Source organism: Marinomonas ostreistagni (genome assembly GCF_016888445.1).
GTDB lineage: Bacteria > Pseudomonadota > Gammaproteobacteria > Pseudomonadales > Marinomonadaceae > Marinomonas > Marinomonas ostreistagni.
This window is the reverse complement of sequence record NZ_JAFEKF010000003.1, coordinates 115,343-173,013: the sequence shown is the minus strand read 5'-3', so window position 1 is coordinate 173,013 and position 57,671 is coordinate 115,343. Positions and strand designations below refer to the sequence as shown.

General features: G+C 49.0%; 54 protein-coding genes (2 of these 54 running past the window's edge). 27 read left to right on the top strand and 27 right to left on the bottom strand.

Annotated elements, in window-relative coordinates; genetic code table 11:
- Positions 1 to 764, top strand: the 3' portion of a protein-coding gene (locus tag JQX58_RS10565; RefSeq protein WP_204146828.1) for a GlxA family transcriptional regulator. 310 nt of this gene lie to the left of the window's left edge; 764 of the gene's 1,074 nt are visible here — the last part of the coding sequence; its start codon lies beyond the left edge, outside the window; its stop codon occupies positions 762 to 764.
- A gap of 55 nt (positions 765 to 819) precedes the next feature.
- Here the strand turns inward: JQX58_RS10565 and JQX58_RS10560 are convergent, their stop codons facing one another.
- From JQX58_RS10560 to JQX58_RS10545, 4 genes are read right to left on the bottom strand one after another with little or no spacing between them, the layout of a single operon-like run.
- A complete protein-coding gene (locus tag JQX58_RS10560) occupies positions 820 to 1,227 on the bottom strand; it encodes an OsmC family protein (protein ID WP_204146827.1) in 408 nt (135 codons plus the stop codon).
- Positions 1,228 to 1,244: 17 nt separating this feature from the next.
- Positions 1,245 to 2,057: an indole-3-glycerol phosphate synthase TrpC gene (gene trpC, locus JQX58_RS10555; RefSeq protein WP_204146826.1), complete on the bottom strand. Its 813-nt coding sequence runs from the start codon at positions 2,055 to 2,057 to the stop codon at positions 1,245 to 1,247.
- 12 nt (positions 2,058 to 2,069) lie between these two features.
- Entirely contained in the window at positions 2,070 to 3,119 is a 1,050-nt protein-coding gene (gene trpD, locus JQX58_RS10550; protein ID WP_204146825.1) for an anthranilate phosphoribosyltransferase, read from the bottom strand.
- 10 nt (positions 3,120 to 3,129) lie between these two features.
- A complete protein-coding gene (locus JQX58_RS10545; protein WP_204146824.1) occupies positions 3,130 to 3,708 on the bottom strand; it encodes an anthranilate synthase component II in 579 nt (192 codons plus the stop codon).
- A 303-nt stretch (positions 3,709 to 4,011) separates the two neighbouring features.
- Here JQX58_RS10545 and JQX58_RS10540 point away from each other — a divergent pair, with 303 nt between their 5' ends.
- Positions 4,012 to 5,343 carry a magnesium transporter gene (locus tag JQX58_RS10540; RefSeq protein ID WP_204146823.1) on the top strand — a complete coding sequence of 444 codons (1,332 nt, stop codon included), beginning with the start codon at positions 4,012 to 4,014 and terminating at the stop codon, positions 5,341 to 5,343.
- A gap of 21 nt (positions 5,344 to 5,364) precedes the next feature.
- Positions 5,365 to 6,615 (top strand): mechanosensitive ion channel family protein, encoded by a 1,251-nt coding sequence (locus JQX58_RS10535; protein ID WP_204146822.1) that lies wholly within the window; start codon positions 5,365 to 5,367, stop codon positions 6,613 to 6,615.
- A gap of 68 nt (positions 6,616 to 6,683) precedes the next feature.
- On the opposite strand, the gene JQX58_RS10530 is transcribed toward JQX58_RS10535, so the two are convergent.
- Both JQX58_RS10530 and rpe read right to left on the bottom strand, forming a co-directional pair.
- Positions 6,684 to 7,364, bottom strand: a complete 681-nt coding sequence (locus JQX58_RS10530) for a phosphoglycolate phosphatase (RefSeq protein WP_204146821.1) — start codon at positions 7,362 to 7,364, stop codon at positions 6,684 to 6,686.
- A complete protein-coding gene (gene rpe, locus JQX58_RS10525; RefSeq protein ID WP_204146820.1) occupies positions 7,361 to 8,035 on the bottom strand; it encodes a ribulose-phosphate 3-epimerase in 675 nt (224 codons plus the stop codon). The genes JQX58_RS10530 and rpe overlap by 4 nt, the downstream gene beginning before the upstream one ends.
- A gap of 74 nt (positions 8,036 to 8,109) precedes the next feature.
- Here rpe and JQX58_RS10520 point away from each other — a divergent pair, with 74 nt between their 5' ends.
- Entirely contained in the window at positions 8,110 to 9,096 is a 987-nt protein-coding gene (locus JQX58_RS10520) for a DUF3530 family protein (RefSeq protein WP_204146819.1), read from the top strand.
- Here the strand turns inward: JQX58_RS10520 and djlA are convergent.
- Entirely contained in the window at positions 9,093 to 9,884 is a 792-nt protein-coding gene (gene djlA / locus JQX58_RS10515) for a co-chaperone DjlA (RefSeq protein ID WP_204146818.1), read from the bottom strand. The genes JQX58_RS10520 and djlA overlap by 4 nt on opposite strands.
- A 127-nt stretch (positions 9,885 to 10,011) precedes the next feature.
- Between djlA and JQX58_RS10510 the strand changes: the two genes are divergently transcribed.
- Genes JQX58_RS10510 through JQX58_RS10475 form a run of 8 tightly spaced genes read left to right on the top strand, consistent with a single transcriptional unit; the run spans position 10,012 to position 18,000 of the window.
- Positions 10,012 to 12,306 carry an LPS-assembly protein LptD gene (locus JQX58_RS10510; protein WP_204146817.1) on the top strand — a complete coding sequence of 765 codons (2,295 nt, stop codon included), beginning with the start codon at positions 10,012 to 10,014 and terminating at the stop codon, positions 12,304 to 12,306.
- Positions 12,306 to 13,565, top strand: a complete 1,260-nt coding sequence (locus JQX58_RS10505) for a peptidylprolyl isomerase (protein ID WP_204146816.1) — start codon at positions 12,306 to 12,308, stop codon at positions 13,563 to 13,565. Before JQX58_RS10510 ends, JQX58_RS10505 begins: the two co-directional genes overlap by 1 nt.
- A 15-nt stretch (positions 13,566 to 13,580) precedes the next feature.
- Positions 13,581 to 14,579: a 4-hydroxythreonine-4-phosphate dehydrogenase PdxA gene (gene pdxA, locus JQX58_RS10500; protein WP_204146815.1), complete on the top strand. Its 999-nt coding sequence runs from the start codon at positions 13,581 to 13,583 to the stop codon at positions 14,577 to 14,579.
- Positions 14,580 to 15,374, top strand: coding sequence for a 16S rRNA (adenine(1518)-N(6)/adenine(1519)-N(6))-dimethyltransferase RsmA (rsmA, locus tag JQX58_RS10495; RefSeq protein ID WP_204146814.1), 795 nt, complete (start codon positions 14,580 to 14,582; stop codon positions 15,372 to 15,374). It abuts the gene before it with no gap.
- Positions 15,375 to 15,376: 2 nt separating this feature from the next.
- The gene (gene apaG, locus JQX58_RS10490) at positions 15,377 to 15,754 is read left to right on the top strand and encodes a Co2+/Mg2+ efflux protein ApaG (protein WP_204146813.1); all 378 of its coding nucleotides are present in this window, start codon (positions 15,377 to 15,379) and stop codon (positions 15,752 to 15,754) included.
- Between the two features lie 8 nt (positions 15,755 to 15,762).
- Positions 15,763 to 16,578 (top strand): symmetrical bis(5'-nucleosyl)-tetraphosphatase, encoded by an 816-nt coding sequence (locus JQX58_RS10485; protein ID WP_204146812.1) that lies wholly within the window; start codon positions 15,763 to 15,765, stop codon positions 16,576 to 16,578.
- Positions 16,579 to 16,585: 7 nt separating this feature from the next.
- The gene (glpE, locus tag JQX58_RS10480) at positions 16,586 to 16,909 is read left to right on the top strand and encodes a thiosulfate sulfurtransferase GlpE (RefSeq protein ID WP_204146811.1); all 324 of its coding nucleotides are present in this window, start codon (positions 16,586 to 16,588) and stop codon (positions 16,907 to 16,909) included.
- On the top strand, positions 16,909 to 18,000 hold the full coding sequence (locus tag JQX58_RS10475; protein ID WP_204146810.1) for a tRNA nucleotidyltransferase/poly(A) polymerase-related protein: 1,092 nt from the start codon (positions 16,909 to 16,911) through the stop codon (positions 17,998 to 18,000). The genes glpE and JQX58_RS10475 overlap by 1 nt, the downstream gene beginning before the upstream one ends.
- A 12-nt stretch (positions 18,001 to 18,012) precedes the next feature.
- On the opposite strand, the gene folB is transcribed toward JQX58_RS10475, so the two are convergent.
- Together folB and tsaD are read right to left on the bottom strand one after the other, a co-directional pair.
- A complete protein-coding gene (gene folB / locus JQX58_RS10470) occupies positions 18,013 to 18,366 on the bottom strand; it encodes a dihydroneopterin aldolase (protein ID WP_204146809.1) in 354 nt (117 codons plus the stop codon).
- Positions 18,366 to 19,409 carry a tRNA (adenosine(37)-N6)-threonylcarbamoyltransferase complex transferase subunit TsaD gene (gene tsaD / locus JQX58_RS10465; protein ID WP_204146808.1) on the bottom strand — a complete coding sequence of 348 codons (1,044 nt, stop codon included), beginning with the start codon at positions 19,407 to 19,409 and terminating at the stop codon, positions 18,366 to 18,368. The genes folB and tsaD overlap by 1 nt, the downstream gene beginning before the upstream one ends.
- 300 nt (positions 19,410 to 19,709) lie before the next feature.
- Between tsaD and rpsU the strand changes: the two genes are divergently transcribed.
- The 5 genes from rpsU (at position 19,710) to JQX58_RS10440 (ending at position 26,223) form a co-directional block, all read left to right on the top strand.
- Complete coding sequence (rpsU, locus tag JQX58_RS10460; protein WP_115467687.1) at positions 19,710 to 19,925, top strand: 30S ribosomal protein S21; 216 nt, start codon at positions 19,710 to 19,712, stop codon at positions 19,923 to 19,925.
- 142 nt (positions 19,926 to 20,067) lie between these two features.
- The gene (locus JQX58_RS10455; protein WP_204146807.1) at positions 20,068 to 20,514 is read left to right on the top strand and encodes a GatB/YqeY domain-containing protein; all 447 of its coding nucleotides are present in this window, start codon (positions 20,068 to 20,070) and stop codon (positions 20,512 to 20,514) included.
- Positions 20,515 to 20,523: 9 nt separating this feature from the next.
- On the top strand, positions 20,524 to 22,500 hold the full coding sequence (dnaG, locus tag JQX58_RS10450) for a DNA primase (protein WP_204146806.1): 1,977 nt from the start codon (positions 20,524 to 20,526) through the stop codon (positions 22,498 to 22,500).
- A 115-nt stretch (positions 22,501 to 22,615) separates the two neighbouring features.
- Positions 22,616 to 24,460: an RNA polymerase sigma factor RpoD gene (gene rpoD / locus JQX58_RS10445; protein WP_204146805.1), complete on the top strand. Its 1,845-nt coding sequence runs from the start codon at positions 22,616 to 22,618 to the stop codon at positions 24,458 to 24,460.
- A gap of 362 nt (positions 24,461 to 24,822) precedes the next feature.
- Positions 24,823 to 26,223, top strand: coding sequence for a PhoH family protein (locus tag JQX58_RS10440; protein WP_204146804.1), 1,401 nt, complete (start codon positions 24,823 to 24,825; stop codon positions 26,221 to 26,223).
- Between the two features lie 62 nt (positions 26,224 to 26,285).
- Here the strand turns inward: JQX58_RS10440 and JQX58_RS10435 are convergent, their stop codons facing one another.
- Positions 26,286 to 26,825 (bottom strand): NAD(P)H-dependent oxidoreductase, encoded by a 540-nt coding sequence (locus JQX58_RS10435; RefSeq protein ID WP_204146803.1) that lies wholly within the window; start codon positions 26,823 to 26,825, stop codon positions 26,286 to 26,288.
- 316 nt (positions 26,826 to 27,141) lie between these two features.
- Here JQX58_RS10435 and JQX58_RS10430 point away from each other — a divergent pair, with 316 nt between their 5' ends.
- Entirely contained in the window at positions 27,142 to 27,948 is an 807-nt protein-coding gene (locus tag JQX58_RS10430) for a transporter substrate-binding domain-containing protein (RefSeq protein ID WP_204146802.1), read from the top strand.
- Between the two features lie 2 nt (positions 27,949 to 27,950).
- On the top strand, positions 27,951 to 30,371 hold the full coding sequence (locus JQX58_RS10425; RefSeq protein WP_204146801.1) for a putative bifunctional diguanylate cyclase/phosphodiesterase: 2,421 nt from the start codon (positions 27,951 to 27,953) through the stop codon (positions 30,369 to 30,371).
- Here JQX58_RS10425 and JQX58_RS10420 read toward each other — a convergent pair.
- On the bottom strand, positions 30,368 to 31,231 hold the full coding sequence (locus JQX58_RS10420; protein WP_204146800.1) for a GNAT family N-acetyltransferase: 864 nt from the start codon (positions 31,229 to 31,231) through the stop codon (positions 30,368 to 30,370). The genes JQX58_RS10425 and JQX58_RS10420 overlap by 4 nt on opposite strands.
- A 222-nt stretch (positions 31,232 to 31,453) precedes the next feature.
- On the opposite strand from JQX58_RS10420, the gene JQX58_RS10415 reads away from it, so the two are divergent.
- Positions 31,454 to 31,825, top strand: a complete 372-nt coding sequence (locus JQX58_RS10415; protein WP_204146799.1) for a glutathione S-transferase N-terminal domain-containing protein — start codon at positions 31,454 to 31,456, stop codon at positions 31,823 to 31,825.
- 40 nt (positions 31,826 to 31,865) lie between these two features.
- Here the strand turns inward: JQX58_RS10415 and JQX58_RS10410 are convergent, their stop codons facing one another.
- The 6 genes from JQX58_RS10410 to JQX58_RS10385 all read right to left on the bottom strand — a co-directional run bounded on the left by JQX58_RS10410 (position 31,866) and on the right by JQX58_RS10385 (position 38,171).
- On the bottom strand, positions 31,866 to 32,318 hold the full coding sequence (locus tag JQX58_RS10410; protein WP_204146798.1) for a GNAT family N-acetyltransferase: 453 nt from the start codon (positions 32,316 to 32,318) through the stop codon (positions 31,866 to 31,868).
- A 16-nt stretch (positions 32,319 to 32,334) separates the two neighbouring features.
- Positions 32,335 to 33,702 (bottom strand): YjiH family protein, encoded by a 1,368-nt coding sequence (locus tag JQX58_RS10405; RefSeq protein WP_204146797.1) that lies wholly within the window; start codon positions 33,700 to 33,702, stop codon positions 32,335 to 32,337.
- A gap of 183 nt (positions 33,703 to 33,885) precedes the next feature.
- Positions 33,886 to 34,509, bottom strand: a complete 624-nt coding sequence (locus JQX58_RS10400; protein WP_204146796.1) for a bifunctional 4-hydroxy-2-oxoglutarate aldolase/2-dehydro-3-deoxy-phosphogluconate aldolase — start codon at positions 34,507 to 34,509, stop codon at positions 33,886 to 33,888.
- Between the two features lie 17 nt (positions 34,510 to 34,526).
- The gene (gene zwf, locus JQX58_RS10395; protein WP_204146795.1) at positions 34,527 to 36,002 is read right to left on the bottom strand and encodes a glucose-6-phosphate dehydrogenase; all 1,476 of its coding nucleotides are present in this window, start codon (positions 36,000 to 36,002) and stop codon (positions 34,527 to 34,529) included.
- An 18-nt stretch (positions 36,003 to 36,020) separates the two neighbouring features.
- Positions 36,021 to 36,998 carry a glucokinase gene (gene glk / locus JQX58_RS10390; protein ID WP_204146794.1) on the bottom strand — a complete coding sequence of 326 codons (978 nt, stop codon included), beginning with the start codon at positions 36,996 to 36,998 and terminating at the stop codon, positions 36,021 to 36,023.
- Positions 36,999 to 37,106: 108 nt separating this feature from the next.
- Positions 37,107 to 38,171, bottom strand: a complete 1,065-nt coding sequence (locus JQX58_RS10385) for a diguanylate cyclase (RefSeq protein ID WP_204146793.1) — start codon at positions 38,169 to 38,171, stop codon at positions 37,107 to 37,109.
- Between the two features lie 204 nt (positions 38,172 to 38,375).
- Here JQX58_RS10385 and JQX58_RS10380 point away from each other — a divergent pair, with 204 nt between their 5' ends.
- Complete coding sequence (locus tag JQX58_RS10380) at positions 38,376 to 38,699, top strand: hypothetical protein (RefSeq protein WP_204146792.1); 324 nt, start codon at positions 38,376 to 38,378, stop codon at positions 38,697 to 38,699.
- Here the strand turns inward: JQX58_RS10380 and JQX58_RS10375 are convergent.
- Positions 38,696 to 39,724, bottom strand: coding sequence for a DUF3080 family protein (locus tag JQX58_RS10375; protein WP_204146791.1), 1,029 nt, complete (start codon positions 39,722 to 39,724; stop codon positions 38,696 to 38,698). The two genes, JQX58_RS10380 and JQX58_RS10375, sit on opposite strands and share 4 nt — an antisense overlap.
- On the opposite strand from JQX58_RS10375, the gene JQX58_RS10370 reads away from it, so the two are divergent.
- Positions 39,723 to 40,130 carry an acyl-CoA thioesterase gene (locus JQX58_RS10370; protein WP_239090296.1) on the top strand — a complete coding sequence of 136 codons (408 nt, stop codon included), beginning with the start codon at positions 39,723 to 39,725 and terminating at the stop codon, positions 40,128 to 40,130. The genes JQX58_RS10375 and JQX58_RS10370 overlap by 2 nt on opposite strands.
- A 9-nt stretch (positions 40,131 to 40,139) precedes the next feature.
- Here the strand turns inward: JQX58_RS10370 and JQX58_RS10365 are convergent, their stop codons facing one another.
- Together JQX58_RS10365 and JQX58_RS10360 are read right to left on the bottom strand one after the other, a co-directional pair.
- Complete coding sequence (locus JQX58_RS10365; protein WP_239090295.1) at positions 40,140 to 41,573, bottom strand: FAD-dependent oxidoreductase; 1,434 nt, start codon at positions 41,571 to 41,573, stop codon at positions 40,140 to 40,142.
- Positions 41,574 to 41,767: 194 nt separating this feature from the next.
- Positions 41,768 to 42,817 (bottom strand): MBL fold metallo-hydrolase, encoded by a 1,050-nt coding sequence (locus JQX58_RS10360; protein WP_204146790.1) that lies wholly within the window; start codon positions 42,815 to 42,817, stop codon positions 41,768 to 41,770.
- Positions 42,818 to 43,152: 335 nt separating this feature from the next.
- Here JQX58_RS10360 and JQX58_RS10355 point away from each other — a divergent pair, with 335 nt between their 5' ends.
- Both JQX58_RS10355 and JQX58_RS10350 read left to right on the top strand, forming a co-directional pair.
- Complete coding sequence (locus JQX58_RS10355; protein ID WP_204146789.1) at positions 43,153 to 44,619, top strand: DASS family sodium-coupled anion symporter; 1,467 nt, start codon at positions 43,153 to 43,155, stop codon at positions 44,617 to 44,619.
- Between the two features lie 169 nt (positions 44,620 to 44,788).
- Entirely contained in the window at positions 44,789 to 46,282 is a 1,494-nt protein-coding gene (locus JQX58_RS10350) for an FAD-dependent oxidoreductase (RefSeq protein ID WP_204146788.1), read from the top strand.
- Positions 46,283 to 46,337: 55 nt separating this feature from the next.
- On the opposite strand, the gene JQX58_RS10345 is transcribed toward JQX58_RS10350, so the two are convergent.
- The 3 genes from JQX58_RS10345 to JQX58_RS10335 form a co-directional block, all read right to left on the bottom strand.
- Positions 46,338 to 47,033: a phosphoglycolate phosphatase gene (locus JQX58_RS10345; RefSeq protein WP_204146787.1), complete on the bottom strand. Its 696-nt coding sequence runs from the start codon at positions 47,031 to 47,033 to the stop codon at positions 46,338 to 46,340.
- Between the two features lie 26 nt (positions 47,034 to 47,059).
- Positions 47,060 to 47,728, bottom strand: a complete 669-nt coding sequence (locus JQX58_RS10340) for an SDR family oxidoreductase (RefSeq protein WP_204146786.1) — start codon at positions 47,726 to 47,728, stop codon at positions 47,060 to 47,062.
- Positions 47,729 to 47,833: 105 nt separating this feature from the next.
- Positions 47,834 to 49,843: a PAS domain-containing protein gene (locus JQX58_RS10335; protein ID WP_204146785.1), complete on the bottom strand. Its 2,010-nt coding sequence runs from the start codon at positions 49,841 to 49,843 to the stop codon at positions 47,834 to 47,836.
- 280 nt (positions 49,844 to 50,123) lie between these two features.
- Between JQX58_RS10335 and JQX58_RS10330 the strand changes: the two genes are divergently transcribed.
- The gene (locus JQX58_RS10330; protein WP_204146784.1) at positions 50,124 to 51,341 is read left to right on the top strand and encodes a ribose-phosphate diphosphokinase; all 1,218 of its coding nucleotides are present in this window, start codon (positions 50,124 to 50,126) and stop codon (positions 51,339 to 51,341) included.
- 74 nt (positions 51,342 to 51,415) lie between these two features.
- On the opposite strand, the gene JQX58_RS10325 is transcribed toward JQX58_RS10330, so the two are convergent.
- Positions 51,416 to 52,576 (bottom strand): OprD family outer membrane porin, encoded by a 1,161-nt coding sequence (locus JQX58_RS10325; protein ID WP_204146783.1) that lies wholly within the window; start codon positions 52,574 to 52,576, stop codon positions 51,416 to 51,418.
- 259 nt (positions 52,577 to 52,835) lie between these two features.
- Here JQX58_RS10325 and JQX58_RS10320 point away from each other — a divergent pair, with 259 nt between their 5' ends.
- Entirely contained in the window at positions 52,836 to 53,150 is a 315-nt protein-coding gene (locus JQX58_RS10320; protein WP_204146782.1) for a DUF1840 domain-containing protein, read from the top strand.
- 56 nt (positions 53,151 to 53,206) lie between these two features.
- On the opposite strand, the gene mqo is transcribed toward JQX58_RS10320, so the two are convergent.
- Together mqo and JQX58_RS10310 are read right to left on the bottom strand one after the other, a co-directional pair.
- Positions 53,207 to 54,844, bottom strand: a complete 1,638-nt coding sequence (gene mqo, locus JQX58_RS10315) for a malate dehydrogenase (quinone) (RefSeq protein WP_204146781.1) — start codon at positions 54,842 to 54,844, stop codon at positions 53,207 to 53,209.
- A gap of 225 nt (positions 54,845 to 55,069) precedes the next feature.
- Positions 55,070 to 55,960: a LysR family transcriptional regulator gene (locus JQX58_RS10310; protein ID WP_204146780.1), complete on the bottom strand. Its 891-nt coding sequence runs from the start codon at positions 55,958 to 55,960 to the stop codon at positions 55,070 to 55,072.
- Positions 55,961 to 56,071: 111 nt separating this feature from the next.
- On the opposite strand from JQX58_RS10310, the gene JQX58_RS10305 reads away from it, so the two are divergent.
- Positions 56,072 to 56,839, top strand: coding sequence for a glucose 1-dehydrogenase (locus JQX58_RS10305; RefSeq protein WP_204146779.1), 768 nt, complete (start codon positions 56,072 to 56,074; stop codon positions 56,837 to 56,839).
- Positions 56,840 to 56,890: 51 nt separating this feature from the next.
- Here JQX58_RS10305 and JQX58_RS10300 read toward each other — a convergent pair whose 3' ends face one another.
- Positions 56,891 to 57,671, bottom strand: partial view of an AGE family epimerase/isomerase gene (locus tag JQX58_RS10300; RefSeq protein WP_204146778.1) — the 3' portion only. It continues 473 nt past the right edge of the window; the window shows 781 of its 1,254 coding nt (coding positions 474-1,254); the start codon falls outside the window, past its right edge; the stop codon is at positions 56,891 to 56,893.

Here is a 57,671-nt window from a genome sequence, read left to right as displayed (position 1 = left end):
ATGTCATCATCATTTGCGGCGGTTATCGTTGCAATTTAGCCGAGAATGCCAAGCTGACTGAGTACTTAAAAGCCTGCTACCGCCAAGACGCGTACTTGGGCGGCCTATGGAACGGCGCTATTGCGCTGGCGCATGCAGGACTGACCAGTGATACCCGTATTGCCGTGCACCCAGACAACCATCCTTATGTGCGCGAGCACTTTCAAGATACCGTGGTAGCAACAGAAACCTCGATTCTGGATGGCAAGATCATCAGCTGCTCAGGCCCAGTCAGCGCCCTAGCCATGATGCTGTCTTTAGTCGAACAACTGCAAGGCGAGCGCATCGCACGAGCCGCTAAGGAGATTTTGACCTGTGATCAGCTTTCTGAGAGCACGGTGACACCACTTGCCAAGCCTGCAGATGATGCACGTTATCCTGAGTCGCTGAAGAAAGTACTGGATTTGATGCGCAACAACATCGAAGAGCCACTCACCCTAGAAGAGTTGCTACATTATGCTAGTGTGTCGCGTCGTCAGCTTGAGCGCTTATTCCAAAATCACTTGGAAACCAGCCCGTCACGTTACTACCTAGAGCTACGTATTACCTACGCGCGGCGCTTATTACAACAAACCAATAAGCCAATCATCGAAGTGGCCATTGCCAGCGGTTTCGTTAGTTCCAGCCATTTTAGTAACTGCTTCAAAGATTACTTTGGCATTGCACCAAGTAATTTCCGCAAACGCTCCAACCAAGCGTCACAGCCCAACAACACCCAACACTAAAAACAAAAATGCCCCAACGAATGGGGCATTTTTTTTGCTTTGACTAACGGCTATCTTATTCTACTTCTAAGATTTCGTAACTGTGGCTAATGTTGACACCACCACGTTCTAACATCAAAGAAGCTGAGCAGTACTCTTCAGCAGACAATTTGACCGCACGTGCCACATGACTTTCTTTAATGTTACGGCCTGTGACCACAAAATGAATACGAATCTCAGTAAACACTGACGGTACACTGTCAGCACGATCAGCATCTACATGCGCCACACAAGACACGACATCCTGACGCGCCTTTTGTAGAATATTCACCACATCGTAAGATGTACAACCACCTAAACCCGCTAAGATCAACTCCATTGGGCGCGGGCCAGCAGTTTGATTACCATCGATTTCTACTTTAAAGCCTGTACCTGTCTCTGCGGTAAAGTGCTTATCTTCTTGCCAAACGACACTTGTTTTCATGCTGCTATCTCTTAAAACTATTTAAACAAATCCGCCAGCTTTTCGCCGGGATTATCGGCTCTCATGAAGGCTTCACCAACGAGGAACGCATGAATGTCGTTTTCTCGCATAGCGGCCACATCATCACGAGTATGAATACCACTCTCGGTCACGATCAGGCGATCTTTAGGCACATCTCTCATAAGCTCAAAGGTATGCTGTAAGCTTAGCTCAAAGGTATGCAAATCACGATTATTAATCCCTAGAAGCTCGGTCTCGGTATACTCTAGCGCTAACTCAAGCTCGGCACGGTTATGTACTTCTACTAGCACATCCATAGACAGATCACGCGCCATCTGATCTAGCTCACGCAGCTCTTTGCCTGATAGACAGGCCGCGATCAGTAGAATACAGTCCGCGCCAATTGAGCGTGCTTCCATGACTTGGTAAGGATCAACAATAAAGTCCTTACGAATCACGGGTAAAGAGCAGGCATTGCGTGCTTCTACTAAGTAATCTTCATGGCCTTGGAAAAAATCTTGATCCGTCAACACTGACAAGCAAGCTGCACCGCCTTTTTCATAGGATTGAGCAATGTCTTTTGGCGAAAAAGGATCGCGCAAAATTCCCTTACTCGGTGACGCTTTTTTGATTTCCGCAATCACTCCAGCCTTACCTTGACCGATATTGCGACGCAATGCCGCGGCAAAGCCTCGCACAGGGTTATGGGCATTGGCAGCGGACGCCGCAATTTCAAGATTGGCAAACGGCGTACGCGCTTGACGCTCAGCAATCTCTTCATGCTTGCGGGCCACAATCTTGCGTAAAATAGTAGGAGTTTCAACTTGCATAACGTCTCTCTTTTAATCCGCTGTTTCTGGGCTATGAGGCATGTAGCAACGTGAGAAGCTAGCCAGCTCTTGCAGTTTAATTTTCGCCAAACCACCACCCATAATGTCTTCTGCCATAGCAACACCTTCTTCTAAGGTATCAGCCACACCAGCAACATAAATCGCTGCACCAGCATTCAATGCCACAATATCACGCGGCGCATTGTCTTTGCCCTTTGCTTCCAGTGCTACTTTAAGCATCGCAAAGCTACTGTCTGCATCTTCGGTTTGCACTAATGACAATGGCTGCCTTGGGATGCCGAACGCTTCAGGGGTAATCTCATATTCAACGATCTCACCATCCTTCAACTCTGCCACAAAGGTCTTATCAGCAATACTGATTTCATCTAGACCATCCGCCGAATGCACCACCATCACATGCTCGCTGCCTAGTTTTTTCAACACTTCAGCAACCGGACGCACCCACTCTTTGGCAAATACCCCCATCACTTGGCGCTTAGCGCCAGCAGGATTGGTCAGCGGCCCCAGTACATTAAACAAAGTACGCGTCGCCATTTCTTTGCGTGGACCCACAGCGTACTTCATCGCCGAATGATGATTTGGAGCAAACATAAAACCTAGGCCGATTTCCTGTACACAGCGTTTTACTTGTTCACTGTCTAACCCTAGGTAAATACCAGCCTTTTCAAGCACATCCGCACTGCCAGACTTAGACGATACCGAACGACCGCCATGCTTCGCCACACGACCACCTGCCCCGGCGACCACAAACGCAGCCGCAGTTGATACATTAAACAGGTTGCCGCCATCACCGCCAGTACCACAGGTGTCGACTAGATCATCGTCACCCAAATCTACTTTGCTGGACAACTCACGCATAACTTGCGCTGCCGCCGTAATTTCTTCGACAGTTTCGCCTTTCATACGCAAACCGATTAAAAAGCCACCGATCTGCGCAGGTGTGGATTGCCCCGTCATGATGCTACTCATCACAGCGCGCATTTCTTCGCCTGTCAGGTCCTGCTTGTCTACCACACGAGCAATCGCTTGTTGTATATCCACCAGCAAACTCCTAATGTTTGAAAAAGTTATCTAACAAAGCATGGCCATGCTCTGTCAAAATCGACTCGGGGTGAAATTGTACCCCTTCGATGTTTAGTGTTTTATGGCGCAGCCCCATGATTTCATCCAGCTCGCCGTGTTCATTCTGTGTCCAAGCCGTCACTTCCAGACACTCTGGCAGCGTATCTTGACGCACTACCAGTGAGTGATAACGCGTCACGCTGTAAGGCGAAGGCAAGTTTTTAAAGACACCTACGCCAGTATGGTAGACCGCTGAATTTTTACCATGCATGACAGTTTTTGCACGAATCACATCGCCACCAAATACTTGGGCGATGCTTTGGTGCCCTAAGCAAATACCCAATACCGGAATACGCCCAGCAAACGCTTTAATGGTCGCCAGCGATATGCCCGCTTCATTTGGAGTACAGGGGCCTGGCGAGATCACAATGTGGCTTGGCGCCAGCGCTTCAATATCTGCCACTGTTAACGTGTCATTACGACGCACATCCACGTCATATCCCAACTCACGAATATATTGCACCAAGTTATAGGTGAACGAATCGTAGTTGTCTATCATCAGAACCATAGCATTTAAACCATTGATATATAAAGCTTTACAATCTAACAGCTCAATGGTTTCCAGCCTGCTTAAGTAAGCCTATTAGAAGAGGGGAATTTGAGCTCGGATAATACTACATGATTGTCATAATGAGCGCCATTTACACACCTGCCTATACACGCCCAAAACTCGCCTATCTGCTCCGTATCCACCCAACGTGGCGCAATTTTAATCCCTTGCTAACACGCCAATTAGAAATATAAGTAATTGATTCAGAATATGAGTTAGCACACACTAGGAAGCATTGTAAGCCTTAGAAGAGTCTCATCTATGTCGAACCCAATTGCCGAGTTAATTGAACAGTTAACTCAAGAAGATATCTCTACTGAAGCCATTAATCAGGCCATCGCCACCATGCCACCCGACGACGTGGCCCTAGCGCTGGAATCGATTCCAGTCGCACAACGTCGTTTCGTTTGGGACAGCATCAAGCAAACCAACCGTCTCGATATTTTGGTAGAGATGCGTGGCGAATCTCGCATGCTGCTTTTAAAAGGCATGGAAGATGATGAGATTGCGGCACTATTTTCTGATGTAGATGCTGAAGACCTGCTTGAGATTGCCGACTCACTGCCCGATCAAATGATCGATATCGCCCTGCAAAAAATGGATGCCAAGCAGCGCGATTACTACCGCCAAGGCGCCACCTACGAAGAAGACGAAGTTGGCCGTTGGGTCGATCACGATCTGATTGTGGCATCTCAGACCATTCGCGTCTCCGAAGCCATGCGTTTGTTTCGCCGCGCCGAGGCGCCCTACTCGGACACCATTTATTTGGTCAACCGCACTGGTCGCTGGGTTGGCTGCGTCAGTTTTAGAGATCTACTGAATGCCCAGCCACACGACCATGTATCGCAATTTATGCAAGAAGACCACCAGTTTCTAGATGCTCAAACGGATGTGATCAAAGCTGCTGATCTGCTCGAAAAGGCCGAAGTCTCAGCATTGCCCGTATTAGATGAAAATCATCTTTTAGTTGGGCGTTTTCATGCAGGCTACGCACTCGAAGCGCGCCGCCTTGAACATGAAGCAGATCAGATGTCGAGCGCAGGTCTTAATGAAGAGTCGGACCTGTTCTCGCCAGTCAAACGCAGTGCCGCCTCGCGTGGTTTATGGCTCGGCATTAACCTACTGACAGCGTTTATGGCGTCGGCGTTCATTGGGTTGTTTGAAGCCACTCTTGAGCAAGTAGTTGCTTTGGCGGTACTGATGCCAATTGTTGCGTCTATGGGCGGTATCGCTGGCAGCCAGACCTTGACCTTGATCGTGCGCGGTTTGGCACTTGGGCAGATCACGCGAGCCAACTTAGGCTCGCTACTTAAGAAAGAACTTCAGGTCGGTGGCCTCAATGGCGTAGTCTGGTCCATCAGCATCGGCGCTGTCGTATTATGGTGGTTTGCCAACCCAATGCTAGGACTGGTAATTGCACTGGCTATCGTTATTAATATCTTAATGGCTGCACTTTCTGGCGTCATAATCCCTGTAATTTTAGACAAACTAAAAATCGATCCCGCTCTGTCTGGCTCAGTCATTTTGACCACCGTCACGGACATTGCAGGCTACATAGCCTTCTTGGGATTAGGAACACTCTTGCTACTTTAACGAACCAGTAAAGGAACCCATATGAACTGGACTTGGGAAGATATCCAACCCTACTTTGGCCTCGGCGATGAGCCAATGCACTGGATTGTCAAAATCTTCATCATTGTGCTGGCGACTGTCACCCTGAACTTTTGCATCAATAAAGTTCTGCTGCGCCTCGACGACAAGCTCAAACAGACCAAAAACCCGTGGGACAATATGTTTGTGGAGGCGGCACGCCTGCCTCTACGTGTATTGATTTGGCTGATCGGCATCAGTGTTGCGGTAGAAATCCCTGACGCCGAATTTGACGAAAATCTCACCACCTTTATGCTCACTGCTCGTGAAGTGGGCGTAGTGGCCATTATTTCATGGTTCTTATTACGCTGTGTAAAAGGCATAGAAAAGGCCTTAACCGCAGGACACGCGACCAAAAAGCCGGTGGATTACACCACCGCCAATGCTATTAGTAAGCTACTGCGCGCAGCAGTATTTATCACGGCAGCCTTGGTTATCTTGCAAACGTTAGGCTTCAGTATCTCTGGTGTCCTAGCCTTTGGTGGTGTTGGTGGTATTGCCGTCGGTTTTGCCGCACGTGATTTATTGGCTAACTTGTTTGGCGGCTTAGTCGTGCATTTGGACCGACCGTTTTCCGTTGGTGACTGGATTCGCTCTCCTGACCAAAACATCGAAGGTACCGTTGAAAATATCGGCTGGCGCCAGACACGCATTCGCACCTTTGATATGCGCCCGCTGTACGTGCCGAACGCAACTTTCTCTACGATTTCGGTTGAAAACCCATCGCGCATGACGCACCGTCGTATCAACGAAACCATCGGTGTGCGTTACCAAGACTTCAGCAAGCTACAAGAAATTGTTGCTGACATTAAAGAAATGATTGGCAACCACGATGAAATTGATACCGACCAAATTTACATGGTCAACTTCAATGACTTTGGTGCCTCGTCACTAGACTTCTTTATTTACTGTCACACCAAGACAGTCAACTGGGCCAAGTTCCACGACGTGAAGCAAGATATTTTGTTCCAAGCCATGAACATTATCGAGCAGCACGACGCCGAAGTCGCCTTCCCAACGCGTACGCTACACTTGTTCAACGAAAACCAAGAACAAGCTGAGCAAAATGACGAAGCTCAGAAAGAGCAATCTGCCGAAGCCGCACGTGAAGCGAGCAAAAACCGCAAGCAGTCAACAGCGAAGAAATCGCATCAATATGGCAATGAAAACCATGAAGATGCCTCAGGAGATGGCGAAGGTGACGGCGGTACCTAAACCTAAGCCACCATACGCACAAAAAGGGCGCCTCAGGCGCCCTTTTTAGTGTTTAAAGACTAGGCTATTTACATCAATAACTCAGCTAAATCATCAATCAACACATCGGCCTCTAGTTCATTAAGGTCGACGCCATGGTTATAGCCATAAGTCACCAACGCACATTTGAAACCAGCGGCTTTCGCAGCACGATAATCCGCCAGCGAATCACCTATCATCAGACAGTTTTCGGGCACTGCCTCGATGTCTTCCATACAATGCACCAGCGGCAGAGGATCGGGCTTGCGCGCTTCGAGCGAATCACCGCCAAGCATCCAGCTGAAGTAGGTCGAAATCCCAAAGTGGTCCAATAATGGTTTGATAAACAAACTTGGCTTATTGGTCACCAACGCCATGGGCACTTGCTGAAATTTAAACGCTTTTAGCAATGACTCAACATTGGCATACAAGACCGTGCCTTGAGTCAGATTTTCAAAGTAAGCTTTTAAAAAGACTTTATAAGCCTCTTCACTGCGTTCTGCCGGTAATCCGGCCCACTCCATCGCTTGCTGTACCAACTTGGCCGAGCCATAACCTACCCAGCCACGCACACGCTCTTCGCCCGCGGCGCTGGCACCTAATTCGACCAAACACTTGTCTAACGCGGCGGCAATCGACGGTACGCTATCCACCAGCGTGCCATCCAGATCAAAACACACCAGCTCCGGCCAGCCATCAAACATGGCTTTTAAGTGCTTAGGGGTTCTCATGCTTTTACACCTGCAAGCTCAGCACGCATCTGATCAATCACAGCTTTGTAATCTGGTTTACCAAAGATCGCCGAGCCAGCCACAAACGTATCCGCGCCCGCCGCGGCGCATTCGGCGATGTTGTGTTCGCTGACACCACCATCGACTTCAAGGCGAATATCGTAGCCGCTTTCATCAATCATACGACGCGCTTCACGCAATTTGTCTAATGTGCCAGGGATAAATTTCTGACCGCCAAAGCCTGGGTTCACCGACATCAGCAAAATCATATCGACTTTGTCCATCACATATTTAAGGTGATCCAACGGCGTTGCTGGGTTAAATACCAAGCCAGCCTTACAGCCGCCATCGCGAATCATCTGCAAAGAACGGTCAATGTGTTCACTGCCCTGCGGGTGGAAAGTAATGTAGCTCGCACCAGCCTCAATAAAGTCGCCGATTAGGCGATCCACTGGCTTCACCATCAGGTGTACATCAATGTCGGCGGTCACGCCGTGCTTACGCAGCGCCTTACATACCATCGGACCGATGGTTAAGTTTGGCACATAGTGATTGTCCATCACATCGAAGTGAACAATGTCCGCACCTGCGGCAAGCACGTTATCTACTTCTTCCCCCAATCGGGCAAAGTCTGCGGCTAAAATTGACGGTGCAATAAGAAAGTCTTTCATATTTGTCTCCGGCAGTGACAGAATGTTGTTTGCGCAATATTCTACCAAGGCCTTATGCATAAGTATTGGATTCGATGAAGAAATTACCCTTAATCATGACGCTCACGGCACTCTGCTATACGACGCTTTTATACGCCGAAGAGCCAGCCAATGAAGCCGACACACCAAGCAACACGGTGCAGAGTGATCAGCCACGCGTCATGCCAACGCCGCAAGCGTCACGTATCGATGGCTTAATTGAGCGTCTATCGACCAACTACGCGCACGAGATCGAAACCCTTAGCGCTGATGGCGAGGAGTTTCTCGCGCTATTACGCCAACCTGCAACCAATGATCCGCAGGGCTGCGTCATCTTATTGCATGGCGATCACGGCCATCCAGATTGGCCGCAAGTTATTTCCCCGTTGCGCCAAAAACTGCCACAACATAGCTGGTGCACGCTCGCCATCGAAATTCCTGATGTGGGCGGTCGAGCCACACCGGTCATGACACCCGCCGCCACGGCAGAGAACCAAGTAGACAATTCTGATACGGCGTTAAGCCTACCCAACGAAGACACTGTCTTTGCTCGCATCGATGCCGCCATCGAATTCACCCGCGCCGCAGGCTATGGGCAGGAGGTGTTTTTGGGCTATCGCACCGGAGCGGCTTACGCACTGCGCTACACTTCTGAGCGTAATATTATGGATCAGGCGTTAGTGCTGATTGAGCCACGCACGGTTGCACCGGTATCAGAATACGAACTGGCGCAAATGCTGCAAACGCTAAACTTACCTGTGCTCGATTATTATTTTAACCGTACCTCACGAGACCAACGCTTCGCTCAGTGGCGTCAAGCGGCGGCCAATCAACGCGCTAATCAGCAAGATCGCTATCGTCAAATCGACGCCTTACCGGATGCACGCTACGATCCAGTCGGTGATAAGCGTTTAGTGCAACGAGTGTGGGGATTTTTAAAGCAGAACACGACGCAACAGCGTCAGCGCAAAGAGCTCCCAGAGTACGAGAAAGACCTGTTCTATGAGAGCCCTTTGGATGAAGACAGCGACGTCAGCCGCTAGCCGCGGGACTTTTTAACCATTTCGTAAGCTGACTGAATCTCTTGAGTACGCTCTTTAGCCAGCTCAATCATTTCATCTGGCAAACCTTGTGCGCTGAGTTTATCTGGGTGGTTTTGGCTCATTAGTTTGCGGTAGGCCTTTTTCACTTCGGCATCGCTGGCGCTTTCATCGACGCCCAACACCTCATAAGCCGACTTTAATAACTCTGGAGACGATTGGCCTTGCTGCCCTTGCTGTTGGTAGCCTTGATGGAAATGGGCTTGGCGCTTCACTTGTTCATGGATTTGGTTGAACTCAGTTTCTGACATGCCAAGTTTGGCACAGATCTGCCCGAGCAGCTGTTTTTCTTCGAGTGACAAATGCCCATCAGCGTAAGCTGACACCAATAACACCTCGATCAACGAGCGACGCAACATGCCGCCACCGACGACGTTACGAAAACGCTCTAACGCAGCATCTACATCAAAGTTTTCAGATTTACCTTCACGAAACAACTCTTGCGCTTGGCGTCTTGCATCAGCAGGCAAGCGCAAACGGTCCATAATGGTATTCGCGACTTCGATTTCGTCTTGTGTCACATGACCATCGGCCTTAGCCAAACGCCCCATCAACTGAAACAGCGTTTTAAAAAACACTTGCTGCTGCTCGATCATTGAGGCACGACGGCGAAACCCACCAGATTGTGTTGCTCTGGCACGATCCAAAAAGATACCGACGATAAATCCGCCTACAAAGCCCCAAAAACCTGCTAGCAAGGTGCCGATGAATGCGCCTATCCACTTCCACATAAAGATATTTCTCCAGAATCGGTAGCCCCCTAGGGGCCGCTTGGATTATTATTTGTCGTCATTATGGACTGACGTGTGCCGCGCCGACTTTGCTGCGGACACCTAATTGAGATTTAGTATAACTCGCATGCCAAAGCATTTACGCTACTACGCGCTATTATTTCAAAGTCTTTTCATCTTGCCTATGGCGCAGGCAAATGAATGGGACTGGATACCGAGAGAGTCGCTTTCTGAGTCACAGCAGGCGACCCTTAATCAATACTGTCGCGGTACCTACATCGATAACTGGGAAGCTGCCAGCGACGAAAACACTCATTTGCAAGCGGATATGATCTACCGCGATGAGCAAGGCACTTTGTACATGAAAGGCACCGCTACCTTGCGCCGCCCTATGTCACAACTTGATGCCGAAGCCATCGAAGGTCGCCCTAATGACTACTACCGCGCCCAAGGCGATGTCGCGCTGCGCACCGACGGTCAGTTGATTCGCAGCCAAAAAGCCTATGTCAGCAGTGTCTCGGGCAATGAAACCGCACAATTTGATCAAGCCAAGTTCTTAACCCACCAAGCGGGGCTGCGCGGCGAAGCGGAGCAAATCTCCCGTAACCAAGATGGTCTGGTGTTTATTGAAGAAGGCTTTTTTACCACCTGTGAGCCGGGCGATAATAGCTGGCAAATGTACGGCAGCAGTATTGAGCTGGACCGCGAAAGTGGCTTCGGTACCGCCAAACATGTTCACATTCGCATTAAAGACGTGCCGATTTTTTACTTCCCTTGGTTGCGCTTCCCGCTGGATGACCGTCGTCAAACTGGTTTCTTGTTCCCTTCTTTCTCGTTTGATGGCGAGGGCGATTTAACCCTATCGACGCCGTTTTATTGGAACATTGCGCCTAACTATGATGCCACCATCACCCCCAACATTATTTCGCGTATGGGACCTTTACCAGAAGGTGGTGAAAATAATGGCCAAGGCGCAGACGTGGAGTTTCGTCATCTAAGTCCTTACGGCGAAACCATCTACGAGCAATCCACTTTTTACGAAGGCGGCGAAGAAGCCACCTTGCGCAAACTGCAAACGGACCAACAATTCACCGAACGTTTTGGTGCTGGGCTCTTATACGAAGACAACCCGACACCAAACCGCGAACCTGAAATCAACACTACCAGCATCGGTGAAAAAGACGATTACGAGCGTCGTACTTACGCGCGCTACAACATCGGCAATATTAATACGGGCGTGCAGGTACGCCGTTACCAAACGCCAGATCCGACCGAGGATAAACCGCTTGAATGGAAGCCTCGTGTTGACGCCTCTTACCATTACGCTGATCAGATCTTTGAATACCAGCCAGAACTACAGTTTACTGACTTCTACGAACCTGATGAAGTGGGTGTTGATGGCCAACGTTCGGTCTTTAACCAAGACATCAGCGCTACCGCGTCCAATAGCTGGGGCTCAATGACTCTAGGTGCTTTGCACCAGTACCGTGATTACAGTCTGTACGATTACGATACCCGCAGTGATCGCGATACTGACATCAATCACCTTTCTTACTACCTCGACACCAGCGTTGTGTTTGAGCGTAGCTTGGATCGCGATGGCACCATGTGGCGTCAAACCCTGATTCCACGCTTTAATTACCTCTACGCCCCTTACGAAAATCAGACTCAGATCCCTGATTTTGATGCCAACAATATGAACATGACCTACGGCCAAGCGTTCTCTAATCGCCGCTTCAGTGGTAATGACCGTATTGGTGATACCGAACAAGTCGCACTGGGCCTTGAGAGCCGCTTCTATGATGGCAACAACATCAACCGTTGGACGCTGCAAGGCGGACAAGTATTCTACTTAGAGGATCGTCGTGTCGGTGTCAGTGGCCCAACCGGTGACGTAGTCGATGATACGCCTTACAGCGCCTTCCTTACGTCGGCCTCTTACAACGGTGATAATTTCACCTTAAGCAACCAACTCAATTATGATTTTTATGATGATCGTGTAGATCTTGCGCAATCTGCATTGAAATACCGCCCAGACAATGGTTTTGTATTCAATGTTAGTTTCTCATATGTGCGTGAGGACGAAGATGAGGATGAAGACGAGCTAACCAAACAAGCAAGTTTTGGTGCGATTCTTCCTCTGAACAGAAATTGGCATTTCTTCCACCAGCAGTCTTATGACTGGGTAAAAGGAGAAGAAACGGCACAGGTTAATGGTTTAGGCTATGAAAACTGCTGTATCAAAGCCTCGTTGAGCTATCAACGTTGGCGTGACGATGATGACGTCAATGGCAACAGTGTGTTTGATAAAGGCATATTCTTACAATTTATTTTACGTAGCCTAAGTGGCGTCAGCCGTTCGAATTCGGACATTACTGGCATCGCAGATGACTACTGGAACGAAGGCAAAGTCGGATATTAATGATGTATAAACTTATTTGCTCGCTCATACTTACTTCTGTTGTATGGACCGCGGCGCCTGTGCAAGCAGCGCCACAAAAGCTCGACGGTCTAGCGGCCGTGGTAGACTCTCGCCCGATCTTAGACAGTGACGTCAACGCTCGCTTCCAAGTGGTTCAAGACCGCGTACCTGGTGGTGTCATGACTGACAACATTCGTCGTCAGATTTTAAATCAATTGATCGAAGAAGCGCTGCAAGTCAATTATGCCCGCAAGCAAGGCATCCGCGTTAGCAGCCAAGAAGTCGACGAAGCCATTATGAATGTTGCTTCAAGCAACAATACCGACTTAAACGGTTTAAAAGGTCTCTTACAAAGCCAAGGCATCGACTACAACCGCTACCGCGACCAAATCGAAAGTGAAATTTTGATCAGCAAAGCGCGCGGCCAAGTCACCCAATCTCGCGTTTCCATCACCGAGCAAGAAATCGATGACTTCTTAGAAGACCAACAGGCGGCCGGTAACACACAAGACGAATACCGTTTGCGTCACATTGTGTTGCGCGCCTCGGATGTCGCTGAAGCACGTAGCGAAATCGAGCAAATCGCCAGCCGTATCAACAGCGAGCAAGACTTTGTCGAGCAGGCGATTAGCTACTCTGACGGCCAATTTGCCATCGAAGGTGGTGACCTTGGCTGGCGTAAAGCCAACGAGCTACCACGTCTATTCACAGACTCCGTAGCCGATGTGGACGCTGGCAACCTTGTCGGCCCTGTGCAATCTAATGCAGGTTTCCACTTACTATGGGTGGTAGAAAAACGCTCACAAGATGTCGCCCTGCAACAAGAAACCAAAGTCAGCCATATCTTGGTGCGCCCAAACGAGATTCGTAACGACGCACAAACACGTCAATTGTCTGAGCAGCTTTACCAACGCCTACAAGACGGTGCCAACTTTGCCGATCTAGCGCGTGAATACAGTGAAGACCAAGGCTCTACTATCCAAGGTGGTGACCTAGGCTGGATCACACCAGGCACTATGGTGCCAGAATTTGAGCAAGTGATGAGCAACACCGATGTTGGCGCAATCAGCGAACCGTTCCGCTCTCAGTTTGGCTGGCACATTCTGACTGTAGATGGTCGTCGTCAAACAGACATCAGCGATCAAGTTCAACGCCGTAATGCAGAGCGCGCCCTCATGACGCAAAAACAAGATTTCATTATTGAAAACTGGTTGTCAGAGCTGCGTGCAGACGCCTTCATTGACCGCAAAAACTCTTAATCAAGGAGCGTATTGGTGAGCACTCCACGTATTGCGATCACCTCAGGTGAACCGGCAGGCATTGGCCCTGATATCATTATCAGCGCCTTACAAAGCGCCTTTTCGGCACAGCTTGTGGTGGTCGGCGATCCGCAATTGTTCCGCAGCCGTGCCCAGCAGCTAGGTTTTAACGATCTTGAGATTGTCGAGCTTTCAGACGTTGATCAGTTGACCATGCACCGCCCTGGCACTTTGCAAATCCTGCCAACGCCACTGGGTCACAAAGTTATTGCGGGCAAGCTGGATGTGCGTAACGCGCCATACGTGATGGACACCTTACGCATCACCGGCCAAGGGTGCTTAGATGGCACCTTTGATGCCGTGGTGACACCACCGGTGCACAAAGGAGTACTGTGTGAGGTGGGTACGCACTTCTCTGGCCATACGGAATATTTTCAAGCGCTATGTCAAAGCCCACAAGTGGTGATGATGCTCGCCAGCCAAACCATGCGCGTAGCACTCGTGACCACGCACTTGCCGCTCAAAGATATCCCAGCAGCGATTACCCCAAGCGCTATTACCAATGTGGTACACGCCTTAAATCATGACCTTAAAACCCGCTTTGGTTGTCCTAATCCGCGCATTTTAGTGTGTGGCCTCAACCCCCATGCGGGCGAAGATGGCCACCTAGGGCGCGAAGAAATCGATGTCATTATTCCGACCTTAAACGCGTTACGCGAAGAAGGCATTCGCCTAGAAGGCCCCTTACCAGCAGACACTTTGTTCCAAGGCAAATACCTAGAACAAGCAGACTGTGTTTTGGCCATGTATCATGACCAAGGTCTTCCTGTGTTAAAATATTCAGGATTCGGCAACGCCGTAAACATCACCTTAGGTCTCCCTATCATTCGAACCTCGGTCGACCACGGCACCGCGCTAGATTTGGCAGGTACCGGAAAAGCTAGTGATGGCAGCCTTAAGGTTGCCATTGAAAATGCCATCAACATGGCAAATAACGCCCAAAAAAGTAACTAAATGAGCAAATCACATCCCCATAAAGCCCGCAAACGTTTTGGCCAAAACTTCCTTCATGATGCTGGCGTCATTCGTCGTATTGTCGCTTGTATTGCACCCAAAGAAGGCCAGCGCATTGTTGAAATTGGCCCAGGTAAAGGTGCCTTAACTGAGGGCATCATCAGTGTCACCAAACGCATGGATGTGGTGGAATTAGACCGCGATCTAATTCCTATTTTGCGTGTTAACTTATTCCGCTACCCAGACCTTACGGTACATGAAGCGGATGCGATGAAATTTGATTTTGAAAGCTTAGCCACTGACAGCAATATTCGTGTGGTGGGTAACTTACCTTACAACATCTCTACGCCGCTGATTTTCCATCTGTTGACCTTTGCCCAAAAGATTGACGACATGCACTTTATGCTGCAAAAAGAAGTGGTCGATCGTCTAGCGGCGCGCCCAGGTGACAACCTATACGGTCGCTTGAGCGTCATGGCGCAGTATTACTGCCAAGTGGAATCCTTGTTTATTGTTGGCCCAGAGTCATTTGATCCACCGCCAAAAATCGACTCGGCGATCGTGCGCATGACGCCACACAAAACGCTACCCCATGTCGCCGAGGACTTAAAAACACTTGAAGACATGGTACGCATTGGCTTCCATCAGCGTCGTAAGACATTACGCAACAACTACAAAGGCGTCTTGAACGATGCCGACTTTGAAGCGCTCAACATTGATCCAACGCTTCGTCCTGAGCGTTTAGATGTTGCAGACTTCGTTAACATTGCCAACCTCGTTAGCAAAAGGGATTAACCATGCAATCAGAGCACGACATCGTCGTCACGGTGAGAACAGAATACCTTTCTGAACAGTCAGTACCCGAAGATGATCGCTATGTGTTCGCTTACCACATCACCATGACCAACTGTGGTACGGTCGCAGCCAAACTTCTATCACGCCATTGGGTGATTACTGATGGCAACGAAAAGGTTCAAGAAGTCAAAGGCGAAGGCGTCGTTGGGCAATTCCCCTATCTGACGCCAGGCGAGTCTTACGACTACAGTAGCGGTAGTGTACTAGAAACCGTAGTTGGCATTATGCAAGGCAGCTATCGCTTCTTAGCCGAAGACGGCACCGAATTTGATGCCCCCATTGCGCCATTTACCTTGGCGGTCCCAAACCAAGTACATTAAGGCTGACTATGTCGACTTACGTAATCGGAGACCTACAGGGGTGTTTTTCCCCGTTACTAAAGCTGCTCGAACAGATTCAGTATGACCCTGAGCAGGATACGCTCTGGTTCGCTGGCGACTTGATCAATCGCGGCAAAGAGTGTCTGGAGACGTTACGCTTTGTCAGCTCATTGGGTGACAAAGCCAAAGTAGTGCTGGGCAACCATGATTTGCACTTACTGGCCGTCTCCTATGGTTTTGCCAACTTAAAGCGTGGCGATACTTTATGGAACATTCTCCAAGCCAGCGATCGTGACGAACTGATGGAGTGGCTGCGCCAGCAACCGCTATGCCACTACGACGCCGACTTCAACACCATCATGACCCATGCTGGTATTCCACCTAACTGGACGATTGAAGAGACACTTCGACTCAGTAAAGAAGTCGAGTCCACCTTGCAGTCTGAGCAAGTGGAGGATTTCTTACAGGTCATGTATGGTAATAAACCGGATACTTGGTCAGAGTCCCTAACGGGAATGGATCGCTTACGTTGTATCACCAATTACCTGACCCGTATGCGTTTTTGTCGTGCTGATGGCAAACTTGACCTCAAATCCAAGGAAGGCCCAAATACGGCCCGCAAAGATTATCTACCTTGGTTTATGCAGCCGAACCGCTTACCGAGCGATACCCGTGTGGTATTTGGCCATTGGGCCGCTCTAGAAGGCGTGACCAATAGCCCTAACATCCATGCATTGGACACTGGCTGCGTCTGGGGTGGTGCCTTAAGCGCCCTAAGACTTGAGGACAATCAACGCTTCAGCACTCCCTGTAACTTATATTGAGAGCACCATGAGCACCTATTCTTGTATTGATATTACCGACGCCCTTCCCCTACTAGAAAACAACGCGATTGTGGTCGACATCCGCGACGCAGTCAGCTACCAAACCAGCCACATGAGCAATGCCATTAATCTGAACAACGACAATGTGCAACAGTTTATCGCCGAGACCGATAAAAGTTTGCCAGTGATCGTGTGCTGCTACCATGGCAACAGCAGTAAAGGCGCAGCAGAATTCCTAGCGGCACAAGGTTTCGCCGAAGTGTACTCACTCAACGGTGGCTTCAGTCAATGGAGCGCCATGTTCCCTGAGCAGTGTGAGATGAACGCCTAATGCCCAACGCACACTCGGTGTTTTTAGTCGGAGGGGCCGTGCGCGATGAGCTGCTAGGCCTTGAGGTTAAAGACAAAGATTGGGTTGTGACGGGGGCCACCCCCGAGCAAATGCTCAACCAAGGCTATCAGCAAGTTGGTAAACAATTTCCGGTTTTTCTTCACCCTGATAGCAAAGAGGAATACGCCCTCGCCCGCAAAGAACGCAAACAAGGCCAAGGCTACACAGGGTTTGTTTGTGACTTTTCTCCTGATATCCGCCTCGAAGAAGATTTAGAGCGCCGTGACCTCACCATCAATGCCATAGCTAAGCATCCAGATGGTCAGTTGATTGACCCATTCAATGGGCAGCAAGACCTACAGAATCGAGTGTTACGTCACGTCTCTGAGGCGTTTGTCGAAGACCCATTACGAGTGTTACGTATTGCACGCTTTATGGCACGCTTTGCCCCGTTTGGTTTTGTCATCGCGCCAGAGACACAAGCTCTTATGCGCGAGATCGCCGCGTCCGGTGAGCTAGGTACACTGACGCCAGAGCGCGTCTGGCGTGAAACCGAAAAAGCCCTGCAAGCGGAGCATGCCGAGGTATTTTTTGAAGTATTAGAAGACGCCAACGCGTTGGGTGAGTTGTTTCCAGAATTGCACTTTAAGCGTCAAGGCTTAGCTCGAGAGTGGGACAAGCAAGCACGCTGGAGTTTAATCACTGCCTACACGCCATTGCACGCATTGCAAACACTTAACCAGCACTTGCGTACCCCTAACCAGTTTTGTTGGTTTAGTGAGCAGGCCCGCAGTTTTCAAGAATCTGTGACGTTACCCGCCAGCGCTGAGGAATGGGAAAATTGGCTAACATTTGTCGCCGCCGTAAAAAAACCGCAGCCGTTTGAAAAGCTGGCACAGATTCTAGCACACCTCACCCAAACCTCTCTTAAGGACTGGCTAGCACTGCGTAACCGCATCGCCAAAGTCAATCCACAGGCATTGATGAAACAAGGTTTTAGCGGTGCTGAGCTTGGCCAAGCATTAAAGCAAGCACGTATCAGCGCACTGCAGGACGGTCAAAGCCCTTTAGTCGCGCCGATAGATCGCTAGCTAAATGAAACGTTAAGCGCTGCGGCGGATCTTCACCCCGACCGCACGCGCTGCAGGCACGGCACCCGGCTTACGCAGTGTCATGGTGATTGTCGTTAGACCAAACTGATCAATTAAGGTGGCGCACAAGCGCTCCGCCAAGGTTTCGATCAACTCAAACTGATGCGCCTTACAAAAGCCAGTGATGGCATTGGAGATGGCTTCATAATCAAGGGTTTTATGGATGTCATCGTTGGCCGCTGGCACACGATTATCGTGCTCCATCTCAATATCAAACACCAAATCTTGCCAGATCACTTTTTCCCATTCATACACACCGATCACCGCCTGTGTATGGAGACCTTCAATAAATACGATATCTTGCATTAGTTTGTTCCTTCGTGAATATCTGGCAAATCAGACAATGGCCAACGGGCGCGAATCGATAGGTTAAGGGGCGACGACTGTCCAGCGACTAAGCGTTGTGCACCCGCATAGGCAATCATGGCACCATTGTCAGTACAGAACTCTGGGCGCGCATAAAAAACACCGGCGTTAATTTTCGCTAGCTGAGTTTCTAGCTGGCTCTGTAAGCGCTTGTTGGCACTTACGCCTCCAGCGATGATCAACTGATCTAGCCCTTCTTGCTCTAACGCTCGGCGACACTTGATTACCAGCGTATCCACAATCGCCTGCTCAAAAGCTAACGCAATATCGGCTTGGAACTGATCGTTAAACGCCTCACGATCAAGCGCATCGTGCACAGCCGTCAAAAACGCCGTCTTCAAACCACTAAAACTAAAGTCCAAACCAGGGCGATCTGTCATAGGGCGTGGGAATTTGATACCGGCGTCTGGATTACCTTGTTGCGCCAGCTTCGCGATATAAGGGCCGCCAGGATACGGCAGACCAATCATCTTAGCCGCTTTATCAAACGCTTCACCGGCGGCGTCATCTAGCGATTGCCCCAGCAACTTATACTCGCCAATCGCATCCACACGTACCAGTTGAGTATGTCCACCCGAAACCAACAGCGCAATAAAGGGCATTTTCGGCTGTTTCTCTTCCAACATCGGCGCCAATAAATGGCCTTCCATATGGTGTACACCGAGCGCAGGAATCCCTAAGGAGAACGCCATCGAGCGGCCAATCGTCGCCCCTGCCATCAGTGCACCCACCAAGCCTGGGCCTGACGTGTAAGCGACTGCGTCTAGATCCGTCTTTTTAAGCTGCGCCTCAGCCAGCACTTCTTCGATCAGCGGTAGCGTTTTACGCACATGATCGCGCGAAGCCAACTCAGGCACCACACCACCGTACTCAGCATGCTGGGCTATCTGCGTGTAAATCTTGTGAGTCAACAAGCCTTTGTCGGTATCGTAAATCGCAATACCGGTTTCGTCACAGGACGTTTCTAAACCTAAAACTTTCATGGGATTCCTACACTGGTCGCAATGGCCGCTATTGTACCCAATCTGAGGCCGCTTGGCAGTGTCTATTCACGTCGAATTCAGTAAAGCGTTGGACAGCGGCGTTCAGTTCCTATACAATACGCCCCGATTAAATCGTTTAATTAAAAGGCAGGTGATTTTTTACTCTCGTCCCCTACATACTGGGACACACTGTATCAGCCACATATGACGGCTATACCAATTTATTTTATGACAAAAAATCGGTATGATTCGCGCCGTTTTGTGTTTACTAAACGAATTAAACAATATAGGTAATTAGATATGCCACAAGTTAAAGTAAAAGATAACGAACCATTTGACATCGCTCTACGTCGCTTCAAGCGTTCTTGTGAAAAAGCAGGCGTTCTAGCAGAAGTTCGTCGTCGTGAGTGCTACGAGAAACCAACAACTCTACGTAAGCGCGCTGCAGCAGCTGCTGTTAAACGTCACGCTAAGAAAGTATCTCGCGAACAGAAGAAATTCCAACGCTTGTACTAGGATGTTACAGATTGCTCTAAGAGCAAGTTGTATCACCCTGCCGTAGACGCGAAAGCTTTACGAATAAAGAGTCGGCTAGTTGTACAACTAGCCGATTTTTTTTGTTTCAATGAAATGATTCATATCCTTGAGGAAGACCAAGATGTCAGAATTTAAAAAGCAAATCTCCGACGCGATCAAATCTGCTATGCGCGCCAAAGAAAAAGAACGTGTAGCCATCACTCGTGCCATCAACGCAGAAATCAAACGTGTTGAAGTGGACGAGCGTATCGAAGTCGACGACGCGCGTGTATTGGTTATCCTAGACAAAATGGTTAAGCAGCGTAAAGACTCTTACCAACAGTTCATTGACGGCGGCCGTCCAGATCTTGCGGAAGTAGAAAAGCGCGAAATGGACGTTATTGCAGAATTCCTACCACAGCCACTAAGCGACGAAGAAGTGGCAGACATCGTGAAAGCAGCGATCGCGGAAACAGGCGCGACGAGCATGCAGCAGATGGGCGCAGTCATGGCGATTGTTAAACCACAAGTACAAGGTCGTGGTGACATGTCTGTGGTCAGCCAGCAAGTTAAAGCTCAGCTAGGCTAAACTTGACCTATGGCGGGACGCATACCAGATCAATTTATTGACGAGCTACTGGCTCGTACTGACATTACCGATGTGGTGGCGTCGCGCATTAGCTTGCGCAAAACAGGGCAGAACTACTCTGCCCTGTGCCCTTTTCATAATGAAAAGTCGCCTTCGTTTAGCCTCAACCCAAACAAACAGTTTTACTACTGCTTTGGCTGTGGCGCCGGCGGTAACGCAATCTCTTTTGTTATGGAGCACGATCACCTCGACTTTGTCGAAGCGATCGAAACGCTAGCCAAAGACGCTGGCATGGAAGTGCCGCGCGAACAAGGCGCACCTGACCGCTACGAACAAAACGCTGAGTTACTCAAGCGTCTCACCGAGAGTGCCACGCACTTTCAAGAGCAGCTCGTTAGCCATGCAAGCAAAGAAAAAGCCCGTCATTACCTAGCCAAAGATCGTGGCTTAACTGGCCAGATCGCCAAAGTCTATGGCTTAGGCTATGCGCCACCAGGCTGGGACAATTTGTTAAAAACTGTCGGCAAACACCGCGCCGAACACGAACAACAACTCCTACAAGGTGGCATGCTGATCGAAAAGAAAGATCAGCCAGGTCAATATTACGATCGTTTTCGGGATCGGATTATGTTCCCGATCCGCGACAATCGCGGTCGAGTTATTGCCTTTGGCGGACGCGCCTTTGGTGACGAAAAGCCCAAATACCTAAACTCTCCCGAGACGCCGGTTTTCCATAAAAACCAAGAGCTTTACGGTCTCTACGAAGCCAAACAAAACACCCAAAACCTCGACCACATTATAGTTGTCGAAGGTTATATGGATGTGATTGTGTTGGCGCAGTACGGCATCACCAATGCCGTCGCGACCCTAGGCACCTCGGTCAACAGCCAGCATTTCAAAAAGCTGTTTAAGCTGGTCGACAAAGTTACGCTTTGCTTTGACGGCGATAAAGCCGGACAAGCGGCGGCGATTCGCGGACTTGAAGCTACCCTTCCGGTTCTCCAAGATGGCAAACAAGTGCGCTTTTTGTTTTTGCCCGATGGCGAAGACCCAGATTCCTTGGTTCGCAAACAAGGAGCGGAAGGCTTTAACAAACGCCTAGAAGATTCGTCATCACTGGCGCATGTGTTATTTGAGCATGCCCGCTCTTTGGTGACCTTAGGGGATGAAGAAGGCGAAGCGCAATTTGCCCGCAACGCCATGGGCTTGATTCGCAGTATTCCGCAAGACGTTACCTTACGCTCACTGCTGATCAATCAACTGGCCGAGCAATCTGGCTTAAGCGTCGACACCTTAAATGCCAGTACGCCAGCGACGCGCTACGCCGCGCCATCAGCTTCTGATGCAAGCTATGACACCGCCCCTGAAGCGCCGTTACCAGATGATGGCTACATACCCTATGATTTACCCGATCATGAGGATTACGGCCACTACTCTGATGCGCCCTATACGCCACATGAAAGCAGCGCCAAACCGCGCTTTGATGGCTATAAAAAGGGCAAAGGCAAAAAAGGCCAATGGGATAATCAAGAAACCTATGCGCCTTTGTCACGCCATGCCAGCTTAAGCCGTGTTTCGCAAGCAACTTTGTGCTTACTGATGCACCCAAGCATCGCCAAAGAAGTGGACGTGCCCGACCCGTTACTATCCGGCGATGACCCAGAACGCCAGATGTTTAGCCGTGTTTGGCGTTACTTTGAAAAGTACCCACAACACAATACTGGGCATTTTTTATACCAAGAGAAAAACCAAGATTTACTAGCGCTGGTGTACGCTTTATTGAACCATCCTGACGCCACCACTAAGCAAAAAATTGGCAACGCCCAGCAAGAAGTCGCCGACATGGTCGATCAACTTTCCAACAGTCTTGGATTAAATTCTAGCATCCAACGGTTGAAAAGCCGCGGCAACGACGCCATAAACAATCCAGAAACACAGCAAGAGCTACGCGCACTGATGGATCAGATACGCAAAAAGAAGTCATAGTTATTGACCAAATATTGCCCAAATCAGAACGGAATTTCTGGATAAAATCGTAAGATTTTGTTATAATACGCGGCTTGCTAATCTCCCAAACGAATTTCTAAACGAAGGTTGTCGAATGCCAGACACTCAACAGTCACGTCTTAAAGAGCTGATCGCCAAAGGTAAAGAACAAGGTTACTTAACTTTTGCGGAAGTTAATGACCATCTACCTGATGACCTTTCTGATCCAGAGCAGGTAGAAGAAATCATTGCCATGATCAACGACATGGGCATCGTGGTTTCTGAATACGCTCCAGATAAAGAAAGCCTTCTCATGGAAGAAGGCGACTCAACCGATGACGACGCAGCTGAAGAAGCTGCTGCAGCCCTAGCGGCGGTAGAAGGTGATGTGACCCGCACCACCGATCCTGTACGTATGTACATGCGTGAAATGGGTACCGTAGAACTATTGACTCGCGCCGGCGAGATCGCCATTGCCAAACGTATCGAAGAAGGTACGCGTGAAGTAATGGCTGCCCTGTCTTACTACCCAGGTGCCGTGAACGTATTGATCGATACGTATGACCGCGTACTGGAAGAAGAAGGCCGCCTAAGCGATATCTTCAGTGGTTTCATTGATGGTGATGGTGAAGAGCCAGTCTTTGAAGAAGTGGAAGAACCTGTTGTTGAAGCCGTCGAAGAAGATTCTGACAGCGATTCAGACGACGATGACAGTGACAGCGACTCAGATGAAAACGAAAATGAAAGTGGCCCAGATCCAGAAGAGACGGCCCTACGTTTTGGTGAGATTCGTCGTATTCATACTGAGTTGAATGCCCTAATCGAAGAACATGGTCGTAACCACCCAGATGTGGCCGCGAAGCAAGAAGAATTGAGCATCATGTTTGCTCCGATCAAACTGGCTCCGAAAATCTTTGAAGAGCTAATTGATCGTGTTCGTTCACGCATGGACAAATTGCGCGAACAAGAACGCCTTATCATGCAACTGTGTGTACGCAAAGCAAAAATGCCACGTACTGAGTTCTTGAAGCGTTTCCCAAATAACGAAACCAATACTGAGTGGCTGCAAGAGCGTATCGACGCGGGCGCACCTTACTCAGAAGGCCTGCTTGAAAACCAAGCTGAGTTTAATCGTTGTCAGCGTAAACTTCGCGGCATCGAAAAAGACACAGGCCTAACCGTGACCGAGCTAAAAGAAATCAACCGTCGCATCTCGATCGGTGAAACTCGTGCTCGTCGCGCTAAGAAAGAAATGGTAGAAGCCAACTTACGTCTGGTTATCTCGATCGCTAAGAAATACACCAACCGTGGTCTACAGTTCTTGGACTTGATCCAAGAAGGTAACATCGGTTTGATGAAAGCGGTGGATAAGTTCGAATACCGTCGTGGTTACAAGTTCTCGACCTATGCTACTTGGTGGATTCGTCAGGCGATTACGCGTTCGATCGCTGACCAAGCGCGCACTATTCGTATTCCGGTACACATGATTGAGACGATCAACAAACTGAATCGTATCTCGCGTCAAATGCTTCAAGAAATGGGTCGTGAAGCGACACCAGAAGAATTGGCCGTGCGCATGGACATGCCAGAAGACAAGATCCGTAAAGTACTGAAGATCGCTAAAGAGCCGATCTCCATGGAAACGCCTATCGGTGATGATGAAGATTCGCACCTAGGTGATTTCATTGAGGACGACGGCGCCGTGTCTCCAGGTGATACTGCAACCATCGAAGGCTTGAAAGAGTCTACGACCATGGTGCTATCAGGCCTGACCGCACGTGAAGCGAAAGTACTGCGCATGCGTTTTGGTATCGATATGAACACTGACCACACGCTAGAAGAAGTGGGCAAACAGTTCGACGTGACACGTGAACGTATCCGTCAGATCGAAGCGAAAGCGCTACGTAAGTTGCGTCACCCAAGCCGCTCAGAGCACCTGCGCAGCTTCCTAGACGATTAATCACTTACGATAAGTTATTAGCAAAGCCCCAACTGATTGTTTCGGTTGGGGCTTTTTTGCATCTAGGCGTGTGAGATTATTTTTAAGTTGCGCTTCGCACTTGTCGCATTTTTGTCATACACTGAAAATATGCTCAAGGTTAAGACGCGAGTTAGCTTGTCTAGATGTTTAAGAATGCAGTACCCGACAAGGCGCATAATCAATACCTCCATTCACAAGGGAAGCGTAGCCATTAATGACTCAGAGACCTCAGCCCTACTTCCCTGCCCGCGCGTTCGCCGTACTCTCCCAAACGTATTCTTCACATACGACACAAGCCGATCTAATGGAATATTTATCTCTATATAGAGGAGAGAAGTACTATGGAAAAGATCTATGTGTTAGATACCAATGTGTTACTTCACGACCCAATGGCCATTTACGCCTTTGCGGAGCACAAGGTAGTGATTCCCATGACCGTGCTCGAAGAATTGGACGAAATCAAAGATCGCAGAGATAAAGATGTCAGCCGTGAGGCGCGACTAGCTATTAACATCATCGACAAAATCGTCGACGACGCCTCCCCTAAAGAGCTCCAAGAAGGTGTACCGATTCACTCGGCTGATTGCGAACAAGCTGCCTCTAAAGGCAATGGCACCTTGGCCATCTATGCCGACCAAAAGATTACTCAACTGGATAATGTGCCCTTTTTGAATGGCAACCATCATCACGCTAACGATAACCGTATCATCAACGTGGCCTTGAGCTTACAAGCCATCAACCCACGTGCCAGCGCCTGCTTGGTTACCAAAGACATTAATATGCGCATCAAAGCCAAGGGTTCAGGGCTTGAGCGCGTGGAAGACTACCGTAAAGACAAAGTCCTAGACGATGTTGACCTACTCAACAAAGGCTATATTGAAGTCGACGGCCGCTTTTGGGACACCATCTCAAACGTGGAGACGGAAACCCATGGTTCCCATACCGTGCACAAAATTAAGCGCGATGAGCTGCCTGATGAGCTGTATCTCAACATGTTTGTCATCGACGAAGAAGAATTCTGTGGCTTTGTCGTCAATATCGATGACAACTACCTCTACATGATTGATATCAATCGTCAAAGCTTGATGCACCAAAGTTTCTGGGGCATTGAGCCACGTAATCTTGAGCAAGCCATGGCCTTTTATCTACTGCGCCATGACAACAGCGACATGATGATCATGACAGGGCCTGCAGGATCCGGAAAAACCTTACTAGCGCTGGCTTATGGCCTACATGTGACCATGGAAGAAAAACGCTTTAACAAGATCATTGTGGCCCGCTCTACACCACCATTAGCCGAAGACATCGGCTTCTTACCAGGTACTGAGGAAGAGAAAATGGCCCCATGGCTGGCGGCCTTTGATGACAACCTGGAGATTTTACATGGTAATGATGAACACGCGGTGAGCAGCATTGAGTACGTCAAACAAAAAGCCAATATCCAGTTTAAATCACTTAACTTTATGCGCGGTCGCTCGTTTAACAACGCTCTGATTATTGTCGACGAAGCCCAAGGCCTGACCCAATTCCAACTTAAATCGATCGTCACCCGTGTCGGCGCTAACTCTAAGATCATCGTCTTAGGTAACTTGGCGCAGATTGATAACAAATACATCACGCCGCTGACTTCAGGGCTTACCTACCTGGTCGAGCGCTGTAAATCCTTCAAGTACACCAGCATTATGCACGTTAACGGTATCGAGCGTAGCCGCTTAGCAGAGTTTGCCGAAGAGAACTTATAGACAACGGCTCTGGGATACAAAAAAGGCGCCATATGGCGCCTTTCTATTAATCTAAGGGTTACTTATTCCGCTAGTGCAGCAACCGCTTCTTTAAGCTTCTCTGATAACTCTTCGTTTTTCAGAACACCTTTGTCAGTATCAAAGTTTTCGAAGAAGTTAGGTACTGATAGCTGACCACGTAGATCCATAGCAAAAAACTCTGCCGAGCCAACCGCGCTTGATAATACGCTCTGTGCACCACCAGGACCTGGAGACGTCGACAGAATCACTGTTGGTGTATTTTGGTAAACCTGCATATCAATACGAGATGCCCAGTCAAATAGGTTTTTGTAGACCGCTGCGTAAGAGCCATTGTGCTCGGCAAATGACACCAATACCACATCTGCCGCACCAATCTTATCAAAGAATTGCTGCGCCAAAGGATGAATGCCATTGGCTTCGTGGCGCTCAATGCTGTAAATCGGAATCTCGTAGTCATTCATGTCTAAGATTTCGATCTCTGCATCAGATTTGTTTTCTGCTAACAAGTTAGCAGCATGAGTCACCAATTGTTTATTGATAGACGCTTTATGGTTTGTGGCGGCAAAGGCTAATACTTTCACGATAATCCCTCAAAAGTCATATGAACATGCCTCCACTATAACGCGATAACGGCTACGACTTAATAGGAGATTAAGGATAAAGTGTGCGCGAAATTATTCATTGCAAAAATAGAAACAATCATAAAAAACTGCCCTTACAGGTGCTTCTTCTAGACCAATTACGGCGCAAGTATACTGAGAACGGCTAGCATTTTACTCTATGCTTTACTTACCTCAAATATTGTGTTTTGTTTGTAATAAATGTGCAATTAATATGCCCAGATGGAGTCGAGCGTATCTACCTTAGACTGATTTGCGGCAGGCTTCGGAGAAGAAAGTGAAACACGTTAAGTACGGGATTGGTTTATGGATCGCTTTGCTTATGTGTACAACCAGCGTCGCAGAAGAAATCACCCTTTACACTATCCATTTTCCACCTTACTCAATCGATGCCAATCTAGTCCCTGCTGTAGAACCCATTTCTTATCCAGATAACATGTATGGCTCGGACATTGACCTAATTCGCGCAGCCATGGCGACTCAAGGCATTGAGGTCAAGTTTGAAATTCTGCCATGGAAACGCATTATGCGCGACGTTAAGGCAGGCCAATCGCTGGGCGCAGTCTCCTGCCGCCCTATGGCTGAGCGCGATTCGTTTGCCCTGTTTTCCAATACGGTTAGCTATTCGGCTATGGTGATGGCCACGCAAAAAGATTTCTTAGGCGAGCAAAAAGTTCAGCCATTAGAGGTGTTACGTAAACATCGGCCAGTCGTTATAGCGGGCTGGGCACAGGAAGTATTGTTGACCAGCGCTGAGATCGCTTTTACCGATGTCAACAACATTGCTCAAGGCGCGGCATTAGTATTGCATCGTGACCAAGATGTGTTTGTCACTGATAAAGAAAGTTTGCTGTATGTATTGGATCAACTTGGCATTGAACAAAAGTTCAGTTTTTACCAAATAGAAGGCATCGACCACGATAATTACACGGTGTGTTTTAGCCGCGGCTATCCAGACGCGCACCGTTATTTACAAGCTTTGAACCGAGGTTTAGACGAAATCAAACGGTCTGGACACATGGCAAGCATCTTTGAACGCTATGATATGTCGATGGCCATTGATCACATAAGAGTTAGGGAATAACCATGATCGCGCTTCGTAAACGCTTGTCTTACAAACAAGCCAAATGGGCTTTGCTGCTAATGCTATTAATGGGCATGCTGGTCAGCGTCTACCAAATTTATTTTGATTGGCAGGAAGAAAAAGCCAACATCTACAACCGCGTCGCCGGCACCATAGAGACCGTTGAAAACGCCGCCATCGAATCTGCCTACACCCTAGATGAAAACTTAGCCCAGCAAGTATTGAATGGCTTAGGCAATACCAACTTGTTCTACCAGATGGATCTCTACGACGACCTAGGCAATCGTATGGCGCAATATGAGCGCCCCCAGAGCAAAATACAATTTAGTTGGATCGCTGATTACCTGACACAAGATCTCAGTAAGAGCTATATCCTGCCTTTGACTCGAGGCGAATTAACGGTCGGCACGTTATCCGCCTATATAGACTATGGGCTGGTGACCGAAAATTTTGTCAAACGTACTCTGCGTTTGCTTGCCACGACGCTATTTTTTACCATCATCGTCGGTGTCGCCATCCTGACGTTGATCTACTTTCAAACCTCACGCCCCCTAACACGCTTTATCGAAGAGTTAGAACTGTTGGCACGCCGGCGCAGTATGCAAGGCGGTATCTACTTCCAACAGTCAACCCGCCACGATGAACTCGGTGTGCTGGCGAAAACCTTCACAAACTTATGGCACCAGCGCCAACGCATCGAAGTGGAGATGGAAAAGCGTGAAGCCTATTTTCGTGCGGTAATGTACCAATCCCGCGAATGCATGCTCCTTGCCTCACCTGACGGTCAACTGCTTGATTGTAACCATGCTGCCTGCGAACTACTCGGCTACCCCGAAGCCACTCTGTTACAACTAAACCTGAAAGCCATTGACCCAGAGTTTCAACACAACTCTCTGATTGATTGGTCAAAGCATGCTCAAGGGCAAGCCTCGACGTTTGAAACACGTTACTTGCGTAACAATAATGACACTGTCCCAGTGGAAGTGTGCGCCAGCATGATCACGCTCGACAATGCGCCCCGCTACTTAATTTCTGTGCGCGATATTACCCAGCGCATTAAAGACCAAGAGCAAGTCAAATACCTTGCCTACTATGACGCCCTGACAAACTTACCTAATCGTCGTCTACTGCACGACCGCCTAGAGAATGCCATTGAAGTCGCCCGCGAACACGACCATATCGGCGGTGTTTTGTTTATCGATTTGGACCGTTTTAAAACCATCAATGACTCCATGGGGCATTTAGCGGGCGATCAGTTATTAGTGCAGGTCACCGAGCGCATCAATCAACTGCTTGCCAAAGGCGATACAGCCTCACGCTTGGGCGGCGATGAATTTGTGTTGCTATTGCCAGAGCTTTCTAAAGATCTAGAAGACGCCCAAGCGAGCGTCTCACATCTAGCGGAGCGCCTCCTGGAAGCGCTTAACGCTCCCTTTAATATTCACGCCACTGAGCTTTATGTCTCGGCCAGTATCGGCATCAGCTTGTTTCCATTAGATCAATCTGACAGCGTGCGCATCTTGCAGCAAGCGGATACAGCTATGTACAAGGCGAAAGAAAACGGCCGCAGCGGTTTCCACTTCTATCGCAGTGAAATGCAACAGTTTGCTACCGAACGCTTGCAACTCGAAAAGGCCTTACACGATGCCATCGATTACAATGAACTGTATTTAGTCTATCAGCCACAAGTGGATGCCACAGGTGAGCTAATTGGACTAGAAACTTTGGTGCGCTGGCACAGCCAAGAATTGGGCGACATTGCCCCATCACGATTCATTCCAATTGCAGAAGAGACAGGGCTTATTGTGCCATTAGGCGAATGGGTGCTAGAACAAGCATGCCAGCAATTAATGCAATGGCAACAAGCCCAGCAACTACCGGCTTCCTTCGACAGTCTAGCCATCAACATTAGCCCGTTGCAGTTTTCGCGGGAAGATTTTGTCGAGCGCGTCGAGACCATTATCAGCCAATCAGGCGTCTCGCCTTATCAGATCGATTTAGAAATCACCGAAGGCATGCTAGTCGACAACATCAAATCTGTCGCCACCAAAATGCAGCGCCTTAAAGCCTTTGGCGTGCGCTTCTCCATTGATGATTTTGGCACCGGCTACTCTTCCCTGCGTTACCTCAAGCACCTACCACTTGATCAGCTGAAAATCGATCAATCGTTTGTGCGAGACTTAACCGAAGATCCTCATAGCCATGAGATCATTCACACCATCATCTCAATGGCCAAACACATGAAGTTAGCAGTCATCGCCGAAGGAGTCGAAACCAAGTTTGAACGTGATGTACTGCAAACGATCAACTGCCAACGCTTTCAGGGGTATTACTTCTCTAAGCCATTACTTGCCAGAGATTTGCAAGGTCATGTGCAGCGCCAGTCCAGCTTCCCTGCCGCGACGATTCATGCCGAACCTTAAGACGCTAGCGTCAACACATATTTTGCTTGGTTATACTCGGCTTCTTGAATCTCTTGCGCTACTTTAAAACCGTGGCGCAGCATGAATTCAACACCTTTTTCATTGATCTGAAAAAGCTCACTCGTGACCGGCGTATGATGCGCTTTAAGATGCGCAATCAGCTGAGCACCTATGCCCTGATCTTGTTGCTCAGGTAACACACACAAGCCCAATATTTTCTGCTCAGCTAAGGCATAAAAGCCCACTACTTGACCAAACTTCTCATATACATAGATGTCTGCGTCGGCACTCAGGGCATGGCGCATAGGCGTCACCTTAAGCGCCCAATGATCGGCTGTGATCGTAGAGTGTGCAGCCACCATAGCGGTTAACCAGGTCCCGACTACCGCGTCGAGATCTTCGGTTTGCGCATGACGTATGCCATCAAGTGCGCCTTCCCCTAATAAACGCCCAACGCGATCTTTAGCTTGATGCTTCACGCCATCATCAATACACGAATTGACGGCCAGCAAAGCGGTGCCAATCAGCCCGATATCATCGGTGTAACCGAGCACTGGGGTTAAATCTGGAATCGCATCGATCGGCGTAAGCAGATAGCCAAGGGCGCCATAGATCGCCGTTTTGTGGGCCAAGGTACAATTTTTGTGTTCAGTGGCGTAATACAAGGTAAACGCTTTTTCTAAGCCTGAGCGACCGATGGCGCCCGCATAACGTCGGCACTTGGCCCAAAAACCTTGTTCATCATATTTCTCAGCGTACTGGGCGCTGGCTTGCTCCACACTGATCGGCTCTTCTAATGGCGCATCATCAGGGGCATGGTCCATGGCTTTACGTCGCTTAAAGGTCAATTTATCAAACATGCCAAGGCTCCTTATTTGAGTCAGGCTTTAAGTCTAGCGCAGCCTCATGAGAAAAACCGATGACCTGAGTGAAGCAATTGTAGAAATCGACTCCCGTCAGCCCATAGCCGACGTAAAACGCCAATTTGTTACCATCCCCTCTTAAATCCAGTGCTATTTACCGCTAGAATGTGCGCAAAATTCCAACACCCCATCGAGCGTTCAACACAAGCGAGCTTTGCTATGAAATTATTTATCAAACTGATCCGCAACTTACTAGGTGGCCTAATTGCCTTGGTCGATGTGATCACCCGTGGCAGCAAGAAAAAGCGTCCCCCCGAGGCGCAAAAAGCAGTCAATGAGGCCACCCAAGATTTAGCCTTGTACCAATTGTTTGCTTGCCCATTTTGCACTAAGACCCGCCGTGCCATGTACAAGCTAAACCTGCCAATTGAAAAACGCAGTGTGGCTCAGGGATCAGCGCACCGCGAGGAATTAGAACAAGGCGGTGGTCGAGTGAAGGTGCCATGCTTACGTATCGAAAAAGATGGCCAAGTAGAATGGATGTACGAATCAAACGATATTATTCGCTATCTAGAGCAGCGCTTCGCCTAATTCAAATCCCGCTCATGCTAGTAGCATGAGCGGGTAATATTTAAGAAGCTTGTTTGATCATATCAATATGTAAAATCCCATCTTCGTCGTAGGGTTCACTGACTTTGACAAAGCCTAACGATTCATAGAACGCCTGCAAATACAGCTGCCCACTGATCTGAATCCCGAGTCCTGGATACATTGTCTCAGTAAAACGCATCGCCTCCATCATCAATGGTCGGCCTAGTTTTTGCTGCCGGAACGCCTTTAGCGTCATCACTCGACCGATCGACGGCAAAGCAAACTTATCTCCCGGCGCTACGACGCGAGCACAAGCCGCCAGCTGGCCATTTAGTCGTACTCGTAAATGCCAAGCGTGGACATCGACCTCATCCACTTCTTGGTACGCACAGTTTTGCTCCACCACAAACACCGCCTCACGAGCCTGCACCAACTCATGGAATTCCAGCGCGCTTAACGTCGACAGCTGTGACCAATCAAATGTCAGGGCCATACTTGCTCTCCTCAGATTAGAAAATACAGTGTGCGACCAAAGCAATCACAGGCAACGTAATCAAAGTACGCATAATGAAGATGATAAACATCTCAACGATGTTCACCGGAATCTTACTGCCTAGAATCAGCGCTCCGACTTCAGACAAATAGATCAACTGCGTAATCGATACGGCAGCAATCACAAAGCGTGTCATCTCACTGTCGATCGAAGCCGCCATGATCGACGGGATAAACATATCAGCAAAACCAACCACCAGAGTCTCAGACGCTTTAGCGGCCTCAGGAATTTGCAACAGCTCTAACAGTGGAATAAATGGCTGACCTAAGATACTAAAGACCGGCGTATTTTCTGCCACCACCAAAGCCAAGGTACCGATCGCCATCACCACAGGCAACACACAAAACACCATCTCAGCGGCATTTTTAGCGCCATCTTGTGCCACACTTTTTAGACCACTACTGCGCTCAGCACGGGCCATGGCTTGCGTCACGCCTAAATGCCAAAGCTCTCGTAAAGACTTTTTCGATAGCTCGCACGGCTCCGCTGGACGGCCATCTTCGTAGACATGGGCCTTACGGCTCAAGGGTGGCAAGCGCGGAATAATCAAGGCTGCAACAAGTCCCGCCAAGGTCACCGCAAAGTAAAATGGGATAAACAAATGCTCGAGCTCGACTTGTGCCACCACAACCAAGGCAAAACTGATCGATACCGCCGAAAAGGTCGTCACGATCACCGATGCTTCGCGCTTAGTATATTGCTGCTGCTCATACTGCTGACTAGTTAACATAACGCCCACCGAGCCATCCCCAAGCCAAGAAGTTGTGCAATCTACTGACGAGCGCCCTGGCAGATTAAATAAAGGGCGCATAACCTTACTCATCAGACTGCCCGTCAATTCCAACAGGCCAAAATCCAACAACAAGGGCAACAGTAGTCCCGCAAATAAAAACACCGCCAGCAACGTCGGCATCAGATCATTGAGCACCAAGCCACCGGTGTAGGCATGCCAAATCATTTCAGGGCCAACGCTTTGCAATGTCATCACCGCAAAGATGGCGCCAATGACCCGTAAAACCAACCACGGATAACTGGTCAAAAACAGTGTGCTCAACACGGCTTTATCATGTAGCGGTCGAAACACCGTGGTAATCACCGACAGTAACGCAGCAAAACTGATGAGCACTGTGACGATCAATGGTGCCTGATCACCTAGCAAGCCTTTAAATTCTCCTGCCAATACCGCAATCGGAATGGTGACACCGTCTTCGTAAGGCACTGGTGTCATAAACAGCAGCAGACCTAATACTGAAGGGACAATAAATTTCCAGACACTGCTCGACGCGGCTTCAGCCGTCGAGGCGGCGTTTTTTTCTTGAGACATAAACTGATTCTTTTACTAATACGTATCGATACTTGGACAAGGGGCGTTATGGTAGCTCGTAAGACAGGGATAGCAAATTAACATTACGCAAACAACGAGGTTTTAGGCGCTAGACAAACGTCTAAGTGCAATAAAAAAGCCCCGCAGGCGATCGCCTGCAGGGCTTTTTAAAGCTGTTAAAAATTACTGCTGAACAGATTTTGCCAGCTCAGTAATCTCGTCCCACTTACCAGCTTTGACTAAGTCGGTTGGCACAATCCACGAACCGCCGACACACAGAACACTCTCTAGCGCTAAGTAGTCTTGGTAGTTGTTTTCATTGATACCACCCGTTGGGCAGAAACGAATCTGTGGCAATGGACCCGCGAACGCTTTCAACGCTTTGACGCCACCATTCACTTCCGCTGGGAAGAATTTGAAATGGTCGTAACCGTACTCCATACCTAGCAGAATATCCGAAATCGTTGCCACAGCTGGCAAGTACGGAATATCGTACTCTTTGCCAACAGCAAGCAAATCCGGTGTCATACCAGGGCTGATAATAAACTGCGAGCCTGCTTCAACGGCTTTGATGTATTGCTCGCGAGAACACACAGTCCCCGCACCGACGATCGCTTCAGGTACTTCTTTGCGCAGCGCCGCAATAGCATCCAGTGCCGCTTCAGTGCGCATGGTCACCTCTAGTACCGGTACGCCACCTGCAACCAGTGCTTTACCTAAATTCACTGCTTGTTCCGCGTTATCAACCACAATGACTGGCACCACTGGTGTCGCAGTCATTACTTGAGCGGCTGTATAGGTTGTCATATCGCTATCCTTTTTGCTTAGTAATCGTGCCAGTTACGGCCATCTTTGATCGGTAGAGCCATAGACGCCGCTGGGCCCCAAGAGCCAGAAGCGTATTCTTTAGGACGCTCACTGGTTTGGCTCCACGCCGCCATAATGCCATCGACCCATTTCCAAGCCGCTTCTACTTCGTCGTAGCGCATAAATAGCGTGGCATCGTTACGCATCACATCCAACAACAAGCGCTCGTAAGCCTCTGGGCTACGCTTGTCATTAAAGGCTTCACTCAAACTTAAGTTCAGATCTACTGGCTGCAGCTTCATGCCTTCACCCGCACCTGGAACCTTGTTCATAACCGTTAAAGAGATTTTCTCTTCAGGCTGCAGGCGAATAATCAATTGGTTACGCTGTAGCTGACGATTGCTCTCATCGTTAAAGATGCTGTGCGGAATCGACTTGTACTGGATCACGATTTCAGAGTAACGCTGACCTAAACGCTTACCTGTGCGCAAGTAGAATGGCACACCCGCCCAACGCCAGTTATCAATGTCAGCACGGAGCGCGACAAATGTCTCGGTACGAGACTCTGGATTTGAACCTTCTTCGTCGAAGTAACCGCGCACTTCTTTACCATTGATCATGCCTTTAGCGTACTGACCACGAACGGTCTTGGTGTACGCATTCGCGCCTTCGATAGGACGCAAAGCTTTTAGAACTTTGATCTTTTCATCACGTACCGAGTCGGCATCGTTGCGACCTGGAGGCTCCATCGCCACCAAACACAAAAGCTGAACCAAGTGGTTTTGCACCATGTCACGTAAAGCACCTGCTTTATCGTAGTATCCCCAACGGCCTTCTACACCCACTGTTTCAGAGACGGTAATTTGCACGTTATCGATGTGTGCACTGTCCCATAATGGTTCAAACAGTGTATTACCAAAGCGAATCGCCAATAGGTTTTGTACCGTTTCTTTGCCAAGGTAATGGTCGATACGGAAGATCTGCTTCTCGCCGAAGTTTTGCGTCACTTCGTCGTTGATCGCGCGCGAAGACGTTAAATCACGGCCCAACGGCTTTTCTAGTACAACACGCATGCGCTCTTGGTTAAGGCCATGGTTCGCCAAAGAGGAACAGATCGAACCAAATAGATCCGGTGACGTGGCTAGGTAAAACACCACATCTTTATCATCTTCACCGATGTTGTGCTCATTAAAACGAGCAAAGTCTGATTCTTGCTGCGCATCCACAGAAACATAGCTCAAACGCTCTTTAAAACGCGGCCAAGTTTTTTCATCATCAATGCTTGCAGGCACATATTCATTCAGCGCTTCACGGACTTTTTCTTGGTAATCCGCCGCGCTCACATCACGGCGTGACGCGCCAATGATGCGGGTATTTTTAGCCAACAGACCGTCTTGGTCCAAATGGTAGAGAGCCGGAAGAAGCTTGCGCATGGCCAAGTCGCCACCGCCACCAAAAATCACCACATCACAGGCTTTTAAACTTGCCTTCATCGTTTATCTCTCCAATGCTTAATTAGGCTGGTTAACAAGATAGGCGGCATAATTAGCGCAGCCCATCAGTCCAGGGTGTTCTGACATCACCACAAAGGTTGGGATCGGTGAGACAAAGTCACGCATACGACCTTTGTCTTGCATCGCATCGCGGAAACTACTTTGCTTAATGTACTCCACGTAACGCGGCACAATCCCACCTGCGATGTAGACGCCACCACGGCTCTCTACATTGAGTACCAGATCCCCAGTAACACGCCCTAAAAAGGTAAAAAATTGCTCTAGCGTCGCCTGCGCCAACGGATCATCGCCACGCTCAATGGCGGCACCGATCTCTGGTGCACTTAAACGCTTTTCGACGCCTTGACGGTGTGCCAGAGCTTCATAGATGTTTTCTAAGCCCATACCCGACAGCACACGCTCGGCCGAGACACGGTGATGACGCTCACGTAGAAAACGTAGGATATAATCTTCTTGTTCATTACAGGTCGACAGATCAATATGACCGCCTTCACCTGGTAGTACGATATTGGCACCATGGTCTTGCGGCACGACACAGGCAACTCCAAGACCTGTTCCAGCCCCTAACACCCAAGCAGCGCCTTTAGGGTCCACTGCAGACGGCTCGCCAATTTGCACTAACTCTTCTTTCGGTACGACTTCCAGGCTATGACCAATGGCATCAAAATCGTTCAACAAAGCGATTTTTTTATCGGCGCCAAAATGTTCTTGAATCTGCTGGCGAGTGAAGTGCCAAGGATTGTTAGAAAAGCGTATTACCTCCTGATTAACAGGTCCGGCAATGGCTAAGACAATCGCATTGATAGAGTCAAAGTCTACGCTACATTGATCGACATAAGCAGAAACCGCATCGAAAAAAGACTCATATTCTTTGCATGAGTAAACGCTGATTTCCTGCGGCTGGTAGTGATTGATCGGTACTAAGGCAAAACGAGCGTTTGTCCCCCCCAAATCCGCGATCAAAGCATGAGACATAGTAAACCTCTTTGGAGTTTATAATTTTTTGAAATTTTACAACGAAAAAGCGTGTAAAAACACCAGATAGAAAAAATATTAGCCGCCAATTGTGTAATTTTATTACAATTAACGAATCTTATTGAGAAACTTGAAGACTTTCGTTGGCACAGATCGCTTACGATTGTTTTTGTAGTTATAGAGGCGTTCGTCGGCTATTTTGAGTAGCTGTTTATAACTACTTGGGGTATCAGCAATCACGCTGGCACCACCATAGCTGACGGTAATCGGTACAAGATTACTTTTATAGCGCAAAGGATTGGCATGCAGGTAGTCATAAATCGAATCCGCCACCGCCATGGCTTGCTCGTAGCTCTTGCCTGGCATCACAAACACAAATTCATCCCCCGCAAAACGAAACGCCAACCCTTGCTTATAAACATGCTTCAAAAGACGTTTCGCAATGTATTCTAGCACTTCATCGCCGCAATTGTGCCCTAAAGTATCATTGATCGACTTAAAGGCATCGCAATCGACAAATACCGCGGTTAAATCACGTCCAGTGGTTTTGCAGCGGGCAAATTCGCGCTCTAGCATCAGCTCCAATTGCCGACGGTTAAGCAGCCCTGTTAACGGATCTCGAGTAGCGAGGTATTCGAGTTTTTCCCGTGCTGTCACATTACTCAAACAAATAGAGATTTTGATCGCTAACTGATCGAGTAAGAATGTGTCTTTGGTGGTGGGATCATAGCGCGTGGCATCTGCGTCGGCCTGACAAAAGAGCCCGACTAATTCACCGTCAATGGTTAACGGTGAGATCGCAACGGAACCAATAATATGGCGATAGGATTGTGGGATCACTTCCCAATAGCGGCCCACATCTTGGCTTACTAATACGGTTTTATTGCTGGCGCCGATGGCATCGATCATGGCGCTGCGTCGCGTAAACAACACACGATCTTTAAGGCCAACGGTCTTCTCGAGCGGCTCCACTAAGTGAGCCAATGGCACTTCATTAATCAAGTTGACCCACACATAAGGGACGTTGAATTGTTTTTGCACTTCTTTGGTTAACGTTGAAACAAATTGATCACAACGGCCAATCGCCAAGATGCAGCGCTCAATGTCAAAAAACTTGAGCGCGATCTGTTCGTTGTGCCTAACGTTATCAATCAATTCATCTATATTGTGCATTCAAACAACCTAGTCATAAGTGGAGCCTGCGCCATTACACTGATTTTAAGCATCATAGAGTTTGTCTATTTTTTGCGCACCACATTTCTCTATTGAATACTCAATTAAACGATCCGTCTATAAAAAACTTTAGCTTAATTTATTGGCTTTATTAAAGAAATCGTACATCGGCCGATAAATTTTTTAGGCAGCGAAGTGATGATTATGAATATAAGAGACGTTTTAGAAACCCAACTCACCCATGAGGTCAAAGCAGGCAACCGAGTCTCCGGTAATGCCAACTTTGCTTTGTTTATGAGTCTCTTTAGCCAGCCTGGCCCGAGTCTGCGTAATGACGTCGATACTCTGAATCAACATGAGCCCCACGCAGTCACACGCCCGATTCAGTTTTCTGCCAGTATCGGTAGTAACCCCAGCGCCAACATCGCCCTGCTTAAAGCATTAAGTCATGAACCGCTCGCCAGCGGCGCCATGGCGGCCTACAACGCGGTGGAAGCCGTCGATAACTTGCTCTCAACCCAAGCCTAACGCGCGCCAACGCCCTCACCACACAACGCAAACAAACGGCTCCACGCTTGACCATGTTCCCGTGAGGCGCGTAAATAACGCTGCCATGGCGCATTCGCCTGCTGGTCATCAAACTGCTGAATAAACGAACGCCAAGCCTCGCTTTGGATTGGACTGCTGTCGGCCAACTTATTTACCAAGGGCAACACTTGATAAGCGGCGCGATTAATACGTGCCATATAAGGTTGCAGCAGGTCGATGTAGTGTCGTTCAAACTGCTGACGCAGGAAGGTCAACGGCGCGCCGCACATGTCGCTTTGCTCACTTACCCCCTGTACCGCTTGGGTCACGCTTTCAAGATAGGCGCTGATATGGGTAATACTGTAAAGCAACTTACCTAAATACTCACTCTCATAGATCGCCTGCATGTCCGCCTCGATCGCTGCACTGCTGACCTTAGGAATATCAGCTAAATTATCGTTAAGACGCTGCAAATGCTGCAGTGCCGCAATCAATGCTTGATATTGAGAGCGCTCAGGCGCCATCGGCAGATAGCCATTCGATAGACTAAAAAAAGCACCCGTTTCTTCCCCTGCCCAAAGCAGGTTGGAGAGCGTGATGGGCAACTCGCTGGCTTTAACACGCGCCACGTCATTCAGCTTGCTGTGTAGCTCTGAATCTTCAATGTCACATTGGCGAATCGCGCGAATAATGTCTAACTCGTAAACGAAGCGCTGACTTGCGGGCATCACGCGTCCAAGTATACTATTGCGCTGCCCTGCGAGGGCGCCAACTTCACACTGTTGCAGTGATAAAAATTCTAATAAGCCCACATCAAATTGACTCAGCGCTTGTTGCCGCTCACGCAGCGCCGGTAACGCCTGCAATGTCATCTCGGGCGCCACGTCTATTTGCACATGCGCTGAGCGATTTAAGTCTTGGATATAGGCATCAAACATCGCTTCGGGCGCGAACTGGCGATCGCACCCTAGCAACAGCATTACCAGCACCCATATTACCGACTTGCGAGAGAATATTACGGTCATGATGAACACTCTATTGATTCAAAAACGCGAAGAAATTTCTGAAACCCGCGTCGCCAAAATGGTGTTTCCTAGCACCACCAATCATTATGACACCTTATTTGGTGGTGAAGCCCTTAAATGGATGGACGAAGTCGCTTACATTGCCGCCACGCGTTTCGCTCGTAAACAAGTTGTTACGATCTCCACCGAGCAAGTGGATTTTAAACGCCCAATCCCTTCTGGCATTTTAGTTGAGCTCGTGGCACGTGTCGTAGATGTGGGTCGTACTTCGTTAAAAGTAGAAGTGACTATCTTCTTAGAAGAGCTCTACAGCGACAAACGCGAAAAAGCCATTACCGGCCACTTTAACTTCGTCGCTATCGATGAAAACAAAAAGCCCACACCGATTTTCGACGAAGCCGAGTAACCACTCATCTTAGGCGCGCCGCGGCTGATCGACGGGTTCCAGTACAACATCTGAGTGCAAGAACTCCGCCGCCGCAGCCGACCCCTCCACTTTCACTGAGCTGCGCGCCAACATTTCTTGTTCGTATGGAGATAACACCGCTGCGCGGATACCGATACTTTGCCAAGCTTCGGCCGACCAACAGCCTTGGCTAATTTCTCGCGCCAGCGATAAAGCATCCAAAATCGCTTGGTTCGCCCCTTGCCCCTTAAACGGCGTCATCGGATGCGCGCCATCACCGATCAAGGTGGCTTTCGGGCTCTGTGCAAATTGTTCCGGCGTCAGTAACTCACGATCGTACACCGGATAACCTGAGACCAGCTCGCTCGGCGTCGCCGCTAAAATCTCAGGTATTGGTGCATGCCAAGGTAAACGGCGCACCGCTTCGTCTTTCAATGCTTGGGCGCCTAAAGCACTCAGCGCCCTGGCTTCAGCATCGTCCATACGAAAGCTTAATTGCCACATCACGGAATCCGCTTTGTAGGGCATCATATAAATACGCTCATTGCCGTTGGCAGTTTGAAATACTGTCGCGCCATCTAGTAAATCAGACTCTAAATCTCCCAACAAAGACAGCGGGCAAATACCTAAGATCACCATACAGTTTAGTGAGCGCAGCGGCGTCAGCTGCTCACCGATAATATTCTGACGCACCATGCTACGGATACCGTCGGCACCAACAATAAGATCCGCTTGAGCATGCTTGAGCTCACCATCGACGCTCAATGTTAACTGCACTTTATCGCTTGAGGTTTGGTCAAAAGAGACCAGTTGATGGCCCCACTGCACCTCACTCGCACCGCCTAGCTGCTCCATCATCTGGTAGCGCAACGATTGACGGGCAATATGAATGTTGGACTTTTTATTAGCCTGTGGGGCGCCTTTGACCCAGCGGCGCATACCCCACTCTGCGACCTTTTCTCCGGCGATGGTGTGCACCACGTGGCGAGTGGATATCACGCCGTCTTTCAGCTCGGTAATGCCAATCCCCGAAATCGCTCGACTGGCTTGTTGCAGCGTCAGTCCATAGCCTTGCGAGCGCGCATCAAAGCTTAGATCGCGTTCATACAGCGTAAACGGAATACCTCGATGTCTGCAGGCCACAGCCAGCGCCATACCGCCAATGCCAGCGCCAATGATCGCCACATGAGGCAGACGCTCAGGGTCCATCGCCATCGGCGTTAACGATTCGACTAAGCCACTGCCAGCACAGACAGGGCAACTTTCTAAATGCGGTTGTGGTGGCTCAGGGGCATCGATACCTAACTCACCACGTTCAAACGCCGCCAAGGCTTGTTGATACGCCAAGCGGGTCTTTTTACGGATTTTCACTGGGCGCTTACCACGCCCCTGACAATCACCACACATCACCCAGAATTTGCTTTGCTTCGCTTCGTTACTCAATTCTAATTGCTCGATTTAGACATCATTTTGTTGTGTAAATCATAACGGATCTGTGCATTTTTAGGGATAGTGTTGCACAGGGGGAAAACACTTAAACGTTCATACGCAATAAAAGTGTGATAAGTGATAACAAAAAAACGGCTTATTGAAATCAATAAGCCGTTTTTAAAACTTAGATGTTCATGAGCTTACACTTAGCGGTAGCTGTATAGGTACTCAGCAATCATTTGCGCATTGGTCGGTGTCGCCGTTTCAAAACCGTAGTACTCACCGTATTTTGGGCGAAGTTCATCGGTGGCAATGCGCGCGATTTCATCAAACCACGCTGGCAGCATCACAGTATGTGCGTTGATTTTCTCCATATCGACACCAAAGCCAAACGGTACTTGTCCCATTGCTTTGCCCACAGCCGCTTCAAGGTCAGCGATAAACTGAAGATGGAAATTAAAGTCTTCGTGCGAACCTACGTTACCATGACCGCCATTGAAGTAATCCCAATCCATAGCGTTTGCTGTTTTTAGGTTTTGCACAAGGTAAGTGAAACGCTCGGAGCCTGCAAAGTTCCAGAATGGTGGTTGATCTGAGTTCAGCAAATCTGGTGCATGCAATACACGCTCTTCTTTCATCAGCCAAGCTGAATGATCATCAGTGTGAGCCGCATGGGCAAAACCGTGAAGTTCGATGGTTTGGTTTTCAAACTTGAACGAATCTTCAGGCCACTGCAATACTTTCGTAGGGCGTGGAATATTACTGCCTAATAGCTCCATTTTTTCAGCCGTCGCTTTAGAAGCAATGATTTCAGGCTGTTTCTTCTGCGAAGCATCTAGCAATGCCAATAATTCCGCTGTACCGGAAATATGGTCTGCGTGATCGTGTGAGTAAACAATCGTATTGATTGGCTTGTCCGTTACCGAGCGAATCGCGTCAAGAATCTTCTGCGCACGCATCTCAAGTGGATCAAATAACAACACACCTTTATCACCAACGTAAAAAATCGTGGCGTAGAAACCAGACTCATACCAGTAAGTATTATCTGTTAAGCGTTGCAGAACATAATCAGTGTTCATATTCAGCGTGAACAAATCAGCGACTTTTTCACCTGGCTGAAGCGCCACCGTGCTCGACTGTGTTTTATAAACAGCATCAACGGTAGACGGTGCTTCTTCAACAGCCATAGCTGGTACGGCAGCCGTCATAGCCGCAAAAAGCAAAGCAGGAGCAAAGATTCGTGTTAGGGCAGACATAAGTAAAATCCTTCTTGAATGATTTGGAATATCGCTACTTTATCCCTCCCAAAATCATGAATAAATAGCCTTACATAGAAGAAACTATTGCAAATAAAGAAATAAAAATGGCATGACAGTTTATTTCTAATTTCATCACACAATGAATGGGCATCAACAAGCCAATCAACCTAGCGCTGGTGAATTGCGTAAGAATTGTCAAAATCACAGGCAGCATTGATTCGGACTTGAGCGTGCACTAAGCCAATGACAAATGTCACCTCGCAAACTCAAAGTGTCCGCTATTCTCTTGGCTATTTGGTGTCTATAGAGTAAGGCTTAGCCAAGGAGTGAGCATGAAAGCGGGTGGAGTGAAGTTGATTCCCGGCGCGGTATCAGTCGTTTTAACCTTATTGATTTGGTTTGTTATTCCGGTGCCAGAGGGCGTCAGCGCTAATGCCTGGCAGCTACTGGCATTATTCGTTGGCACCATTGCAGCAATCATTGGTAAGGTCATGCCGATCGGTGCGATTGCGATGATCGCGATTGCTCTGGTGGCGCTTACTGGGGTCACCAATGACTCCCCTTCAGGCGCCATGAAAGATGCTTTAAGCGGCTTTTCCAACTCGCTGATTTGGCTGATTGGTATCGCCATTATTATCTCACGCGGCTTATCCAAAACCGGCCTTGGCAATCGTGTGGGGTATTATTTTATCTCGCTGTTTGGCAAAAAAACCGTAGGCATCGGTTACGCCTTGTCTCTGTCTGAACTCATTATTGCTCCTGTAACGCCAAGCAATACTGCCCGTGGCGGTGGCGTCATTCACCCGATCATGAAATCCATCGCCACTAGCTTTGGCTCTGAACCTGAGGATGGTACAGCGCGTAAAATTGGCCATTACCTAGCGCTGGTGAATTACCACATCAACCCGATCACCTCAGCGATGTTTATCACCGCGACCGCGCCCAATCCATTGATCGTACAATTCATCGCCGATGCAACGGGAGCTGATATCAGCATCACTTGGAGCATGTGGGCGTTGGCCGCCCTACTACCAGGCTTAGTATGTATCGCGCTGGTGCCACTGGTGGTCTATCTGGTGTATCCGCCCGAAATCAAAAACACACCCGATGCTAAAACCTTTGCCCAAGCCAAGTTGCGTGACATGGGCGTCATGTCTTATAGCGAAAAAGTCATGGTGTTTGTATTTGCCTTGCTACTCGTACTTTGGGCAGGCATTCCAGCGATGTTGTTGGGCCCTGATTTTGCCATGAACACCACTGCCGTCGCGTTCTTAGGCTTGTCTATCTTATTGGTCACTGGCGTCTTAACTTGGGAAGATGTTCTTAAAGAAAAAAGCGCTTGGGATACCATCACTTGGTTTTCTGCTCTAGTGATGATGGCCACCTTTTTAAACAAGCTGGGCTTAGTCGACTGGTTTTCCTCTGTGGTCGAAAACAATATTGCCCAATTTGGTTTTGATTGGCCGTTAGCAGTCGTCATTCTGGTAGCGATCTATTTCTATGCGCACTACTTTTTTGCCAGTACCACCGCGCACATTACCGCTATGTTTGCGGCCTTTTATGCCGCGGGGCTAGCACTGGGGGCGCCGCCTTTATACTTAGGGCTACTGCTGGCCGGCGCATCGTCTTTGATGATGTCACTGACCCATTATGCTACCGGTACTTCGCCAATTATCTTTGGCTCAGGCTATGTCTCCATGGAAAACTGGTGGCTGATGGGCTTTGTTATGAGCTTGGTAAATCTATCCGTGTGGGGCATCGTCGGCGGCTTGTGGTGGAAGCTACTGGGATTTTGGTAAAACTGATCTAAGCCTCATTCCTATGCGTAAATAAGGGTGTCTGTGGCCACCCATTCTACGTGAGCTTTTATCTTTAGCAGATGATATTCATTTTTGTTGCTACAAATCGGTTATTGAGCCACGTAGAATAGCGCCCAAATTTCAACCTTCTACAGAATGAGCGAAGTTAATGACGCACACAGTTACCAGTGATAACGCTCACGCATCACAAACGCAGAAAGTCGCCGTGATCGGTGCGGGCGTGGCAGGTTCGACCATTGCCCTACGCTTGGGCGAATTGGGTATCGACACCACTCTAATCGAACGTGGCCCAAGTCTGGTAAATGGTCCGCCATTTTGTCACCTGCACGCTGGCGGCAACCTTTACCGCGAGATCTCTGATCAGCAATGTCTGACGTTGCTGCAGCAGTCGATCGACACCGCCAAAATCTACCCGCAAAGCATCAATGTGCGCCCTACCGTAGTCGCCGTGCCCAAAACAGATCCAGCTGAACCATTGGAGTTGTTACCACGCTTGCAAACATTGCAGGCACAATACCAAACACTGATCGAGCAAGATCCGAGCAATCAAGTGTTGGGTAAACCAGAAGACTACTACCGTCTTTATGAGCGTGCGGACATCGAAGCCATTGGTCAGCGTCCATTGCCAGACAAGATTGTCGATGACGAAGACTGGCTGGTGGCGTTTGCCCAGCAAACCAATTTAGACACTCTGAAATTCCCTTTGGTAGTCGTGCAAGAATACGGCTTATCAGCGTTTCGTTGGGCGGCAGCGGCCAGTATCGCCATTGAGCGTTTAGACAGTTGCCACGTACAAACCCACACCAGTGTGGTAGATATTCGCCCTAGCACTCAAGGTCAAGGCTGGCAAATCGTTACTCAGCCGACGCAGTCTGGTGCTTCTAATAGCGCAGATTTAACGACTACCGAATACGATTACGTGGTCAATGCCTGCGGCTTTAAGAGCGGCGAGCTGGACGATATGATCGATGCCAAGCGCCAGCGCATGGTGGAATTCAAAGCCTCTTTTGTCACCCATTGGCCTGAGTGCAACGGTCTTTGGCCGGAAGTGATCATTCATGGCACCCGAGGTACGCCGCAAGGCATGGCGCAATTAACGCCTTACCCAGATGGCTACTTCCAGCTGCACGGTATGACCCAAGCCATTACCCTGTTCAAAGATGGCTTAGTGACCAGCTGTGAGCAAAGCGCGCAACCAAAGCTGGCACCGCACTTTTTACAAAAGATCAATGGCCAATGGTCAGAGCAATCGGTCACCGAACGTACTGAAAGCAACATTCAGCACGTCGCGCAATACATTCCGACCTTTGCCTCCGCCAAGACAGCGGCTAAACCTTTGTTTGGTGCCCAGCAAATCCCTGGGGAAGACCCCGATTTGCGCGCCGCAGATGTGTCGTTTGATCGCCATGGTTATGCCCGCGCGGAGATCGTCAAAGCCTCTTCGGCATTGGCGACTGCGGATGCGATTTTAAAAGACCTACTGGATACCGGCGTGATTGATTCAGAGTTTGCTAAGCAGCACTTACATGATCACTACTTCCCCGTGACCTTGCAATGTCAGCAAGATGATCTGACGCAAGCCGCCGAACAGTTAGCGCGCGAGCGCCACTATCCAGAAGCTCTGGCACGTAATTTTGGCTAGCCCCAAACCAAAAAGCTTGGCCAGTGGCCAAGCTTTTTTAATAAATGAAAAGACCTTAGGCCGGCTCAGCCACAGGCGTAAATACCTTTAATAAATCACTGAACTGATCAAATAAAAACTCCGGCTCGTAACTAGCCAAGTCTTCATCATAGTTATAACCGTAACTCACGCCAACGCTGGCGATCTTAGCGGCTTTCGCTGCCAAAATGTCATTTTTAGAATCGCCAATCATGACGCAGTCAGACAACTGCGCATTGAGCATGCCACAGGCCGTATAGAGTGGTAGCGGCTCTGGTTTACGCTCTGGCGAAGAATCGCCACCCAAAGCAAACTCAAATAAGCCATTTAGCCCCAAACCGTCCAGCATAGGCGCAATAAATTTCTCTGGCTTATTGGTGATGATCGCCAAACGATAGCCACGCTGTTTGAGTGTTTGCAGCGTCTCTTTCACCCCAGGGTACAAAACCGACTGATCACAGACACGCTCCTCGTAGCGCGCCAAAAAGATCTCTAGCGCTTCGGTTACCAGTGACTCTGACAAATTAGGGTCAATCTCTTTTGCACCACTAAGGCCTCGTGAAATCAGTGGCTGGGCACCGTTGCCCACCCAATTACGAACAGTCGCCTCAGGAAAAGGCTCCCGCCCTAGCTCGACTAAAGTCGCATTCACCGCCGCCGCAAGGTCTGGGGCGCTGTCGACCAAGGTGCCGTCTAGATCAAATAATAAAACGCTCTTATCTTTAAAACTCATTATAGGGGTACTCTCGATTACTAGGTTTACCAAGGCAACTGATCGCCATTGGAATGCCAGAAGGTGCCAGTGTTGTCCAAATTTAAGGCCTCGATACGCTTAGATAAACGTTCAGCTGCCTCATCAGGCGTGATATCACCGTAGCCGCCAATCATTTCGGTACCGACTAAACCTGGATGCAAAATGGCCACCGCCACGCCCTGTGGCTTAAGATCATGGGCCAGTGATTTACCAGCGATATTTAACGCCGATTTAGACATGCGGTAACCATAACGCCCGCCGCTGGTGTTGTCAGCCACCGAGCCCATGCGGCTGGTAATCAAGGCTAGTTTAGCGCCCTGATTAAATTGCTTACGCAGAGCGTCTGTCACCACCAAGGGCGCCAAAGCATTGGTTTCAAATTGCTGACGAATGGAGTCGGTATCAATCAATCCTAATTGCTCGTCGCGCAAGATACCGGCGTTATTGATCAACAAATCAATACTGACACCGGCCAGCGCGTCAGTGAGATTGGCAATCCCCTGGGCTTGGGTGACATCAACGTTTTCGATCACATTAACGCCCAGTGCTTTGAGCTCAGCACTGGCTTGGCGGCAGGCAGCAAAGACCTGATAGCCTTGCGCGTAATACAAGCTTGCAAACGATAAACCAATGCCACGACTGGCACCGGTAATGATCACAGTTTTAGTAGACATAAATGACTCATAATGACGATGTAAGTTCTTATTATTAGTGGGGATAGCCGACTCAAGATCAAGGGTTCCCTCACCTTACTCGCCACCGAGACAAAGTGTCACAGCTCAGTGATAACGCTTAGCGACTTGGAAGCGAATATCAAACTCCACGCCTTGGCCTAGCTCACTATGACAAACGATCGAGCCCCCTAGGGCGTTAGTGACAATATTGTAAGTGATATTTAAGCCTAAGCCGGTTCCGCCTGCGCCACGCTGAGTGGTAAAGAAGGGGTCGAAAATACGGTTCAAATTGGCCGGCTCTATGCCTTTGCCATCGTCTTGATAGCGCAGTAAAAACTCGGTGTCAGACAGTGGCGATAGCGCGATGGTGATTTGACCTGAGCTCGATTCACTAAAGCCATGGTTGACCGAGTTCACGATTAAGTTGGTGAGCACTTGCGATAACAAGCCTGGGTTAACCAACACATTATAATCCTCGGCACAGTCGACGTTGACGGTCGCGCGCGTCTTACGCAATACCGACGCCAAACTAAACACCACCTCTTCGATGTAGTGTTTAAGATTCACTTGGCGGTCCTCTTCACTGGTTTGATCTACCGCCACCTGCTTGAAGCTGCGCACCAGATGGGCGGTACGCTCTAGATTTTTTTGCACGATATTCGAAATCTCGCGCACACTGCCTAGAAAATCTTCAAAATCCGTTTCGGTCAAGCAGCCTTGCTGGTAGCGCTCGGTGATCGCTTGGCAATCTTCGACCAACTGGGACACCCCAGTTAAACCAATCCCCACAGGCGTATTGATCTCATGGGCAACCCCTGCCACCAACGAGCCCAAGCTCGCCATTTTCTCCGACTCAACCAATTTATCTTGGGCCTGTTCTAGGTGCTGTATGGTTTCTTCTAAGTGGGCATTGGATGCTTTGAGCTCTTCATTACGCTCTTGCACTTCAAGCTCTAGGGCCTTTTTCTCTGAGATATCGCGAGTGATGGCATACAATACGTCCGTGCCATTGAGATTGATTTTGAACAAAATAATCTCACACCAAAACTCTGTACCGTCTAACTTGCGATGCACCCACTCAAAATTAATCGTCCCCTGAGTAAAAGCCGTCTCGATAATAGCCACCGCTTTGTCCTTTGACGCCTGACCATCAGGTTGGTACTCAGGCGACAGATCAATGGGTGTAATGCCAATGATTTCCTCTTTGCTATGCGCACCAAACAACTGCATAAAGGTCTTATTACAGTCAAAATAGTACTCAGAATTTAGTAGGCACAAACCATCTAACGACTCGTTAAATAAGGTTTCAAAGGTCTCTTTTTGCTCAGCAAGCTCCAACTCGAGCGCTTTTTTAGCCGAGATATCGCGCGTGATGGCGTACAACACATCGGTGTCATTCACATTGATCTTAAAGAGTATGATTTCACACCAAAACGGTGTGCCATCAAACTTTTGGTGGACCCATTCAAAATGAATGGTGCCTTCAGTAAAGGCCGTGTTGATGATGTCTATGGCCTTGTCTGCTGAGCGCTGACCATCGGGTTGGTATTCAGGGGATAAATCAATGGGGGTGATACCGATGATCTCTTGTTTGTCTTGGGCGCCAAATAAATGCATAAACGCCTTGTTGCAGTCTATGTAATGCTCCGTTGTCAGCAAGCACAAGCCATCTTCTGATTCATTAAACAGCGTTTCGAAGGTTTCTTTTTGGGCTTGGGTTTCAAGCTCTAGAACTTTTTTACGAGAAATGTCACGCCAGTTAGTATGCAGCACCACTTCGCCATCCAACACCATCTTGGTAAGGATCACTTCGGCCCAAAACTCGTCACCATTGAGTTTTTTGTGCACCCATTCAAAGCGCACACTGCCATCGCGATAGCACTGCTCGATCATCTCGATACTTTTCTCGTAGGATGACCGGCCATCGGGCTGCCACTCTGGAGAGAACTGATCAGGGGTATTGCCGACAAACTGGCTGCGCTCGCTCGCCCCAACTAGGTCCAACATCGATTGGTTGCAATCAACAAACACATCACCTTTAAAGATTGCTAAACCATCTTTAGAATCTCGAAAAACCGTTTCAAAACCATCAACCTGAACAAACGCCTGCTTCATACGACCTAGCCTACATAATTTTCTGTAATCGCCATGCTCTAACAACATGAAGGATGCTATTAAAGTTAGCAAAGACACCCAAAACATCCAGCCAAACAAGCTCTATCACGCCCACTAGCACGTCTAAAAGCCCATCCGTTACAAAAGTTTCCGGCCTGTAACTTAACCAATACGTCAAAATACGACGCTCAGTGCATTTGTATCGTCATGCTTTAAAGATTTTTTGTCACAGGCCGTGTTAAAATAGCCGAAACCTAACTTCCCTAGTAAAGGATCGTCCATGACTTTGCCGACCAGCCAGTCACCTAACGTCGTCGTTGTTAGCAACTCTTCTGACAACCCGTTTGCCATCGATGTCGCGTATGCGATGGGCCAAAATGAAGACATCGCTGATATCATCAGCATGAAGCACTTCATGAACTCCGAATTTTGTCCGCGTTTTATCTCTGATGAAGCCGATTTTGACAACATCGGACGCACGCTTACGGGCAAATCTGTGGTCATTGTCAGCACAACAAGCCACGTCCAAAGCCGCCAAGAATTGGCGATGGCCAACTTTGTTATCGCCCGCGCTGCCAAAGAAAACGGCGCTGAGCGTGTTATCCTAGTCGAGCCAGACTTGTTCTACAGCGCCCAAGACCGTGGTCCACACAAAGACTTAGGCGAAACCAGCTTCGAACGTGATATCAAAGACATCAAAAAGTTCGACGGTCAGCCATTCACTGCCAAGCTATACGCGCAAATGCTGAAGCTATCCGGTGTTGATACGGTGATGACGATCCACAACCACTCGGATTCAGTACAAAAGATCTTCACAGAAGTCTTCGAAGGCAACTTCCACAACCTGATCCCATACGAAATCTACGCCCACTACCTACTGAACTCTAACATCCTAAGTTACGGTGAAGACGGTGAAGGCCTAGTGCTTTGTGCTCCAGATAAAGGCGCACGTGATTTTGTTAAGCAAATGTACAATACGCTTGGTTTGACCAAAGCGAAGTTCATCATGCTAGACAAAGAGCGTACCGCTGAGCGTAAAGTCGAGATCACGCTACACAAAGAGAGCGAGCACACCTTTGAAGGCCTCGACGGTGCCAGCATCGTACTGTTTGATGACATGGTTCGTACTGGCTCAACGATCATCAAATCTTGTCAGTTCTTGAAGCAGATTAACCCTGAGCGCATGGTCTTTGCAGTATCGCACTTCTACGCTAGCAACGAAGGCCGTGAGCGTATGGCGCACCCTGCTCTAGGCGAAATCCTAACACTGAACACGCTACCAACGATTCTGAACCGTGACGAGCAAGGCCGTCTACGTAAGAAGATGGTGGTACTGAAAGTTGAGAAATGGTTAGGCCAAGAGCTGAGCAAAATCCTAGGTTTGCCACAAAGCGAAGAGCAGAACCCTTACAAGATCGACATGTCGTCTAAAAACCCACGCTTTAAGCGTAAAATCTGGTTCAGTGAAGAACTTCACGATTTGAACCAAGACGGCTAAGATCCCCTGTAGCCTATACTAAAAAGCCGATCTGATTGTGTCAGATCGGCTTTTTTATGCTTCACCAATAGCGCTTAGAAGCTGTAGTTAGCGCGCAAGCGTAACTCATCATCTTCGGCATCTTTACTGCCCATCTCGTAAGCAGCTGTCACGTTCAAACCATTAGCGAAGTCGTAGCCACCACGGATAGCCGTGTAAGCACGCTTGTAGTCACGACCATCTTCCAATACATAACTCGAGCCAACAAAAGCACGCTCAGTTAGATTGTAATCGGCAGAAATTTTCGACGCGTCTTGATCTGCTTGATATTGGTAAGCGAACACATCGGACCAAGTGTAAGCCAAGTCAGCACCATTACCGACGCCAGGAATCACATCGGCATCATCACCGGTGGTGGTGTAAGCCGCTAACAAGTCCCATTTACCTAGCGTTGCCGTACCTTTGACGCCAAACAAATGACCACGTGCTTCACCGTCTTCTTGGCTGCTGTAATATTGCGCCGCGATGCCGTAATTCGCGAAGCTAAACGCCGACTCAAGGTAGGTTGTATCAAACGCATCGATGGCATCGACATAAGCCGCTGTTAGTGCAAGGTTTTCGATCGACGTGTTTTTTACCGACAAGGCATAGACACCATCTTCGACTTCAAATGCCCACGGCGCGCCTGCAGTACGGAAGGTTTCGCTAAACTCACCTATACCGCCTTCGCGATCGGTACGCGCTTGGAATTCATCCATGTACGCCGCCGTGATGGTGGTGTTGGCCAAGTCTTTGTTGACGATCGAAATACCTTGGAAGGCTTCGCGGGTTACACGAGAGCCGCTGCCGCCCATGACTGGCGTCCAGAAATACATACGACCGACTTGGGCGCGTGTATTACCGATATCGTACGACAAAAATGCTTCTGATAACTGACCGCCGTTGCCATACATATTGCTACTACGCGCTTGTTTCGCTTCGTCATCAGCCCAAGGTGAGCTGGTGTGCTGGAACGTTCCGGTAAAACCAAAGCCCTTGTATTGCGCGGTTTCTAGGCTTAAATCAAAACCTAGTGTGGTGATCTCATTATCCGCGCCTGAGCCGCTCTCGCGAGCGAAGTGGTAGGCTTGAAACGCACCACTGATTTGGCTTTTTTGAAACGCATCAGCCACGCTAGTGGCTTCTTCAGTATTTGCGGCGAACGCGACCATCGGCATCACGGCAACTGCCGTACAGCCAAGCTTAAACATTTTCATCGACTTCCCATTACTATGTAGTTAATTGTTGTAGAAATGCTGAGGCTCATTTCCCATTTTAATTATGTTATAACATAACAAATATATCATAATGGCAAATTGCTGAAAATATCCGTGTCGCTTAAAGAACGTTTTGCTTGCGAAACAAGCGCTTGTCTTGCAAAGAGATTTCATACTCTAACGGTCAGCAGCGAGCTATACTGCAAGGACAATCACAGGCGCTTAAGCGCCACCTACTAAGTGAGGCTTAATTATGCTTATGACTTTTCGTTCTGACGCACACGCCAACATCACCATGTTTGGCTCGGTTGGTATGCAACTGGTCAATATGATGGGCTATGGCGATAGCCGCTCTGGAGCCATTCAGGCTGATGATATTCCAGAGGTGTTGCAGCGCTTACAATCCGCTCTCGCGCAGCAAAAAGCCAACGCTCAACCAGAACAAGAGCCAGAAGACGAAGATGGTGAGCCAGCAGAGCAGCCCGTAAGTATCGCCAATCGCGCTTTGCCATTGATCGACATGCTTAAGGCAGCCAGCCGAGAAGAGTGTGCGATTATGTGGGAAGGCAAATAAAAAAGCCCCGCTCGGTGAGCGGGGCCTGTGTTTTTTCAGTGCAGTGAGACCAACGCTTACAGTTCGATGTTGGCGATGTCTTCTTGCTCAGGCAGTGTGATAGAAGCATCACCCGCTGGCGCTACCGTTTTCGGTGCTTGCGGTGGATGCAGTTTCAATGATTCACTGGTGTACATCAGTTCTTTGTGAGTCGCTTCCACGTTGCCGTTTAGCTTAGTACCGTAAGAAGGAATGATCTCTTTAAGCTTAGCATTCCATTCACCAGCTACCTTGTCAGCAAACACGTCTTCTAATACGTTCAGCATGATTGGCGCTGCCGTTGACGCGCCTGGAGATGCGCCCAAAAGTGCCGCTAGACTTGAGTCAGCAGACGACACCACTTCGGTACCGAATTGTAGACGACCGCCCTTCTCAGGATCGTTTTTGATGATCTGGACACGCTGACCAGCCGTGATCAGTTTCCAGTCTTCCTTCTTCGCCGTTGGGTAGTACTTCTGTAGCTCAGCAAAACGGTCTTCGTCGGTCAGCATCACTTGTTCGATCAAGTATTGCACCAAGTTGAAGTTATCCAAACCCACTTCCATCATCGGCAGCGCGTTGTCAGTCGTCGTCGCACCCAATAGATCCCATAGCGAACCGTTTTTCAGGAACTTAGTTGAGAAGGTAGCGAATGGACCAAATAGCAGCACTTCTTTGCCGTCGATACGACGCGCATCCAAGTGTGGTACTGACATCGGTGGCGCACCAACTTCAGCTTGACCGTAAGATTTGTTGACGTGCTGTTTCACTATATCTGGGTTGTCTGTCACTAGGAACTGACCGCCAACAGGGAAACCGCCGTAGACTTCGCCTTCTGGAATGCCAGATGCTTGTAGCAATGGCAGTGCTGCACCGCCCGCACCGATGAAGACAAACTTCGCATCGATAGTACGCTCTTGCTCACCATTGGCTAGATCAGCAATGGTCACTGTCCAGCTCTTGTCAGCGTTTTGCGTAAGATCACGCACTTCACTGTTTAGCTGTAGGTCGAAGTTATCTTTCGTAGTTAGGTTGCGCACTAACTGGCGAGTAATCTCACCGTAGTTAACATCCGTACCCAATACCGAGTGCGTTGCTGCCACAGGCTGCTCAGGATCACGGCCTTCGATCAACAACGGTGCCCATTCAGCGATCTGCGCAGGGTCTTCGCTGTAATCCATGCTTTGGAACAAGGTGTTCTTCTGCAGCTCTGCGTAACGTTTACGTAGGAAGTTAACGTTCTTATCGCCCCAGACAAAACTCATGTGGTTGACCGTACGGATGAACGACTCTGGATTGTGCATCACATCGTTATTCACCTGGTGTGCCCAGAACTGACGGCTGATTTGGAACGCTTCGTTAACCTTAACCGCTTTATCAATATTGATGCTGCCATCAGGCATTTCTGGCGTGTAGTTCAACTCCATCAATGCTGAGTGACCAGTACCAGCGTTGTTCCAACCGTTAGAACTTTCTTTGGCCACACCGTCAAGGCGCTCGACCATAGTCATCGACCAGTTTGGTTCTAGCTCTTGTAGGTAGGTACCCAAGGTAGCGCTCATGATGCCGCCACCGATTAGTAATACGTCCACTTGTTCGTCTTGCGCGTGTGCTGGTGTCAGCACCGTAGCAACACTTACCCAGGCGGTAAGCAATGCCAGTTTGATATTTTTCATATTGATTGGCTCTGTGATCGTTTCAGCGAAGGACGCTACAAAAGAAAGCACTCTGCAGCGTAGGCAGATAAAAAAGACTAGCGCGACACCATGCACCATTTTGGTGTTGGCCGCCCTAAAACTGCGCTAAATTAACATTGCGCCAGATCACAGAACATCTTTGGTAAATAGGAAAGGTTTCGAGCGTTTAGACAGCTTATGTAAGTTATTTCACTGTCGTTTGACTCACTCTAAACGCAAGGCTTCGATCACCTTACGAAACGCGGCGGTTGGCTGATGACGACTGGGATAATACAGATGAAAGCCCTCAAAGGGCTCAGCCCAGTCACTTAATACTTCGACTAACGCGCCACTTTGTAGGTGCTTCTCTACCTGAAAATCCGGCAACTGCGCATAGCCTGCACCGGCCAACGCCGCGTCTAAAATTTGATAAACACTATTAAAGATCAACGGGCCTTTAACGCGCACATAAAAATCTTGCCCTGCTTCACTAAATTCCCACGGATACAGCCCGCCATGGGTAGCAAGGCGCAGATTAATACAGCGCTGCTGCATTAACTCATCAGGGTGACTCGGCGCGCCATGGGCCGCAATAAACTCAGGTGTCGCGACGGTGACCATGCGCATCGGCGGACCGATTGGCAAGGCAATCATGTCGGCATCGATAATGCCGCCAGTACGCACTCCGGCATCAAAGCGCTCGGCCACGATGTCTTTTAAGCTATAATCAATGACAATCTCAAGGGTGATATCTGGGTACGCCTGCAGCACAGGTAAAAGCTTGGGCCACAACACTTCCTTGGCCGCCAACTCATCCGAGGTGATGCGCACTGTGCCCGAAGGCTTATCACGCAGCTCGCCGACCACAGAAATCTCGTGATCAATCTTATCGAGCAAAGGCGCAATCGACTGCAATAAGCGCTCCCCTGCTTCGGTTCGCGTGACGCTGCGCGTTGTTCGAGTCAGTAGCCGTACGCCCAAGCGCTCTTCTAAAGCACGGATGGTATTGCTCACTGACGAGGTCGACACACCTAACTTCGCTGCCGCACGAGTAAAGTTGCCTTCCTTGCCTACTAAGACAAAGACCGACAAATCATCAAGATAATGTTTAGCCATTGTTATCCAAATCGAAATACTGAATGCAGTTTATGAAACTACATTAAACAATTTGCTGTGGCTACAATGCTGTCATCAATCCATCGTCTTAAATATATGAGGAGAGCATCCATGAACGTCAGTTACGATTTTAGCGGCAAGGTCGCACTAGTTACCGGCGCAAGCTCTGGCATGGGCGAAGCCTCAGCCTGGTCTTACGCCAAAGCCGGTGCTTCAGTCGTGGTGTCAGATATCAACGAAACCGCCCTGTACAAACTGGCGGAAGACATCAAAGCCGCGGGCTACGAAGCCTACCCGGTAGTATGCGATGTAGCAGACGACGCTCAAGTAGCGGCTATGGTCGAAGCGACGGTCGCCAAATACGGCCAACTAGACATGGCTTACAACAATGCTGGCATCCAGCCACCACCAGCCGAAATGGCAGATCAACAGCCAGAAGATTACCGCCGCGTGATGGGCGTTAACTTAGATGGCGTCTGGTCATGCATGCGCCATGAGCTGGCACAAATGCGTAAGCAAGGTAGCGGCTCTATTGTGAACTGTGCGTCAGTCGGCGCCTTAGTCGGCGGCAAAGCATTGGGCATCTACTACGGCTCTAAACACGGCGTACTGGGCTTAACCAAAAGTGCCGCCATGGACTACGCTGCACAAGGTATCCGTGTTAACGCTGTGTGCCCTGGCACCATCAACACACCCATGGTAGCGAAAATGCTAGAAGAGCAAAAAGAAGCCATGGATGAATTTATGAAGCTACAAGCGATCGGCCGCTTGGGTACAGCCGATGAAATCGCTCAAGCAGTGATGTGGCTATCAAGCGAAGGCGCAAGCTTCGTAGTCGGTGCTTCATTGGCGGTCGACGGCGCATTTACCGCGAACTAATCATTACCTGAAGACGTTAAAAAGCCAGCTTAATGCTGGCTTTTTTTGTGTTTATTTGCCCGTGAAGACTTGTCTAACGCCCGCGGCCAGAGAAGCGGTAAGCGGCAGCAATGGCGTTAACGTCGCCTGCAGAGCATGATACAAATCATCTCGTAAGGGGTAGACCGCAAACGTACGCTGCCCTGCTTGATCCACTTCTGGTAACCAACCGCCGTATTTCGCATCAATCAGGCTATCAGCAATATAGCCCCACGCCATACGATGCATCACCTCAAAGCGTCGCTCGCCGGTGCGTAGCATAAACAGATACGCCGCATTGGCCGTCTCGGCTTGCACCCACCAAGGCCTATTGGCGACGCTGACCTCATCATTCCAGCCAATGGTGTACACCATGCCTGGCTTGCCATCGGCTCCCCAACCAAGCGCTACAGCACTGTCGAGTAAACCCATGGCATCGGGCAGCAACCAATCCGGCGCTGCCTGCTTATGAGCCATCAATGCCGCTTCGACTTTTAGCATCAGCCCAGCCCACTCAGAAAAGTGCCCCGGCGTCATTCCCCATGGGCGAAAATCATCTTTTGGTTTATCAACATTGAAGTCAGGCAACATCTGCCAGTGGCGATCGAAGTGCTCGGGTAAACGATAGTCATACACCCTGGCAATATCATGACCAAAGCGCTTCACTAACGCTAGCGAGCGATCCAACCACTTCATCTCACCGGTGGCATCCCATAGCGCCAGAAATGCCTCGGTCGCATGCATGTTGGCATTGGCGCCCCGGTAGTCTTCACAATCACTCCAGTCCGCAGCAAAGCTCGGCGCCATGACTGCC

Bases quoted from the DNA above. Each gene is read 5' to 3' on its own strand.
- folB (WP_204146809.1), bottom strand. From the start codon at position 18,366: ATGCAAGATATCGTATTTATTGAAGGTCTCCATACACAGGCGGTGATC.
- JQX58_RS10380 (WP_204146792.1), top strand. From the start codon at position 38,376: ATGAATATAAGAGACGTTTTAGAAACCCAACTCACCCATGAGGTCAAA.
- tsaD (WP_204146808.1), bottom strand. From the start codon at position 19,409: ATGAAAGTTTTAGGTTTAGAAACGTCCTGTGACGAAACCGGTATTGCG.
- zwf (WP_204146795.1), bottom strand. From the start codon at position 36,002: ATGAAGGCAAGTTTAAAAGCCTGTGATGTGGTGATTTTTGGTGGCGGT.
- trpC (WP_204146826.1), bottom strand. From the start codon at position 2,057: ATGCAAGTTGAAACTCCTACTATTTTACGCAAGATTGTGGCCCGCAAG.
- JQX58_RS10385 (WP_204146793.1), bottom strand. From the start codon at position 38,171: ATGCACAATATAGATGAATTGATTGATAACGTTAGGCACAACGAACAG.
- JQX58_RS10310 (WP_204146780.1), bottom strand. From the start codon at position 55,960: ATGGCTAAACATTATCTTGATGATTTGTCGGTCTTTGTCTTAGTAGGC.
- glpE (WP_204146811.1), top strand. From the start codon at position 16,586: ATGAGCACCTATTCTTGTATTGATATTACCGACGCCCTTCCCCTACTA.
- rpsU (WP_115467687.1), top strand. From the start codon at position 19,710: ATGCCACAAGTTAAAGTAAAAGATAACGAACCATTTGACATCGCTCTA.
- JQX58_RS10355 (WP_204146789.1), top strand. From the start codon at position 43,153: ATGAAAGCGGGTGGAGTGAAGTTGATTCCCGGCGCGGTATCAGTCGTT.
- apaG (WP_204146813.1), top strand. From the start codon at position 15,377: ATGCAATCAGAGCACGACATCGTCGTCACGGTGAGAACAGAATACCTT.
- JQX58_RS10560 (WP_204146827.1), bottom strand. From the start codon at position 1,227: ATGAAAACAAGTGTCGTTTGGCAAGAAGATAAGCACTTTACCGCAGAG.
- dnaG (WP_204146806.1), top strand. From the start codon at position 20,524: ATGGCGGGACGCATACCAGATCAATTTATTGACGAGCTACTGGCTCGT.
- JQX58_RS10420 (WP_204146800.1), bottom strand. From the start codon at position 31,231: ATGTTTGATAAATTGACCTTTAAGCGACGTAAAGCCATGGACCATGCC.
- rpoD (WP_204146805.1), top strand. From the start codon at position 22,616: ATGCCAGACACTCAACAGTCACGTCTTAAAGAGCTGATCGCCAAAGGT.
- JQX58_RS10485 (WP_204146812.1), top strand. From the start codon at position 15,763: ATGTCGACTTACGTAATCGGAGACCTACAGGGGTGTTTTTCCCCGTTA.
- rsmA (WP_204146814.1), top strand. From the start codon at position 14,580: ATGAGCAAATCACATCCCCATAAAGCCCGCAAACGTTTTGGCCAAAAC.
- JQX58_RS10370 (WP_239090296.1), top strand. From the start codon at position 39,723: ATGATGAACACTCTATTGATTCAAAAACGCGAAGAAATTTCTGAAACC.
- JQX58_RS10520 (WP_204146819.1), top strand. From the start codon at position 8,110: ATGAAGAAATTACCCTTAATCATGACGCTCACGGCACTCTGCTATACG.
- JQX58_RS10345 (WP_204146787.1), bottom strand. From the start codon at position 47,033: ATGAGTTTTAAAGATAAGAGCGTTTTATTATTTGATCTAGACGGCACC.
- JQX58_RS10510 (WP_204146817.1), top strand. From the start codon at position 10,012: ATGCCAAAGCATTTACGCTACTACGCGCTATTATTTCAAAGTCTTTTC.
- JQX58_RS10320 (WP_204146782.1), top strand. From the start codon at position 52,836: ATGACTTTTCGTTCTGACGCACACGCCAACATCACCATGTTTGGCTCG.
- JQX58_RS10505 (WP_204146816.1), top strand. From the start codon at position 12,306: ATGATGTATAAACTTATTTGCTCGCTCATACTTACTTCTGTTGTATGG.
- JQX58_RS10415 (WP_204146799.1), top strand. From the start codon at position 31,454: ATGAAATTATTTATCAAACTGATCCGCAACTTACTAGGTGGCCTAATT.
- JQX58_RS10540 (WP_204146823.1), top strand. From the start codon at position 4,012: ATGTCGAACCCAATTGCCGAGTTAATTGAACAGTTAACTCAAGAAGAT.
- JQX58_RS10530 (WP_204146821.1), bottom strand. From the start codon at position 7,364: ATGAGAACCCCTAAGCACTTAAAAGCCATGTTTGATGGCTGGCCGGAG.
- JQX58_RS10305 (WP_204146779.1), top strand. From the start codon at position 56,072: ATGAACGTCAGTTACGATTTTAGCGGCAAGGTCGCACTAGTTACCGGC.
- JQX58_RS10330 (WP_204146784.1), top strand. From the start codon at position 50,124: ATGACTTTGCCGACCAGCCAGTCACCTAACGTCGTCGTTGTTAGCAAC.
- JQX58_RS10325 (WP_204146783.1), bottom strand. From the start codon at position 52,576: ATGAAAATGTTTAAGCTTGGCTGTACGGCAGTTGCCGTGATGCCGATG.
- JQX58_RS10350 (WP_204146788.1), top strand. From the start codon at position 44,789: ATGACGCACACAGTTACCAGTGATAACGCTCACGCATCACAAACGCAG.
- JQX58_RS10360 (WP_204146790.1), bottom strand. From the start codon at position 42,817: ATGTCTGCCCTAACACGAATCTTTGCTCCTGCTTTGCTTTTTGCGGCT.
- mqo (WP_204146781.1), bottom strand. From the start codon at position 54,844: ATGAAAAATATCAAACTGGCATTGCTTACCGCCTGGGTAAGTGTTGCT.
- JQX58_RS10475 (WP_204146810.1), top strand. From the start codon at position 16,909: ATGCCCAACGCACACTCGGTGTTTTTAGTCGGAGGGGCCGTGCGCGAT.
- JQX58_RS10425 (WP_204146801.1), top strand. From the start codon at position 27,951: ATGATCGCGCTTCGTAAACGCTTGTCTTACAAACAAGCCAAATGGGCT.
- djlA (WP_204146818.1), bottom strand. From the start codon at position 9,884: ATGTGGAAGTGGATAGGCGCATTCATCGGCACCTTGCTAGCAGGTTTT.
- JQX58_RS10405 (WP_204146797.1), bottom strand. From the start codon at position 33,702: ATGTCTCAAGAAAAAAACGCCGCCTCGACGGCTGAAGCCGCGTCGAGC.
- JQX58_RS10375 (WP_204146791.1), bottom strand. From the start codon at position 39,724: ATGACCGTAATATTCTCTCGCAAGTCGGTAATATGGGTGCTGGTAATG.
- JQX58_RS10545 (WP_204146824.1), bottom strand. From the start codon at position 3,708: ATGGTTCTGATGATAGACAACTACGATTCGTTCACCTATAACTTGGTG.
- JQX58_RS10535 (WP_204146822.1), top strand. From the start codon at position 5,365: ATGAACTGGACTTGGGAAGATATCCAACCCTACTTTGGCCTCGGCGAT.
- JQX58_RS10335 (WP_204146785.1), bottom strand. From the start codon at position 49,843: ATGAAGCAGGCGTTTGTTCAGGTTGATGGTTTTGAAACGGTTTTTCGA.
- rpe (WP_204146820.1), bottom strand. From the start codon at position 8,035: ATGAAAGACTTTCTTATTGCACCGTCAATTTTAGCCGCAGACTTTGCC.
- JQX58_RS10400 (WP_204146796.1), bottom strand. From the start codon at position 34,509: ATGACAACCTATACAGCCGCTCAAGTAATGACTGCGACACCAGTGGTG.
- JQX58_RS10455 (WP_204146807.1), top strand. From the start codon at position 20,068: ATGTCAGAATTTAAAAAGCAAATCTCCGACGCGATCAAATCTGCTATG.
- JQX58_RS10440 (WP_204146804.1), top strand. From the start codon at position 24,823: ATGGAAAAGATCTATGTGTTAGATACCAATGTGTTACTTCACGACCCA.
- JQX58_RS10410 (WP_204146798.1), bottom strand. From the start codon at position 32,318: ATGGCCCTGACATTTGATTGGTCACAGCTGTCGACGTTAAGCGCGCTG.
- JQX58_RS10340 (WP_204146786.1), bottom strand. From the start codon at position 47,728: ATGTCTACTAAAACTGTGATCATTACCGGTGCCAGTCGTGGCATTGGT.
- glk (WP_204146794.1), bottom strand. From the start codon at position 36,998: ATGTCTCATGCTTTGATCGCGGATTTGGGGGGGACAAACGCTCGTTTT.